A 57,671-nucleotide genomic window follows, 5' to 3' on the forward strand; every position below is an offset into this window, starting at 1 on the left:
ATCGTAACCCACGATTGTAACCTGCCAAGACCTTATTCTTTAGGCTTTAGAGTACAAGGGGTAAGCGGAATTTCCGAATTTGACTACCATACCAAAAGGATTCATATCGAAGGAAAAACCGAAGGACATGGCTGGGAAGACATGGATTCATACATCAAGGAATACGACCACCCACTTTGGAAGAAGCACGGTAAAGGTGCTACCGAAGCAGGCCATGGCGGTATTGATTTTTTTGTAATGAACGCCTTTGTAGAATCGGCCAAGGAAAATATAGCACCCCCGATGGATGCCTATGACGCGGCGGCATGGAGTGCAGTGACCCCATTGTCCGAGCTGTCTATTGAAAACAACGGGGCCCCACAGGATTTCCCGGATTTCACCAGAGGAAACTGGATCAAAAGAGCGCCATACAATTGGATGAAAGAAAATTATTAAACTACAAACACAACTAAATATTAATTCAAACTAAATCAATGAAAAAACTAATTACAAAAGGATTATTCCTTCTTATGTTGGTGCTCTCGTATTCTGTACAAGCACAAGAACGGAGTATTACAGGTACGGTTGTAGACGCAGCCACCAACGATCCCATTCCTGGGGCAAGTATTGTTATAAAAAACACTACGACAGGAACCGCCACGGATTTCGATGGCCTTTTCACCATTCAAGCCACAACCAATGCAACGCTTGTCATCAGCTATTTAGGATACAAAACCAAGGAAATGGTAGTGGGAAGCGAAAGCAATTACACTATTGCCTTAGAAGAAGATGCTGCACAACTAGAAGAAGTTGTCGTTGTGGGATATAGCACACAAAAAAGAGAGAGTTTAACAGGGGCTTTGCAGACCGTTAAAGGCGATGACCTTAGGAACGTAACCACACCTTCGGTTGAAAATATGTTAAACGGAAAGGCTCCTGGCGTATTTGTCGCCCCTGGATCAGGTAAACCTGGTTCCAAAGGAGGTGTTGTTATCCGCGGACAGGCAACCTTAAGCGGAACAACCAGTCCGCTTTGGGTAATTGACGGGGTTATAGTAGGATCGGGAGCAGGAGAACTGAACCCAGATGATATCGACTCCATAACGGTTCTAAAAGACGCAGCTTCAACTTCTATTTACGGTTCTCAGGGAGCTAACGGAGTTATCGTAGTGACGACGAAGAGAGCTAAGGTCGGAAAAACCACCGTAAGTTTTTCTACTAAATTAGGTTTCAACCAGCTTAACAACGGAAACACTAAAATGATGAACGGAGCTGAATTGTATGATACTTACAGTTCGTTTGCCAATGCAGATCAAATATCGTTTCCTCGCTGGAACTCCGACCTACGCAATAGTAATTTCGATTGGTGGGATGTTGCCACTAAGAGTGGTTTCACACGGAATTATAATGTTTCTATACAAGGAGGTAGCGAAACCCTTCGGTCTTTTATGTCGATAGGACTATACGACGAAGAAGGTGCTGTAAAGGGTTATGATTATACTCGTTACAACTTTCGTTTCAAAACTGAATACAAACCTTATGATTGGTTGACGATAAAACCCTCACTGGTAGGTTCACTCCGCGAGGTGGAAGACCGTCAATACTCTACAACGGCTATGTATTCCAACCTTCCATGGGATAGCCCTTACGACGAAGACGGGAACCTAGTACCCCACCGTTCTAGTGAGTGGGTAAATAGTGCCAGCACTAATTATTTGTACGACCTTCAGTGGAATCACTCTTCCAATAAGAACTATGAGTTTATGGGGAATCTTGACTTCGATATCAAATTGACCGATTGGTTGACCTTTTCTTCTGTTAACAACCTTCGATACAATAATTATAAGGCAAAAGGCTATACCGATCCTCGGTCTAATGGAGGGGAAAGTGTAGGTGGACGAATCACTGACTACAGATCGGAATATACACGCCAGTATACCAACCAGATCTTGAGATTCAATAATGGTTGGGGTAAGCACTACCTTAACGGTTTGCTAGCCTATGAATTTAACGATTATCACAGTGAGACTCTAGATGTGTATGGAACCGGATTTATTCCAGGTTTTGAGGTGTTAGATGTTGTCGCTAAACCAGAACGTACCAAAGGAGGTATTAATGAGTGGGCCGTTCAGTCGGTTCTATCCAATGCCAATTATTCCTATGACAATAAATACATGGCTCAGGTATCTTTCCGTAGAGATGGAGCATCGAATTTTGGTGACAATGCCAAATATGGTAATTTCTTTTCTCTAAGTGGAGGTTGGAATATTGACCGTGAAGACTGGTTTAAAGCCGCCTGGGTAGATGCTTTGAAACTTCGCGTTGCTTACGGTTCCGTAGGAAATCGTCCAAGCTCCCTATATCCTCAATACGACCTTTATGCCGTTTCTACAGGTGCTGGCTACAACGGAAACCCTGGCGCCCTGATCAGTCAAATCGGAAACAAAGACCTAACCTGGGAAAAAACATACACCAGTGGACTAGGTGTAGACGCCCGAATGCTTAATAACCGGGCTAGGCTTACGTTCGATTATTACGTAAAAAATACTGATAATATTCTGTACCAAGTTCCCGTTACTGGCCTAACAGGTGTCACTAGCATATGGCAGAATATCGGTGAAATGGAGAACAAGGGGATTGAGCTTGCTGTTGGAGGTGATATTATCCGCAATGAGGATTTGACCTGGAGCATAGATGTGAACTTAGGACATAACGTCAATAACTTGACAAAACTTTACAAAACGAAAGATGCCAGTGGGGAATATGTTGTCAGACCTATTATCGTTAGCGATGGACTGGGAATTGCCGGCTCTGCACAACGAATGTTGGAACCAGGACGCCCAGTAGACACCTATTACTTAAAGGAATGGGCTGGTGTAAATCCCGAAAACGGATTACCGATGTGGTACAAGGTAGATAGGGACAATGAAGGAAACGAACTATCAAGAACTACTACTTCAAATTACTCGGAAGCTACTTTTGAAAAAACCGGAAAAGTGTCTCCTGATCTATTTGGAGGTTTTACCACAGCATTATCCTATAATCGAATCGATCTTAGTGCTGTATTCGGATATGCAATCGGAGGTAAGATTTATAACTATTCACGTCAAGAATACGACTCGGACGGAACCTATACAGACCGTAACCAAATGGTACTAAGACCAGGTTGGAGCCGTTGGGAGAAGCCGGGCGATATTGCTACACACCCAATCGCACGGTACAATAATCAGGATAAGGGAAATGCTACCTCTACCCGTTTTCTAGAAAAGAGTGATTTTTTAAAGTTGCGTTCACTTTCGCTGGGTTACAATCTAGACTTAAGCCAGTATAATATTGACAACTTACGAATATCCTTTACAGGGGAAAACCTGTTCGTTATCACCGATTATTCTGGGGTGGATCCTGAAATTCCTGTCGATGACAATGGAGCAATTCTTGGATCTACAGGTCCTGCCGTATATCCGGCTACAAGTAAATTTATGCTTGGACTTAATGTAAACTTTTAAATAGAAACAACATGAAAAAAATATTTATAGCCATATTGGCAATGGTCGCATTTTCCGCTTGCGATATTGACCGTTATCCTCATGGAAGCATGGACTCAGAGACCATTGTCAATGACCCCGATGCTTCTCTCGAACCATTGCTTAACGGGATGTATGCCCAGTTAAAATCGTGGTCGGACCCTATGCACCGTATGGGTGAATATGCAGGAGACAATATGATGATCCGCGGATCGTCTACAGATGCTTTCTACGAATTCATCTCCTATTCTCGTACCCCTAACAACTACCGATTAACCCAGTTTTGGAATTCTGGATATAAAGCGATTGCACAAGCCTCTAACATTATTGATATGATTGACCAGGGACAAAGTGTAGAGATAGATAATAATTTAGGCGAATCTTACTACGTTCGTGGTATGCTCTACTTTTATTTGACTCGTGCTTTTGGTCGTCCTTACTATCAAAACCCAGAAACGAATTTGGGCGTACCTATCGTTAATGGTACTCCTGATGATGTAATTAATCTGGAGCTTGCGGATCGTGCAACGGTCAAAGAATCTTACGAGCAAGCCATCAGCGATTTAAAGAAAGCAGAAGAATTGCTTACGATAGACAAGGATGCTATTTACGCTTCTAAAGAAGCGGCTCAGGCAATGCTTTCTCGAATTTACCTCTATATGAGCGGCACCTATACATCACCAAATACAGAATATGCCCAGCTTTCCGTAGACTATGCGGACAAAGTGATCAATTCCGGAAAGTATTCGTTGCTACCAAGAGATCAATTTATGAAGTACAACACTTTTGTACCGGAAAATAATGCAGAGACCATATTTGCCATAAAACGCGTCGCCTCAGAATTTTCAGGCTACGACCACTATTATGGTGTTGGAGGTATGTATGCTAATCTAGGCGGCATGGGCTGGGGCGAAATGTATGCCAGTGCCAAGTATATCGATTTACTAAACGAAACCGGTCGTAATGACTGGCGTGAGAACAGCTATAATATGGTAGATGCACGTTCCGCCTTTATCCAGCCTACCTACTCAAAAGATGCTGATACAGAGGAGTTTACTGAAGTGTTCCGTTTTATCAAGGAAGAGGGCGGTAACTTAAACTATGTACAGGCAGAGACCACCCGTAACGGTGCCGTCATAACCTGTCAGGAAGGCAACGACACCTATACGCTCATTCCTGTTGATACCGATCAGGAGATTTACTCCATCCTATATAAAGACGGGAAGACCTATACAGGTGTAATAGACAACTACATTACACTAAACCGTGCGTATCCACAGTTTTACATTACAAAGGCTTCGTTGGAAGGAGAAGAATCCCACTTGCATTCTCCGCTTATCAGCCGTTTGAGTGAAATTTACCTGAACCGTGCCGAGGCGTATGCCAAATTAGGAAATTATGATGCTGCATTGGCAGATCTAAACACGATCCGAGAACGTGCTATTCTGAACGGAGGATACAACGCTCTGGATGCTTCCAACGCTAGTATTCGAATTGATAAGGAGCGTCAATTAGAACTTGCCTATCAGGCAGAGCGAAGCTATGACGTATTCCGTAATGGAAAAGAGCTAACACGTGAATATCCGGGGCCTCACAATCAATTTGAGAATATATCCGCTACGGACTTCCGTGTCGTGTATTATATTCCACAAGATGCCATTAACTCGTATCCAGGTACACTGACGCAGAATCCGACACAATAATTTTGATGTAGAAGGTTTTGGACAGCCTAAAAATTATAAGAGAACGACTTTATCAGGGATAGAAAATATCCAGAAAGTTATCTAAAGGGTACAAACCCGATGTATGAGTGAGTTTAGAGGGGAAAAATCGGGAATACTTCAGTTTAAACCTGATTTTCAGGTACTTTTAAAATTCACTTTGGAACAAAATCCATAGTAATAAAAAGGCTCCTTAACAGGGGCCTTTTTTGATTTTATATTTAGTCAATAAGCCCTAGAAATTATTTCTAAAAAACACCCTTGCTACTAGCTATCCGTCCTCCTTTTATATCCCGCCCTATCAGAAAGATTTAGAAAAGAAGGCAAAACTCAGATGAAATCGGACCTGAAAACGATCCATAACTCGAATATTTCACCCTAGCTAACAACCGCGTTTAATAGACATCGGGAAATACCCTTTAAAGTCTTTCTACCTTTTAAGATTAACTCGTCAATCTATCCCATAGCGCAATTATTTCTATAATATTGTCTGTTCACAAAAAACACCCCCTAAATAGCATAATATGTCCTCCAAAATGTGACGTACAAAGTCCATATTTGTTGATAATAAATTTGCATTTAAACAAGAATCAATGGATAATAGAAGAAACTTTATTAAAAAAGCAGCGATCACCTCAGCTGGGATTGCCATGTTACCAAATCTCTCTATGGCGAATAATTTAGGGAAGAATTCACAAAAATTAAGGGTTGCTGTCTTAGGTATTGGAGAAAGAGGAATAATGCACCTAAACAACCTTATAAAAAGAAATGATGTAGATGTTACCGCCATCTGCGATGTAGACAAGGCACGTATTGCCCTTGCCCAAAAGAACATGGAAAAGGCGGGTCAAAAGAAGGCGAAGGTTTTTGGCAAAAATGATATGGACTACAGAAATATGTTGGCTTTAAAAGATGTCGACGCGGTAATTATTTCTACCCCGTGGCTATGGCATACTAAAATGGCAGTAGATTCTATGCGCGCCGGGAAATATACAGGCTTGGAAGTATCGGCCGCCAATACGATGGAAGAATGTTGGGACCTGGTAAATGTACACGAAGAAACAGGTGCTCACCTAATGATCTTGGAGAACGTAAATTACCGTCAGGATGTATTGGCGGTACTTAATATGGTTAAGCAAAATCTTTTTGGAGAACTATCGCATTTTAGATGTGGCTATCAGCACGATCTAAGAGCAGTAAAATTCAACAACGGTAAACAACCCTACGGTGGTGGTGTTGAATTTGGTGAAAAAGGATTCTCTGAAGCTCATTGGCGTACACAACATTCCTTGTTGCGAAATGCCGATGTATACCCTACTCATGGTTTAGGCCCTGTAGCTGTTATGGCCGATATAAACCGTGGAAACCGATTCGTATCCCTTACCTCTCATGCTTCCAAACCATTAGGGCTTCACAATTATATCGTGAACCATCCTGAAGGCGGTCCAGACCATCCTAACGCCAAAATAAAATGGAAACAAGGAGATGTTATTACCACGACTATTGAAACAGCCAAAGGTGAAACCATTATCGTAACCCACGATTGTAATTTACCAAGACCTTACTCTTTAGGGTTTAGGGTACAAGGAGTAAGCGGAATTTCAGAATTTGACTATCATACCAAAAGGATCCATATTGAAGGAAAAACCGAAGGTCATGGTTGGGAAGATATGGACAATTACCTAAAAGAATACGATCATCCACTTTGGAAAAAATATGGAAACCATGCCCAAGGTGCTGGACATGGAGGAATGGATTTCTTTGTGATCAATGCCTTTGTAGAGTCGGCCAAGGAAAACATCGCCCCGCCAATGGATGTCTATGATGCAGCGGCATGGAGTGCAGTAACCCCTTTATCTGAACTCTCTATAGAAAACAACGGAGCACCACAAGATTTTCCAGATTTTACAAGAGGAAACTGGATAAAAAGAGCTCCTTACAACTGGATAAAAGACACCTTTTAGGACTTTCTTAAAGAGACTATACCTAAATAAGGGTGCTACTTTTATATTAGAAGTAGTACCCTTATTTTTTTTTAGCTTCCAAACAATGGCATTATAACTACCGCTATCAATATTAATTTGTACGGCGTCCAAAAATAAAACCCGAACCTTGGCTACAACACCTAGAGTTCGGGTTTCTTGTTTTTTACCATGTTTAAATAACAACACTTTTTCCTGGGGTAGGAATATTATAGGTGCCGTCCGGATTGGGCTGTACAGGAGCTGGGGAATCCCAACTTAATTGATCGGGCACCAATTTAATCTCGGACTTCATGGCATCTTCCAGTTTTATAACTTTTCCTGAATAGGTAGCCATTCTCCCTAAAATGGCACTCATCGTACTTTTTGCTGCATTCTCGGCATCACTGATCAGTCCTTTATTTCGTATGGCTTCAAAAAGCTTTATATGCTCTACCTGGTATGGGTTAGGATCGTCCTTTCCACGATGTGAAAAAACCTCGCCTCCCTCCAAGTCCTTGATAAAGGTATTATCGCCATAGGTTTCAATACTTCCCTTTGTTCCTTGAAACACTTCGGCTACCCTACTCATGGTTTCTGGTTGATGGCGGCATTGACTAGAAATTACGGCTCCACTTGGATAGGTATATTCTACAAAATGATGGTCAAAAATTTCGCCATGATCCTTACCGTTTCTTATTTGCCTACCTCCCATTCCTTGTGCAGATATAGGATACTCGCCCAAAAACCAATTCGCTACATCTATATTATGGATATGCTGTTCTAGAATATGATCGCCACATAACCAATTAAAATAATACCAGTTCCTCATTTGGTATTCTAGTTCCGATTGTCCGGGCTGTCTTTCCCGTACCCATACTCCACCACTGTTCCAGTAAACCTGACCAGAAACGATCTTTCCAATTTTATTGTCCTTTATCTCTTTAAAGGCAGCCAAATAACTATCCTGATAATGACGCTGAAGTCCTACTACTACATTCAACTTCTTTTCTTTTGCCGTTTTCGCCGCTGCCAATACCTTTCTTACTCCAGGGACATCGGTTGCGACAGGTTTTTCCATGAACACGTGTTTCCCTTCATTGACGGCAAATTCAAAATGCTGTGGCCTAAATCCTGGTGGCGTAGCCAAAATAACCACATCGGCCATCGCCATGGCTTTTTCGGCACCATCGAATCCAACAAATTGATGTTCTTTGGCTACATTAATCTTTTTTGTTCCCTCGAACTCCTTTTTTAAATTCATTAAACTCCCCTGAAGCCTATCTTCAAAAGCATCGGCCATAGCCACCAACTCTACATTGGCATCCGAACGCAATGCTTGGCTAGCAGCTCCGGTACCACGTCCACCACAACCAATTAAGGCGATTTTTAATACTTTATCCTTCGCCACATTCACCATAGCATCCATAGGAAGGGTTGGTAAAATCATGGCACCAGTAACCAGGGCACTACTCTTACAAAAATCCCGTCGCGAATTGTTTAAAGGCGCCTTTACGGATTCAGGTTGATTATTATTCTTCATAATTTAAAATTTGGCAATCTTAGTTTCAGATAGGTTATATTTCTTCTTACAATTATAAGAGGTTAATATATAAAATAATAAGCAATTGCAAATCATAAATTGACAGTTTTAAGACAAAAAAATCCCCTTATTATCTCTAAAACATGTTATTGTTTAACTAATTGAAACAAATAACATAAAACCAATGAAAATCTATTAATCTAATTTCCCCTCGGAACCATAGCGGGTTCTGGCTGTTTTCCATCATTTCATTGCTGAAGCGAATCTATTTGTTGGAGTAAACTTTCAAAGCCCAAAAAATGATCCTTCCCCTGCTGCTTAAAGAATTCCTGTAACAACTTATTTCCCGAAAAAATAGAATCCGTACCAAAAAAATCTTGAAAACCTCGATCATCCATCTTCCAAGAATAGTTAATTTTTGCCCCCACTTGGCATTCAACAGGCTGTTAATATCCATAGTAATGGGAAGCTTTTCGTCCTTCGTCAGTGAATATATTTGGATAGAATCATACCCGATAATTTTGCCATCCTCATCAAATCTTTTAGTTACCTCCCTATTTTGTTGGGACTGGACTATAAAACTACTATCTCTAGAGCCTCTTTCGGTCGTTTGAATGGAATCTTTATGAACTACCTGACCATAGGAACTGACCATGGTCAGAACCGATAATAATATATACATCATTGCTTTCATTTGTAAATATTTATTGCTTTTAAAAGGTCATATGAAATATGAATAGCTGAATTCGTATTTGCGACCAGTTTTGGGTCATGTTCATTTCATTGTTACTTATTTACACAAATAAGTGACTATAAGTGATTTAATAAAAAAACAGTATTTTATCACCATCCAATTCTGTTTTTTTTTTCCGACTATAGCTATAGTTTCCCTCTTCAGCAATAAACGAAGCACTGCCCCTTCATAGAATACGCTCGATTTATATAAAGGCTTAATTACAAGCCTCATCGATTGACTATTTAAATAAATGAGCCACAATTTATTAATGTGCCGAAGTAGTTGTATTTTTAAGGGCAAATTAGATTGGATAAAACAGCTGTTATCAACGGTATATTGCCCAAGATTTCACCAACAATGACCAACAAACCAAGAACAGAATGCATACGCAAGAAGAGAAACGTTTAGAAGAAAATAAGGCCACTACCAAAGATTGGTTAAAATGGGGATCTTATTTAAGTGAACGCCAATGGGGGACCGTAAGAGAAGATTATAGCGCTAATGGCAATGCTTGGGAATATTTTCCTCACGAACATGCCCGTAGCCGCGCCTATAGATGGGGAGAAGATGGGATAGCAGGACTATCGGACAATTTTGGAAACATATGTTTTGGCCTTGCCTTATGGAACGGAAAGGATGCTATTTTAAAGGAACGCTTATTTGGTTTAACCGGGCCTCAAGGAAACCATGGAGAAGATGTAAAGGAGCTGTATTACTACCTAGAAAATACACCTACCCATTCCTATATGAAGCACCTATATAAATATCCTCAAAACGAATTTCCGTATGCGACCTTGGTACAGAAAAACAAGGAGCGCAACCGTAATGAGGCGGAGTATGAGCTATTAGATACAGGAATCTTTGACAAAAATGCTTATTTTGATGTATTTACGGAATACGCCAAGGCCGATGATGAGGATATCCTTATTAAAATAACGGTGTGCAACAGGGCCAGTACCCCTGCCTCCTTACATCTGCTCCCTAACTTGTTTATCCGGAATATTTGGAGCTATAAGGACAAGGTCCAAAAACCCATTATTAAAAAGGAAGTAAAAGATGAACAGACCTATGTTTCCATCACCCATCACTATGTGGGGAATTACAACCTTTATTTTGAGGTGGCAGATAAACTGTTGTTTACCGAAAATGAAACGAATATGGAGGTTATTTACAATCAGCCCAATAACCATCCTTATAAAAAAGACTTGTTCCATACAGCCGTTACCTCCAATGATTATAGCTTGGCCACCAAGAGAAGTGAGGGCACTAAATTTGCCCCTTTGTATCATTTACAATTAAAAGGGAAAGAGCAACGTGTAATTAAATTACGACTGACCAGAAACTCGGAGAAGACGCCTTTTGACAGTAGTTTCGAGGCTACCTTTACCGCTAGGGAAAAAGAATGCATCGAATTCTATAAAACCATCACCGATTGCAAGGAAGAAGAATCGAACATTCAAAGACAAGCTTTTGCCGGACTTTTATGGTCTAAGAACTATTATAATTACGAAGTGGAAACCTGGCTAAATGGAGACTCTAAGTTATCCCTTCCTCCTATAGAACGGCAACATGGACGCAACAGTGAATGGAAAACCCTGAGGAACCACGATATCCTTTCGATGCCCGATGCTTGGGAATACCCATGGTATGCTGCTTGGGACTCTGCTTTTCACTGTACCAGTTTTGCCTTAATAGATCCTGAGTTTGCCAAGGAACAGTTGCTATTATTTACCAAAGAATGGTATATGGCCCCTAATGGCCAGATACCTGCCTATGAATGGAATTTTAGCGACGTGAACCCTCCTGTACAAGCTTGGGCGGCCTTGAATATCTATAAAATTGAACAGAAAAAAACAGGCCGTGGCGATATTAAGTTCTTAAAAAGGATATTTAATAAGCTTGCCCTTAATTTTACTTGGTGGGTGAATCGTTTGGACAGTCATCAGCACAACGTCTTCCAAGGTGGATTTTTGGGCTTGGATAATATTGGGGTTTTCGACCGAAGTCACGGAATTCCAGGCAACGGGATTTTAGAACAGGTTGATGGCACCTCCTGGATGGCCCTATATTGCCTGAACATGTTAGAAATAAGTTTGGAAATCGCCATGGATGACGATTCCTATGAGGATATGGCCACCAAATACTTTGGTCATTTTGTCTTTATTGCCGAAACTTTAAATACTAGGTGTTTGGGAGATGTATGTACCTGGGATGCCCAAGAAGATTTTTTCTATGACCAATTGGTATTGCCCACAGGACAGTTTATTCCCATTAAGGTGCGATCCATTGCCGGAATGCTTTCTTTGGCAGCAGTCCTTTGCATTAAAAAAGAGACCTTGGCGCGCCTGCCTAAATTTAAGGAAAGTGTGCTTTGGTTTAAAAAGTACCGCATGGAGAACCTTAAATTTCCAGTAATTCAAAATTACACAGAAGACAATGATTTTCTCTTATCCCTAGTTCCCAAGGATAGGATGAAAAAGTTGATGGAAACCCTCTTGGACGAAAAGGAGTTTTTAAGCCCTTATGGCATTCGCTCCCTGTCTAAAATTCACGAGACCCCTTATAACATAGTCATTAACGGGGTTAATTACAGTATTAATTACGAACCGGCAGAGTCTACTACTGCCATGTTTGGCGGAAATTCTAATTGGAGGGGGCCTATTTGGTTCCCCATGAACTATTTATTTATTCAAGCCATCAGGGAGTACTATTCCTATACCGGTGACAATACGACCTTTGAATATCCTAGCGGCAGTGGAAAACACTTAAGTCTAAAAGAGATAAGCGATGCCCTAAGCAAGCGGTTGATCAACATTTTCGAGAAAGATAAACAGGGCAACAGACCCGTTAATGCCTTGCATCAAAAAACGTATCAAGACGCTCACTTTCAAGATTATATTTTGTTCTATGAGTATTTTCACGGAGACAACGGAAGAGGGATAGGTGCCTCCCATCAAACCGGATGGACAGCCTTGGTAACCAATTTGATTTCGGAAATTAAATAATTTAAATTTTTAGCAATTCCCCATTCCATCGCCTAGAAAAAAAAGACGACAAATGATGCGAAGAAAACAAACCAAAAGACTTGCATCCATAAGGATTATAATGTTTGGTCTTTTTACTTTTCTGGTGATGGCTAACCTTCTTTTTTCCCAAAACCCGACTAAAAATCACGAGTTCGATTTTTGGATCGGGGATTGGAACGTTTATAAATACGAAACAGACACTATCGTTGGCATCAGTGCTATTTCTCCAATTCTAAACCATAGCGCTATAGAAGAAAAGTATACAGCCATATCTTCCCAATACGAAGGTAAAAGCTTTAATATATACGTGCCCCAAACCGATCGGTGGGAACAATTCTGGGTAGACAATAGCGGCCTGCGGTTGCATTTGAAAGGTAGCTTTCACAAGGATAAAATGCTGTTGTCAGATTGTGAAACCACGGTCCCTTGTAATCGTATTATTTGGACAAAGCTACCCGATGCCAGCGTAAGACAAGAATGGGAACAGAGCCCGAATGGAGGGAAAACATGGAAGAAAATTTTTGACGGGCATTATAAACCTAGGCCATAAAAAAAGACGTTTTTAAAAAGTTCTGGGGAATCTAAAGTATGATTTATTCTTATAGACTGTAGCCTTATTATTTGGGCGTTCCCTCCTTCGTCGGGCGGGCCCTTTGCTATATCCCTTGCGTTGCGGCGGGGATGCCGCGGCGGTCCCTAACGCAGAAATCCCGCTCCCAAGAAATCTTTATAACCATTGGTTAATATGCCTAATTGCACCTAATCTATAAAACATTTGCTTCTTGTCTCATTATTCTGGACAAGGTTTCTGGACGCATGCCCAACAAGGAGGCGATATATTTTTTAGGAATTCTATTGATAACGTCCAAGGAGTGATTTTCCATATAAAGTTGCCACCTTTTTTGAGCACTGGGTACCCTAGCGATAAAGGCACGATGCTCTGCATGCAGGTAATATTCCTCTATCATGATACGGTACAACCTTGCCATTTCAGGAAAATGATCTATGCAGTATTGTAAATCGTCATACTCCAAATACTCACAATACATATCTTCTAAACACTGGATATTTTCCTTCGCCGGCCTGTTTCTGAAAAAACCTGTGATAGATGTAAACATTTCATTGTCATGGCTGATCCATGTCGTGATATCCAAATTAGCCTCCATAAAATACCCTCGGACAATGCCTTTCTTAATAACACATAGTTTCTTAAAATACTCCCCTTCCCTATTAATCACCTCTCCTTTTGAATACCCTACTTTTTTTATCCTTTCGCCCAAAAATCGTTTTAATTCTGGGGAAAGAGGAACAATGGCATTAAGGTAAATTATAATGTATAGGTTTTTATGGAAATCGTTATTTATAGTCATAAACAAGAATAGCTATCTATTGGGGTAGCAAATTGATGCATTTTGTGTTTTCTAAAAGTATTACAAAGGAATTTGCCACACAAGCCCCTATCGCTTTATTCCTTAAAAAAACCACGATTTTTGCTCTTAGAATCATTACGCTCCTTTCCTAGAAGCACTACATCTTATCTAGTATTCCTTATAATTGGCAAAAAAAGCGGCTATTTCTTGTTTAAAAACAGGCTCAGGAATCCTATGGCCCAATTGATGGTGCAAATGAATTTTTAAAGGGACATCCTTGGACAATTGCGACAAGAAAGCGATGGTATCCATAGGATTGACCACCTCATCCTGTGATCCTAAAATTACCTGAAGGTATTTATTACAATGCTCCAATTTAGACGGTATCTCCTGTACTACGGACCTGTATGTCAGGGCCGGATTAAATAATAAGGCCGGAACTTTTAATGCCCTTGCCAGATAATACCCCATAAAACCACCCATACTACTCCCCATAACGAGATCTATATCGGCATTTTTATATGTGTTATAGAGCGTATCAAAAATCTGGTTATGCTCTTTATAATCCATCAAAGGTGCCTCAACCCTGCCGTACTTCTCCAAAAGATTTCGTTTGGCATCACTAAGGGTACTTTCTAATCCGTGTATGTAAAGAATGTTCATATATCTGACATTATTAATTTGAAATAAGTAAGGGTACTAACAAATAAAGAGGCTTCCCTATCCCCTAAAAATTTAGGCTGACAGGTTTAGAAAGCGCTATCTGATTCCCGGTAAAACCCAGAAGTCCATTTTTGGCATCGACACTAAAAACCGTTATATTATTTGAATTTTGATTGGCGACCAATAGAAACTTCTCATTTGGCGAAAGGACAAAATTTCGAGGCCAGTCTCCTTCTACCGAAGTATTGTCTAGCAACTGAAGGCTTCCATCTTCCGATGCGCTAAAAACGGCAATACTGTTATGCCCACGATTAGAGGCGTATAAAAATTTTCCGTTGCTGCTCAGGTGTATATCAGCGGACGCATTTTTCCCCTTATACCCTGTTGGCAACGTACTCTTTTTATCGACTACCACCATTGTTCCGTTTTCAGGGTTCACTTTGGCAGTAACTACACTACTGGAAAGTTCATTCACTAAAAAAACCAAATTCTTGGTCGGGTGAAAGATAAGGTGCCGCGGGCCATCGCCTTTTTCCAAGGCCAAAGCTACCTGTGAAGCTCCCAAATTCCCCTGATCATCGATAGGATAGACCAATACCTGATCTATTCCTAAATCTACGGCATACAAATATTTCGCATGAGCGTCAAACTGCACACAATGTGCGCGTGCCGATGCCTGATCGGGCATCACCGGACCTTTTCCCTCATGTGTTTTAACTTGAGAATCTCCCTCTATACGACCGTCCTTCGAAACCTTATACACCACTATATTTCCTGAAGAATAATTAGCCGCGGCCAAAAGGTTTGTATCTTCATTAAGAGTAATATAGCAAGGGTGCTGCCCCTCACTAGGCTGTTGCCCTATAAGATTCAATTTTGTCCTATCGGCATTCCAGCCGAAGGAAGAAATAGCTCCTTGGCTGTTTTCATTGACTGCATAAACCCTATTACGGTCCTTGGAAATATGTAAATAAGACGGATTTTCAGTCTCCACCACCAAGCTAGGATCCGACAATTCCCCGGTAACAGGGTTAAAATTTAACTTATAAATCCCCTGACTTTCCTCTTGGGTATAAGTACCTACCAATAATTCCATATTCTTATCTGATTTAATAACCGAAGTACTACTGCTATCTATAGCTGGTTGATTTTCCTTTTTGGTTTGTTTACAACTGCCAATAGAAAATAATAGGAGTACTATAGTACACGGAACAATAAATAATTTCATAGGACCTAGCGTATAATTTATGGCAAGATAGCAAATTATAGCGTACAGAAAGACTGTTAATATAGGGCAACAAGACTAGTAAGCACTCTCGTGGTCTACTACAAGATATAAGCGGTATCATTTTTTATTTCCTCCATCACAAAAGAACTTTGTACATTACTTATTCCTTTTATGACAGAAAGCTTATCGACCACAAATTGTTGGTATTCGTTCATATCCCTTACAGCGACCTTCAACAAAAAGTCATAGTTCCCAGAAACATGGTGACATCCCAAAATTTCTGGAAGATTGGCAATATTGGTTTTAAAATCATCTATTAATTCCCTAGAATGTACGGACAAGGAAATTTGACTGTATACTACAATAGATTTTCCCACCTTAGAACCATCCAACAGGGCTACATAGCCTTTAATGAATCCTTGTTGTTCCAGTTTTTTTATCCTTTCAAAAGTAGGCGATACCGTTAAGCCCACTTTCTCCGCTATTTCTTTGGTATTCTGTTTCGCATTGCGCTGCAAAAGCATTAATATTTTTTTGTCTATGTCGTCCATGGCAGAATATTTTTCGTTTTTTCAAAGTGCTTTTTCATTAAAACCATACTAAAATACTTTAAAAATACATATATAAAGGTTTATTTTTTGATTTATAATGTTTTTACAATATAAAATCCTTCTAATTGTATATTTGACCTAATTAATCAATCCTCATAATATGTCCATAAAGAAAAGATTATCGCCAAAAGACAGCGAACGTTTACAAATCCTTAGAAAGGATATAGCACAGGCGAGGGATACTTTTTTAGGGTATCCTGTATCCAAGGATTTTGATTATTCTGAATTAAACGATTTTCTGAAATATCCCATTAATAATTTAGGGGATCCTTTTGAAGACGGAACCTATAAGGTTCAAACGCATGAAATGGAGCGTGAGGTCGTTGGTTTTTTTGCCAGACTATTCCGAGCACACCCGAATGACTATTGGGGCTATGTTACTAATGGTGGATCTGAAAGTAATTTGTACGGACTTTATTTAGCGCGGGAACTATATCCGAATGCTATGGTCTACTATTCAGAGTCGACCCATTATAGCGTACGAAAAAACATTCATTTGTTAGACATCCCCAGCATTGTCATCCGCGCCCAAGAGAATGGCGAAATGGATTATGAGGATTTTGAAAACACGGTAAAGCTAAACCGCCACAAGCCTGCCATTGTCCTTGCTACTTTTGGCACTACCATGAAAGAGGCCAAGGACGATGTTTCTAAAATAAAGGGTATTTTAAAACGCTTGGCCATTCAGAACCATTACATTCATTGCGATGCAGCCTTATCTGGCACCTATGGCGCATTTATGGAGCCTTGTTTGCCCTTTGATTTTAAAGATGGGGCGGACAGCATTTCTATAAGCGGACATAAATTCATAGGCTCTCCTATTCCTACAGGGGTTATCATCACCAAACGAAGTAACAGGGATAGGATAGCCAAGGGAGTTTCTTATATAGGATCTTTAGACACCACTATTACCGGATCGCGAAATGGCCATAGCCCGTTATTCCTATGGTATGCCCTAAAGCAATTGGGCGAAGAAGGTTTGCGAGCGCGCTTCAAAGACTGTTTGGACACCGCCCAATACTGTATGGACCAACTTCATAATATCGGTATCGCCGCTTGGCGAAACCCCGGCGCTATTACGGTAATTTTACCAAAAACACCATTGGAAATTAAATTGAAATGGCAATTGGCCACCGAAGACGATATTTCCCATATCATATGCATGCCCAATGTAAGCAAGGCGCAGATAGACGAGTTTGTACATGATATGAAAAATACCAGCCCGGTGGAAGAGGAAGCATTTGAATTTGAGTTTTGACCCATCGCCTCATTAAGAATTGAATTTCGTTCCGATCGGCTTAGTCGATTAAGGACAACTACTATCGCGTTAGGGACCGCGGCGGCATCCCCGCCGCAACGCAAGGGATATAGCCAAGGGCCCGCCCGACGAAGGAGGGAACGCCCAAAACAAACCCACAGGACGAATCATCCTTTAAAATCAACCCAACTTTTATAGATGGCCCCACATGCTTGAAACTAGATTTATTTTTGCCCCTCTTACCATTAAAAGCGTAGAATGGTCATTACACCTTTATTTAGTCCTTTAAATTACCCTTTCTAAATAAGGCCTCCAAGAAATAGTAATCGGCGTAATTTAAGGGTACATCAATCTCTACGCCATGGGGTATGCTCCCCACCGAATGTTTCAGAAGAAAATTCTCATTGGTTCCTGTTGCCGCCAAATAATCCGGGGACATTAAACTCTTCATAATCTTTTCGGCCCAATTTAAATAGGCTGTCCGTTCGTCCTCACTCACAAAACCGCTAAGCTCGAACAAGGCAGATGCCGTAATGGCCGCAGCGGAAGCGTCCCTAGGAGTATCTGGTCCTTTAGGGGCATCATAATCCCAATAAGGCACCTGATCTGCGGGCAAATTTGGATTTTGCCTCATAAAATTCGCAATATGTTTTGCCTGTTCTAAATATTTAGGGTCCTTCGTTTCTCGATAGCTCATGGTAAAGCCATATAATCCCCAGGCCTGTCCACGCGCCCAGGCAGAACCATCGCTATAACCCTGATGTGTGTTTTTTTTGACGATAGCACCGCTAATAGTGTCATATTCTACGACATGGTAGGAGCTATAATCGTCTCTGTAATGATTTTCAATAGTTTTATCGGCATGGGATACCGCAATATCGTAATAAAGAGAATCTCCAGATATTTTGGTAGCGTTGAACAGCAGTTCTAGATTCATCATATTATCGATAATCACCGGGCATGCCCATTTCTCATTGCCATCCCAGGACTGAAGAACTCCCGCTGCAGGTCTAAATCGTGCCGAGAGAGATTTGGCCGTTTGCACTATTATATCTTCATATGCTTTAGTTTTATGGGCCTTCAGAGCATTTCCATAACTACATTCCATTATAAATCCTACGTCGTGGTTCCCTTCCCAATACTGAATGGTATCGAGTTTCTCGGTATAGCGTACGGCCCTTTCCTTCCATTTTTTATCCTTGGTCAGTTCGTACAGATACCACAAAGAGCCTGGGTAGAAACCACTGGTCCAATCCTTCACATGCACCAATCGCCTCTTACCGTCTTCTATAGTTCTTGGCATAAATTTTTTATCGGAAAAAGCTGGACTGATGGCGGTATTCATCAAATCGTACTGCGCTTCAGCAATATCCAAAACAGCGGCAATCTCAGAATTATTCTTGGTTTTAAAAGAACAACTAAAAAATAATAAAACACTTAAAAGTAAAATCGTTGGTTTTAGGTTCATTAGGTATAGGATTATGGTTATTTTATAAATTTAAAGGCATTTGGTCAGTTACTTTCTTTTCCCATCGCAAATAGCTAAGCTGTTTGTTTGACTGCCATATATGGGTATTTATTGTTTATTGACAGGTATCTATAATTCACATTTCTAGATTCCTATTAGCGACCAATATTTAATTGTAATCATTTCATATGGATATCATATAATACCCATATGAAAACAAATATAAACATTCACCTCGAAAATACAATCGATTGCATAACTATATAAAACACCTCAAAAATCATTTTTAGGGAGGCCGTTACCCGCCCAATTAGCCTCATGCCTTATCATCGTTCCTCAAATCGCAGGAAAATTGTGATTTTATTAACAGTGGTACAGTTATTGTGATATGGGTGATGGATATTTTGACTTATGAAAAAACACTTACTAGCCGCTATATTGCTAACGTTAATTTTTAGCTGTAAAAACCATAAAGAAAATGACATTTCTACGGACTTTGGCAGCAACACACCACAGACCGCTCGCTCCTTCGGCACAAACAGTACGCTCATAGGAGATTACGTATCCGGTAATTATAGCCGACGTGATAAAGGGTATGACTGGGTAGCCGTATCGGTACGCGAAAGCTCGGAGAGCAACTTACATATCTCTGTACGTTCACGAAACGACCAAAAAAAACCTAGCTGCACTTTTGATGCCATCGCTAGCAGGGTAAACGACAGCACCTATACGGTAGATTCACGTGAAGGTGAATTTTTATTTGTTTTTGAAAACGATGTAATTTCAATTAAGTCTAGAGAGGCAGAAAAAAGCAGCTTCCTTTCATATTACTGTTCTGGTGGATCGAGTTTGGCAGGTAACTATCAGAAAATTAACGAACCCCTAGACAAAAATCAAATAGACTCAAGGATTTTCGTCAAAAACCTAAACTATAACAATATCGGTTTCGAAATCAGTAGCACAGGAAGTGGTTCTATACAGGAACTCCATATTAAGCCTTATGGATTAACAATAGATAACCAAGAAATATTGTTAGATATTGACGCTAGGGTAACGCAGGCCGAAATAGGAGATTTAAATGCCGATGGGTTTCCTGAACTATTAATTTACACCACCTCGGCAGGAAGCGGCAGTTATGGCGATGTGATTGGCTATTCCGTAAACGGCGGAAAATTTTTGACCCCCATTTATTTTCCCGATATTTCCGAAAATGAAAATGCCAAAGAAGGCTATATGGGACACGACCAATTTAGCATCATCGATAACATCTTGGTGCAACGCTATAAAACCTATGAAGTTGGGGACACCAACAGCAACCCAACGGGAAATTTACGAAAGATCGAGTACAAACTTAAAGATGTAGGGGGGTCTAAACAATTTGTGCTGGACAAAATAATAGATGTCCTGGCTTATTAAGACAGGCCTCTCCCCTAGGCCACTTTACTGATCAAAAGTACTAAAAAACAGCTTTCTAACCATACTAACTAAGGATACCTCGAGTCCAAAGGCGATGCCCCTGGGCAAAGGTTTGTCATTTCTGTATGCTGCTCACCCCAATCACAAACCAGGTTTCAAAACTCTTTTCTCAACGCTACAGCACCCTAATAAAAAAATTATGATAAATCCTGCCCTAAGCTTTTATCTTACAGCAATCTTCCCTATTCAGTTTTTGCGGTTCGGTTCTAATACTCCTTGTCATTCCCTAGCACTTTAACCTACTTGAGGTTGTGACAAATTAATTTTCTAACTTTAATACACCTATTCACTGCTTTCAAAATTCGAAAATAAATGAAAACGATGACCTGCAAAGAATTAGGTGGCTGCTGTGACAAAAAGCTTCATGCCGATACTTTCGAGGAAATAGCCGAGTTAAGCAAGCAGCATGGCATAGAAATGTTCCGTTTGGGAGATAAAAAGCACCTCGAGGCCATGAAAAAAATGCGAAAATTAATGACAACGGATGAAAAAATGAAAACACGGCTGCAACTTAAGAAAAAGGCATTTGATGCTTTGCCCGAAGTTGAGTAGATTGTAACGGACCTTTGAAACCAAGGAACCCTGTGGCGGTATTTCTAATTTCCAACTCAGGAAAAAATATGTAAGCACTCATTTATAAAATAAGCCCTGGCAGCTATAGCGTCCTAAAATTTAGCTCCATACAATTAGATACGGCTCCGGTATTTTTAGCTTAAGCGAATAAATATTTATAAATTTAGGAATGCTATTTTTACTAGCGCTAACCAAAAACACAACCAGGTATGAAATTAGGTGCTTTTTCCATCAGCCTCAATGTCAAGGATATTAAAGCCTCCAAAAAGTTCTATGAAACTCTAGGCTTTACGGTTTTGGCCGGGGATCTGGACAAAAATTATCTCATCATGAAAAATGGGAATTCCTTAATAGGATTGTTCCAAGGAATGTTCGAGAACAATATCCTCACTTTTAATCCCGGTTGGGACGAAAGTGGCAACACCTTGGAATCTTTTGATGATATAAGAGTCCTTCAAAAACACCTAAAGACCAATAATATTTCTTTGGTACAGGAAACTGAAGAATCGGGCACTGGCCCCGCAAGTTTTGTTCTTACAGATCCTGACGGCAATACCATTTTAATAGACCAACATATTTAGCTACCGTCCACAAGTCAAACTTTTTTATTAAAACAAGAATCCTCTTTGGTTCCCTATACCAAAGCAACCACTTTATAAACAACCGTTCCTTTATGAGATTAAAACTATGTTGGCTGCTTCTGATTTTCAATACCACAGCCCTATTAGCGGCCAGAATAGATACGCTAATGGTTCCCAGTACGGCCATGAACAAATCTATTCCCAACCTTGTCATCTTACCCGCGAATTATGAACAGGGGGAAGCAACTTTTCCGGTATTGTATTTACTACACGGAGCGGGAGGAGATTATACCGATTGGATATCGAAAACCCCTGAGATAAAAACCTTTGCCGACACTCATCAAATGATTATTGTTTGTCCAGATGGCGGCCTTACGAGCTGGTATTTGGACAGCCCCATTGATCATAAAATGCGCTATGAAACCTATATCTCGAGGGAATTGGTAACCGAAATGGACAGCAAATACAAAACTATCGCAAACAAGACACATAGGGCCATTACTGGGCTAAGCATGGGCGGCCACGGCGCTTTTTATCTTGCCATGAAGCATCAGGATATATGGGGTGCCGCCGGAAGCATGAGTGGCGGATTGGACATTCGTCCTTTTCCGAATAACTGGGACCTGCCCAAACGTTTGGGCCCGTATTCCGAAAATCGGGAACATTGGGAAAACAATACGGTTATCAATATGGTTTATTTGTTGAAGGGAAATGATTTAAAACTGATATTCGATTGTGGGACCGCTGATTTCTTTTATGACAGCAATAAACGGTTCCACGAAAAATTGCTCGAAAGAAATATACCCCACGATTATATAGAACGTCCTGGGCAACATAATTGGGAATACTGGTCTAATGCCATACAGTACCAACTGCTGTTTTTTAAAAACTATTTCACTGCCACAAAATAGAATATTTAAAAACAATTGAGTACTAATCCTTAGAAGCAGGACAGGGAAGTAATCATTGTAACAATAACAACACCCTAAGGCATAGCTTACCTAAGTATTGCAAATATAGGTCTCCACTTAAATTCTCGGTAAGCAACCCATAGAAATAACATTAATTATATTATATTTAAGGAATAAGCACTGTTTTTAAGATATCGAAAGGGTGCATTCCGTTCCCAGAAAAACTCGGAACAAATTCACACCCAATTTTGAGATAGATCCCAGAAAAAATAACATTTATAACCTAAAACAATAATGATAGTTAAAGGCAGTTAAGAATCAGCCACAGCTACATTTCCAAAAGCCCAAAAACGATTGATGATATTCTGAGTTCATTTAATTTTTAAACCATGGAATAAGCATGACCAAGTATTGGTCGCAATTACTAATTCAGCTATGCGAATTACATACTTGTACTGAGCGCAGCAGAAGTATGACCATTAAAAATCAATAAATATCTGCACATATGAAAAGCAAAATCAAAGCTATTTTTTATCGCCTTCGAGAACAATTATGGTTCAGGCCTTTTATTTTTTGCTTCTTTTCGGTCATCGCCGCTTTTATAGCTCACCTTGCAGATGCTACGGTATTAAAAGATTTTGTTCCTAGTATCAATACGGATTCCCTAGAAGAATTACTGTCGACAATTTCGGCCAGTATGCTTGTTATTTCTATTTTTTCGGTAGCTTCTATGCTGTCTGCTTTTTCGGCCGCCAGCAACTCTGCTACCCCAAGGTCTTTTAAATTGATCATAGTAGACGATGTCTCTCAAAACGCCCTATCGGTATTTATTGGATCCTTTATTTTTAGCATTATTGCCAAGGTTGCTTTACAAAACGGACTTTACGGAAAAGCAGGAAACTTTGTGCTGTTTGTTATTACCCTCGGCCTCTTTGCCGTTGTTATTTTAACTTTTTTACAATGGGTAAACCGGATAAGTCGATTAGGACGTCTTACCAATACAATCAAAAAAATTGAAGTCGCTGCCGCGAAAGCCATCAAGGCAAGAATTAAAAATCCCACTTTAAAAGGCATTGCTTTAGCGCCGAAAAAAAACCCAGGCTACCCAATCCTTGCCCATAACATCGGGTATTTAATCCGTATAAATCTAGGCTACCTACAAGACATTGCAGAAGATTTAGATGCCACCATTACCGTAAACCGACTTCCGGGCTGCTTTATAGAGCCGAATACTCCCATCGCTTTCCTGCACGGACATATAGCGGAAGACATGGATGAGATTAGCCGTAAAATAGACAAGGCGTTTAGTTGTGATGAAACTAGAGTCTTTGACGAAGACCCTCGCTTTGGAATCATCGCTTTAAGCGAAATTGCCAGTAGGGCATTGTCTCCAGGCATCAACGATCCTGGCACAGCCATTCAAATTATTGGAAGCCTAACACGCCTTTTTCATCTCTGGGCCGAACCCGAAAACGAAGAGGAGACTACCTCAGTATCCTATGACCGCATTGAAGTGCCCGAAATTTCGATGGCCGATTTATTTGAGGACGCCTTTAGACCCATTGCCCGAGACGGTGCAACTAATATTGAAGTAATGATAAAACTACAAAAAACATTCTGTTCCCTAGCCTCCATGGAACGAGCCGATATTACCTCAGCAGCCATGTATCATTCCGAAATGGCTTATAAAAGAGCTGTACAACACATGAAATTTGAGGAAGACCTTAAGGATTTAAAAAAAGAATGCTTAATCTCCAAGGTTGTATAGAATACTATACCTCTTTCTTTGGGACGACCTTTCAACACGCTAAAATTCATTCAATCTATCACTTTACAAAACACAACATAAAAACCTATACTTATGTTCTTTACCCCTATTTTAGCTCATAAAAAGTCTCTCTCTTTTTTAAATCGAATCGGAAAAATACAAACAGAATTTCTGAATAACCCTACTCATTCTAGTCATATAAATATCATACATTTGTCCTTGGTTTATATTTTATGTAACCCATAATAAATAGTTTTGTGCTTCAAAAACAAATTAAATTCAATGGCTTTATTCTAGCCCTACTGACAGCGATCCCCGTTGCCTATGTTTGGCCAACTGGCGCTAATTCTCTCCATTTAAACAAGGTTACCGATGTGGGGATTGGACTTATTTTCTTTTTTTACGGTTTAAAACTATCCATGCACACCTTTAGGGCCGGAGTGAGTAATTATAAATTACACCTCTTGATTCACCTGAGCACTTTTATAATTTTCCCCCTGCTAATATTGCCCTTTAAATCCTTAATGGTTGGCGAGAGTGCCGAATTGTTATGGATAGGTATGTTCTTTTTATCTGTATTGCCCTCTACTGTTTCTTCCTCCGTAGTAATGGTCTCCCTGGCCAAAGGAAATATCCCAGCCGCCATTTTTAATGCAAGCCTATCGGGGCTTCTTGGGGTGGCACTAACGCCACTTTGGCTCGGCTTAGTAATAGATGATGCCCAAGGGGTTTCTGCAATGTCCGTTATCACTAAATTAATGTTGCAAATTGTTTTTCCATTGACTTTAGGTTTTCTACTACATGGACAATTTGGACATCTAGCGCTTAAGAACAGTAAGTTGATCGCTAATTTTGACAAGACCATTATTGTTCTTATTGTTTACACTAGTTTTTGTCTTTCGTTCCTTGCCAATCTTTTTTCTGGATTAAACTTAACAGTCCTAGTTTTACTTTGTCTTGCAATTTTGATGCTGTTCTTTTTTATGTTATTCTTGATAAACACGATTTCTAACAAGTTAGGGTTCTCTACAGAAGATCGGATAACGGCTATATTCTGTGGTTCTAAAAAATCGTTGGTACACGGGTCTGTAATGGCAAAAATAATGTTCGGACATAGTGCCAATGCAAGCATCTACATCTTACCGGTGATGCTTTACCATATTAGTCAACTACTAATTGTTGCCTATGTCGCCCAAAAGTTAGGAAAACGCAGCCTGAAGACAACATAGACCTGTAAGGGCAAAACATACTCACCTACCATGCATTTTAGCAACTAAAGTGCCATAAAGGAAAACCCCTTACCCCTACCCAGCTCATTAACAGCCCATGCTACCCTTTTTACCATGCTCCTTCATGGATAAAATTGAAGTACTATAAGAAGGTATTATTTAAAAATAGGGACCATCATCGTAGTGAAAACCGAAAACACCTTCGATATTGTTTTTGAGTCTTTCTGGAAACACTACCAATTACACCAGTGAATCCTTGGAGAACGGCTTAATATTACATACCAACATAACTTTTGGTTACGATATTCCTTGGAAAGAGGGACTAAAGTACCGTAAGATCAATTGTACTCCCTAGGTTTCTAAAAAAAAACGAGAAATTTTGTATCTTTTTAAGTAACATCCAGTCTCCTTTATGAACGAAAAAATTTTATGCTATGAATACCTGTATATGTACAAATTGTGAATGCACAAAATGTAATTGTGTAAATTGTAAGGATAATGATTGCAAGTGCACTAAATGTGAATGCAGCAAATGTGAATGTTGTTAAAAAAGAGGTTGGTCTTTTGGCCAACCTTAAATTTTATAATATGAAATGAGCATGACGGCGAACTGGTCGTAAATATGAATATAGAAACGCGAATTACATGCTTGTACTGAACGCAGCCGAAGTATGACCGTTAAAAAACAACAAGTATCTACAAATGAAAATTGACACGATCACCATATGGAATACCTACAATAGCCAGCTTTATTTTTTTATTCTAAAAAAGGTAAAAAACAAGGATTCCGTTGATGAAATTCTTCAAAATTCCTTTCTGAAAATTCACCAAAACATTGAACAACTAAAAAACCCGGAGAAGGTAAAAGCCTGGACTTATCAAATTGTTAGAAATGAAATCGCAAATCATTTTAAGGACTCCACAGATACAAGCATCAGTTTAAATCAAGATCTCTTAAAAGATGCTGAAAACCATCCGAAATTTTGTTGTTTTGATAAATTCATAGCCAATTTACCTTTAGAATATAAAGAGGTCATTGATATGGTTTTTATAAAAGGAAAGAAACAAATTGAGGTTGCTGAATTGCTAAAAATTAGTTTACCGAATGTAAAAGCGAGAATTAGACGCGGAAAATTGATTCTAAAAAAGAATTTTAACGAGTGTTGTAAATTTGAAATTAATAAGGAAGGGAAACTTGTAGGAGAAGAAAACTGTGCAAAATGCAACTAAAAAACAAAGAAAAAACTTTCTAAATTAATAGAATATAAATAATTATATATTAATACTTTTAGTGTTAAAAAAATCTTAATATCTAATTTAATGTAAACTTATTCTTTCCTCTTGTTCTTCAAACAATTAAGATTCAATGCTTTAAAAACTTCAAAAAAAGTGCTTATACAAAAACATCCTTAAAAAACCCCATCCTAAAATATTTCCCCGCAATTCTTAATTGAAAAATTTAATTAAAGGACATTTAATCAGAAGTCTTTGATTTTCCATCGTTTAAAACACTGATTCTTCGACAAACAGAAAGAATTTCGTATATTCGTTGAAGTTTCCCCAACTTCATTTTTTATGACAAAAGCTTCCTTTTTAAAAAATAAACTACAAGATTTGCTTCATATTAATCCAGCTATTTTTAGTTGGATTACCGAAAAGCCAAATGATGGTTTATGGTTTTTTCAAAAAGGAAACAATGATAAGTTTTGGGTCAGCCAATCATTTTGGGAGAGCCTACGATTTGACCTAGGAGAAGCTGATTATAACAGTGCTTTTTTAAATGACAAGCTAGGAGCCAAAACAATTGAAGACCTTCTATTGGTTTTAACAACTCTTGATAAGGATATAATTGAAAAGCAACCTACGCAATTATTGGTCTCAGATGCTTTTGGCAATCAGTTGAATTATGAGATAGAAGCCCGTCCTTTTATCGATTCAGAGCAAAATGTTTTTTATTTGTTGCGCTTTAATCATTCTGAAATTTGGTTTGACGAATACCGCAATGAATTAAACTCTCTTATTAGTGTTTATGAGCAAACCAATGAAATTGCACATATAGGGGGGTGGGAAATTGATTTATTAAGAAATAAAATAACCTGGACCAAGGCAACCAAAGCGATACATGAGGTTGCACCTAACTACCAACCAAAATTTGAAGAATCGATCAACTTTTTTAAAGAAGGTTGGAGCCGAGACCTAATAATTTCCTCATTTAATGATTGTATTTCTAATGGTACCCACTACGATGTTGAATGCAAAATAATTACTGCAAATGACCGGGATATTTGGGTCCGAGCTTTTGGAAAACCCGAGTTTAAATTTGGAAAATGTATCCGGGTATATGGTGCTTTTCAGGATATAGACGAAAAAAAGAAACGAGAAATAGAATTAAAGGCTACTAAGAACCGTTTCGAAAAAATATTTGAAAGCTCGCCTATAGGGATTCTCCTGGTTGACAAAGAGAATAAAGTAATAGATATTAACCCGGCCTGTATACGGATTTTTGGCTTTGAAAACCTTCCCAAGGAAGAAGTTTTGCAGCTAACTTTTAAAGATGTCATTCATCCCGACCACCTTGCAACTGCCGTTGATTTTCGTCAAAAATTAATCGCAGGAGAACTTCAAAATTATAAATTAGAAGTAAAATGCTTCCATTCTAATGGTAAAATAATTTGGTGTAACATAAACACATCCATACTTCCAGGGTCTGACAACCATGAAGACCTTATTATCACTCAGCTTGAAGAAATTACAGAGCAAAAGGAACTAGAGCGTGTGGCAAAGGAAAATGCCGATAAATTTATCAAAGCTTTTGACAATTCTCCTAACGGGATGGGCGTCATAGGCCTAGATCGTGAGTGGGTGATGTTCAACAACAAGCTAGCAGAAATAATAGGCTATTCTAAGGCGGAGTTTCGTGGGGTTAGGTTTAGGGACATTATACACCCTGATGACTATAAAAATGATAGCCATTTAATAGAACAGCTTGTCAAGGGAGAAATTGAAAACTATAGTATTGAAAAAAGATATATTCATAAAAACGGCCATATAGTTTACTGTCATTTTCATGTTGCCGGCATTTATGATGAACAGGAAAAGGTAACTTCCCTTATCGGTCAGGTCGTGGACATGACCGAGACGATCTTAGGCCGCAAGGCATTACAACGCAGTTTAAACGACTTACAAGGCTTGCTCAATGCTACGACCCAAATATCTATTATAGAGACAGATCTTAACCTTACTGTTAAAAAATTTAATAAAGGAGCAGAAAACCTTCTAGGATATGCTTCCCATGAAGTCGTTGGAAAAACTACTCCAAATTTATTTCATGTTAAGGAAGAAGTCGCCGACCATGTAAAAGTACTTTCGGAAAAACATGGCACCACTATAGCCGAGAAGGATGCTTTTTGTTATGATGCCGATCTAGGGAATTTTGAACCTAAGAAATGGACGTATATAAGAAAGGACGGCAGTAAATTCCCTGTACAGCTCGTGATCACCCCGGTAAAAGACCACGAGGGCACTACCACTGGTTATTTAGGCATTGGGACCGACATCTCTGAATTAAAAGCGATGGAAGAGTCTCTAATTACCGCCAAGGAAAAAGCTGAAATGGCCAGTAAATCAAAATCGGATTTCTTGGCCAATATGAGTCATGAGATTAGGACACCCTTAAATGGCGTCATTGGTTTTACAGACCTTTTGATGAAAACAGCCCTTTCAGATAGCCAACAAAACTATATGAATACTATATATAGTTCGGCCATATCCCTACTCGACTTAATAAATGACATTTTGGATTTCTCTAAAATTGAGGCTGGTAAGCTAGAGATGAGTATAGAAAAAACCGATTTGGTAGAGGTCTGTGGCCAGGCTATCGATCTTATCAAACAACAGGCGCATGACAAGAATTTAGAAGTATTGTTAAATATTTCCCCACAAATAAAGCGTTTCATTTATGCCGATACCGTACGCCTAAAACAAATCATTATTAACCTTTTAGGAAATGCCGTAAAATTTACACATCAAGGAGAAATAGAACTTAAAGTCGAGGCTAATCCATCGGATGTAGGCAATGGTAAAATGCTTTATACCTTTTCTATACGAGATACCGGAATTGGTATTGCACCTGAAAATATGGACAAAATTTTCTTTGCCTTTGATCAGGAAGACGCATCCACTACCCGTAAATATGGCGGCTCTGGTCTAGGCCTTTCCATCAGTAATCGCTTGTTAGAAATCATGGGCAGTAAGCTCCAAGTAACCAGTACCCAAGATAAAGGCAGTGTGTTTTATTTTAATGTTTCCTTTGAAACTGAAATGGATCAAAACCCTAATCAAGCCCTTACCCGCAATGTAAAGAATGTTTTGGTGGTTGATGACAACCTTAACAACCGTACTATATTAAAAGAAATGCTTGCGGTTGAACAAATTAGCACTACCCTATTGGCAAATGGAATAGAAGCCATTAACACCTTACAAAAAGGAGAGTCCTATGATTTAGCCATCATCGATTACCATATGCCTTATCTAAATGGTCTTGATTTAATCAAACATATTAGAACCGTTCTTAATTTATCGGAAGTCGAGCTTCCTATCATTCTTTTACACAGTTCTGGCGACGACAATGAGGTAAAGCAAAGATGTCATGAATATCAAGTGCAATTTAATGTGGTAAAGCCCATTCAAATGAATGCGTTATTTAATCTTATTGATCAAGTTCAAAATCCAGCTATTTCCAAGGATCCTGCCCCTAAAAAGGTGCAAGAAATAGATCTTTCTGTCTACAACTTTAAGATTATGGTTGCGGAGGACAATAAGATAAATAAATATTTGACCCGTACTATTATCAAAAAATTACTTCCAAATGTAGAACTGATAGAAGTAGACAATGGAGAAGAAGCGGTAGAAGCCTTTAAGAATAGGGAGGTAGAATTAATATTGATGGATATTCAGATGCCTATTCTAAGTGGTTTTGAGGCATCACAAGAGATAAGAAAGTTAGAAAATAATGAAAGCCGCATTCCTATTATAGCTTTAACGGCTAGAACGGTAAAAGGAGAACGCGAAAGATGCCTAGCATATGGCATGGATGAATATGTATCCAAACCTGTAGTTTTCGAAACCTTAAAAGAAGTTATTATCGAATTTTTAATAGTAAAAGACAAAGCTTTAGCTTAAAAAAATGTTTTTTTGCCATAATGCAAGAGAATACAACCCATAAAACCTAAAACTCAGGTGGATAATAAAAACATAATATTAATAGAAAGACAAGACGAGGAGCGGGCCAATCTAAAAAAAAAGCTCACTGAAGATTCCTTTGAGGTCGTAGACTTTGACAATAGCATGAGTGCAATTCAGTGGGTTATGGAGAATGGCAATCCAAAACTATTCATTCTGGAAGAATTATCGAGTCCTCTTGACGGGTGGAAAACCTTGGACTATTTACGGACAGAGCTTGGCGTTAAAACCCCTGTCTTGATTACAATAGAAACAGAAACCGAGATCATCGTAAAGAAATCCCAAGGATTTTTAACCAAACCCTATTCGGATGACACACTTGTAAAAATCAAGGAATTCTTACACCAAATAGAAAGCATAAAAGAAACGGACGAATTGCCTAAGCCTTATTCTTTGGATTATTTAGACGAATTATCTGATGGAAGTTTAGAGTTCATAACCGAATCGCTTGCGCTTTTTAACGATTCTATTTCCGAAAAATTAACCCAGCTTCAAGAAGCTCTAGACCAGCAGCAATTCACAGAAATTCGTACCATTGCGCATAGCATAAAGCCCTCTTTCCAAATGCTTCTAAACGATCATGGAAAGGAACTTTGTCAATCCATGGAGTTCGCCACCAAGCCTGAAGACTTAAAGACATTGGTTCAAGAATTGAAACTAGAATACAATCGAATTAAAAAACAAATTGCTATAGATTTCCCAACAGCACACATTTAAAATGAAAAAAAAGATATTGGTCATCGAAGACAACCCCATGGTTGTTAAGTCCCTTGAGTTTAAGCTTTTAAAAGAAGGCTATGACGTGTCTATTGCAATAGACGGGAGGAGCGCTATGGAGCAATTGGAAGCTAATAATTTTGACTTGATTTTAACCGACTTGATGTTGCCTTTTGTTTCTGGAAGTCAACTTATAGAACACATAAAGAAAAATCATCCTAACATCCCTATCATCGTACTGTCTACGGCCACCCAGGAAGATATTATTACGGATGCTTTTAATATGGGCGTCGATGATTTTATCACCAAACCTTTTAGTCCGAATGAATTGGCCTTGCGGGTCAAAAGAAGCATAGGTTCTTTTAAAAATCAATTCTCCCATAAATAAGCGTGCAACTTATGGTCAGCCCATTTTTTTTAAAGATGAATTTAGCATCTGACATTCATGAATTGCCACCAATTCTTGAAATAAACTTGGTGTTGACTATAATTTTTTTTGTATTCACCCTCTTATTAATAAGCTTGATATTATATCTGCGAGTTCATAAAAACATTGCTAATCGCAGGAGAGAAGAATTAGATCTTTTGCTAATCGATTTCATCAACAACTATTTGTTCAATGAGGAATTTGATAATTCTAAAGAAATTAAAGCATTTAAAAAAAAACATCTTAAAACTAACTTTGACAAACGAGTAGCGGTTAGCCAAATATTAGTGTTCGCCGAAAATTTAAAAGGGGAAACTTCTTCCGTGATTCAAGAAGTTTTTTTGGGACTTGGGTTGTATGATTTTCTGATCTCGGATTTAAAAAAGAAAGCATGGTTTAAAAAAGCAAAAGCACTATTTGTATTTTATCAATTAAACATTAAAATTCCAATGTCATTGGTTGAACCGGCGATCAACTCAAACCGCAATGAATTAAGACAACAAGCATTTTTATACCTTCTTCATAACTCTACGGAAAACCCCTTAGGCTTTCTAGGAAAACTAATAACTCCTTTAACCCTTTGGGAACAGATCTATATAGAAAATGCCCTAAAGGGATACCCCGGAGAAACTCCCGATTTCTCAAGGTGGATCTATCATGAGTTTTCTAGTGTAGCAATCTTTTGCATGAAAATGATGGCCGATTACAATCAGTTTGAACACATTCCCATATTATTAAAATTTCTAAACCACGAGAAGCCAGAAATACGTCAACAGGCCATTTTATCGTTGCGACAAATGGAAATTTCTGAAATATTGCAAATTTTAATAGAAAATTTCCCAAAAGAAAACACCCTCCTAAAACAGGAAATCCTAAAAACTATAGGCAAAATGGGCCTTGAAAAACACCTTCAAGCCATTGCGCCCTATATCAATAAAGAGAACGGTATCCTTACGGTAGAGCACCAAAGGTTAGCCCGCTATTTTAACCCAAAAACATCTATAACCGAGAACAACATCTTTACCAATAACGTACAAAGGGGACACTCTTAATATGTCCAATGGTAATTAACCTGAATTAGGAAACTATTTAAATTAAATAACAACTACTCTTGAATATTAATTTTTTCGAAATTATTGACATAGCAAGTTTGCTATTTTTGGCATATGGATTAATTATCCTTACCGGTTATGTTTTTTTGGCCATATTTTCTTTATTCGAACTTAGAGATTATAAGCGCAAGCATAATTTTAAGGATGAGGTTGCCTTGCTGCAGTCTGCCCATCTTCCCAAAATTTCCGTTCTTGCACCCGCTTATAACGAGGAGGCCAATGTCATTGAGAATGTAAAATCACTGCTTACCCTTGATTACCCCTCCTTTGAAATAGTAATTATCAATGATGGGAGTTCAGATAATACCCTACAGGCATTGATTAGTACCTTTGACCTCTACTTGGATGACATGATTTATTTTAATCATATTCCTGCTAAAAAAGTTAGAGGTGTTTATTCTTCACGTAACAAAGCCTACAAAAACTTAAAAATTATTGACAAGGAAAATGGTGGTAAAGCAGATGCTCTGAATACTGGGATCAACTGTTGTAACCATGATATGGTTTGTTGTATCGATGTCGATTGTATTCTAGAAAGGGATGCCTTATTAAAACTTGTAAAACCATTTCTAAACAACACTAAAAAAGTGATTGCTTCGGGCGGAATTATACGTGTTGCCAACTCATGTATTATCGAAGATGGTAGAATCATTGAAGTCCGCCTGCCTGACACATTTATAGCTCGGGCACAAATTCTAGAATACTTCCGTGCATTTTTAATGGGACGAATGGCCTGGTCTCGAGTTGATGGTTTGTTGCTGATATCGGGAGCCTTTGGCATGTTTGACAAGAAAATAGTAATTGAAGCTGGGGGCTACAACCATAACACGGTAGGTGAGGACATGGAACTACTCGTCCGCATGCGACGTTTGATGCGCGAGAGAAAAATTCCTTATACCGTAAGTTTTGTCCCCGACCCATTGTGTTGGACCGAAGTGCCTCAAAGTTGGAAGGTATTACACAGGCAACGAAACCGTTGGACCCGAGGAACCATAGAAACTCTCGGTTTGCACAAAAAAATGATTTTTAACCCTAGATATGGGATACTCGGACTCTTAAGCACCCCTTATTGGATGTTTTTTGAGTGGTTTGCTCCCATCATCGAATTTCTCGGGATTATATTTTTAATTTTCATGGTGGTTTTTGGACAGCTTAATTGGTATGTCTTTTTAATATTTTTCGGAGTAATCTATAGCTTTTCTATTTTGTTCTCTATAACGGCTTTATTTTTTGAAGAATTTTCATTTCAACAATATAAAAAACCAAAATACATGATTCGCTTGCTACGGACTGCTTTACTAGAGCCCATATTGTATCATCCATTTGTCATGTGGGCGGCCGTGAAAGGAAATATAGATTTGATCCGAGGAAAAACAACTTGGGGAAAAATGACACGTACAGGCCTATCCAATCCTACAAAAACAAAACCTTAATTCTATTACAACGACTTTTTATTCTTAAATATGCTGAAACACCATTTAAAATTTAAACTTCTTTTATCTATTCTATTTGTCTTTAATTCCCTAATGCTGACTGCACAAACGCAATTATCTACAGATGAACTGTACACCAAGGCTAGGTCAGCTGCTTTTGACGAGGACAATTACCCAAAAGCCATCGCCCTTTTAAAACAGGCTTTGGCTAAAAGTCCAGATTATTTAGAAGTCAGTGTCTTTTTAGGCAGACTGTACACCTTTAGCGATAGCCTTCCTAAGGCACGAATAGTTTTTGAGGAAATTTTACAAAAGGAAACAGGTCACGAAGACGCATCCCTTGCGTATGCAAATCTTGAATATTGGAATTCCGACTCCCCAAAAAGCTTAACCATTGTAAATTCGGGCTTAGAAAAACATCCAAACTCCGAAAAACTTGGACTTCTAAAGGCCAAAGTATTAAAAGATTTAAAACGCTATGACGAATCGCGCAGGGTTATTGACCATTTACTAAAAATTAATCCAAAACTGACAGCAGCAAGAAGTTTATTGGGTAGTGTGAATAGTTCCGCTGCTAAAAACAGCCTTGGCCTAAACTATGATTTCATTTATTTCGACAAGCGATTTGATGATCCATGGCATATGGCCAGCATCAATTATAGCAGGCAGACCAAACTTGGTTCCGTGGCCGCCAGATTCAATTATGCCAATAGATTTACCACCAACGGTGCACAATTTGAGGTGGATGCATACCCGAGAATATCAGATCTGTTTTATGCCTATGTAAGTGGTGGAATTTCAGAAAACAAGGGTATTTTTCCTCGCTACCGAGCAGGCTTTTCCTTGTATGCCAATCTTCCCGCTGCCTTTGAAGCAGACGCAGGGTTTCGTTTTTTAGCCTTTTCGGGGAGTACTTGGATCTATACGGTAGGTGTCGGAAAATATTATAAAAGTTATTGGTTTAATTTAAGAACCTACCTTACCCCTTCCGCCAATTCAATTTCACATTCCTATTCTTTAACGACCCGATATTATTTAGGGGGGGCAGACGATTACCTTAGTTTAAAAATAGGAACCGGAATATCACCTGACGACAATGCCAACAGTGTTTCATTTGACCCGGAAAACATCTATAAACTAAAGTCGGTGAATATGTCTTTAGGTTACCGAAAATTACTGTGGGACACCAACGTATTCAGTTTTCAGACGACATTGGAAAATCAGGAATACGCTCCGGAAACAAGAGGCAACCAACTTTCCCTTAGCATTGGATATACAAAACGATTTTAATCTATGGCAAAGAAAATTTTTAGGTTGATTCCTATCCTAGTGCTCGGGATTCCTTTTATTATGTGGGTAGCCTGGTTGGCGACTCCTAAAAAGAAGTTGGTCATAGCCTTGGTAGACAAAACCGTTTTAACCTCCAAAGGACAAGAACATATTTCTTTAAGTTGGATTTTAAACCATAATAGATATACCAAAACCACCGATAAACCTTACAATATAAATAAAGACTATTTTGGTTTTTTCCCTTTAAAGAATGAAGAATTTCAACTAAAGGGCTTGGAACGCTTTACCCATGACCAATTAAAGAAACTGAGTGTCGATGCCGATATGGCCTATTTTACGGATACTTATGGAATTTATAATAATGAATGGTATAAAAAGGGCGATATCAATGCCCGATCAGGTATGCTTTATGGAGGTTTAAGCAATGAGGATATTAGCTTTTTAAAAGCCATGAAAAACCGTCATAAACTCATTATAACCGAATTTAATACCATTGGCTCTCCTACCCGCTCCGAAAACAGAAAGAAATTTGAAGAGTTGTTTCAGCTAAAGTGGACCGGTTGGACAGGCCGTTACTTTGATAATCTGGATCCTACTATAAACTTAGAGATTCCTAACTGGCTTATTGCTAATTACAAAAGATCCCATAACGGAGCCTGGCCTTTTACCCGTGCTGGTTTGGTCTTTGTCAATGATAGCGACCAAGTAGTAATTTTGGAAGAAGGCCAACATGTAGAAAATGCGTTACCATTCATTTATGCTACTCCCGAGGGCCAAGCAAATTGGCATTTGCCCGAAAAAACGAAGTACCCCTTCTGGTTCGATGTTATGGTGCCTAATTTAGAGGTGAATTCTGTGGATGCTTCTTTTCAATTAAGCCTTTTGCCCGAAGGCAAGAAAGAATTGGCCAAATACAATATACCCGAAACCTTTCCAGCGGTTACTCGTCATCTAGGGGACGATTATCGTTTTTTTTACTTTTCAGGTGACTTTAGTGATAATCCCATTACGTTAAACAGCTCCTATTTTAAAGGCGTCGGATTTTTCAAAGGATTTTTCTTTGATGATCGGGACCCCTTGGAACGCAGCAGTTTCTTTTGGAATTTTTACAAACCGATGCTAACGCAAATTTTAGAAAACGAAATGGAATTCGCTAAAAACAATTATTAATTGGCGTTGTACTTTTTATAAATAGAATCGGGCACTAAGGGTGCTCTTTCCATGATTTTTCGATTCCGTCTTTTAAAGGCCTCGAAGGCCGCTTGCAACTGCTTCTTTTTTTCAGGGTTTTCTAGTAAGACTTCCCCCATATTCTCATCCAACTCAAACAACTTGTTTCCATTCAGATGATAGTTCCCCATTACAAAATCGACCAAATCGGTTTTGGTCTGCATCAAAGGGCTTTGATGTATATTTCTAAATTTTCGAACCGTATCCAGCCCCATACCCATAAAACTCACTTGACTCGGAAGTTGTAGGCGGTGATTCTTTCCTAGGTAATTCAATAAACTAGGCGCAATATCAAAATGACTCGAAATCGAGGCTATTGCTGCCGTCCGTGCTAACAAAGGTGAATAGATCAGTAAAGGCACATGATAGCGGTCTATTTTTGTACTCATGGGAATCTCGGGAATACGGTGGTCGCCGGTAATCAGGAAAATGGTATTTTCATAATCGTCCCTTTTTTTATAAGCGTCCATAAAAGTCTTTATAGCATCGTCCGCATATAATATGGTGGCATACTGCTTGGCATAAGCGGCGTATTGCTGTTTTTTTTCAGTATCAAATCCTAACTCCTCTAAGCGGTCTTCAAATTTTTTCTTGTAGTACTGCATATCATTTAATAAAAACGGACTATGTGTAGTGACCGTCAATAATATATTGAACTTAGGTTTTGCTATGGTATCTTCTTTTTGAGTATTTAAATAGTAGCGGTATAATTCCCCATCACCATAACCCCAACTGAAATTATTGTTAGCAGGAAGTTTTTTATAAGGGCTAGGAAATGTTTTCTCGTCATATATATGATCTACCCCATTTTTTTCAAGGTAGCCTTTCATCCCATCAAAACTGGCATCTCCTCCATAATAGAATGCGGTTTCATAGCCATTATTTTTTAAAACACTCAATAATGAAACCTCCTTAGGCATCTTATTCCTAAGCTCTAAAAAACCGTTCTCAGCAAAGGGAAGTGACCCTATTAGGGATGGTAATACTGCAAAGGTCCTTCCTCCGTTACTCAAAAAGTTCTTCCAATAGAGACTTTTTTGTGCCAGCGAATCTAAAAAGGGCGTAAAATTTCCCAAATAGGCCCCATCATTTGCAAAAGCCCTTCCCAAGCCTTCTACTACAATAAATACAATATTAGGAGCCTTTGGCCTTGGTTTAAAAAATGGCGAAAGCACATCATCTTGTGATCTAGCATGTAAAAAAGGATAGGCTTCATCGGTATAATCTATTGTTTGTAATCCGGCCAATTGCGAATTTCCAAAACCTCCTAAATAGTCATCGGCATAAATATCGACCTCATAACCATTATCAAAAAAATATGATGACGCTTCGTTATAAAAATGTTGAGATTTATTAATCACCAAGTTATTGGCAAAATCGGAGCTTAATCTAGGATTCGCTGCTCCTTTAAAAATTCCGGTAACATATACCAGTGCGGAAAGTACAGGTAAAGCAATAGCTATGGCGTTATGACCCTTCCATTTTCTAGGAATAAAATAAAGTCCCCACACCAGCGGGCCTAGGATTACTAATAAGCCCAATACAGAAATTAAAGACACCCCTCCAGAAGCCCCTACCGTCTGTTCAATGTCTTCCATAGAATACCCAAAGAGGTCGGCTCCAAGCAAGACAAGTGAAGTATTAAAGTAACTTATCAGCCCTATGTGGATGGCGAAAAACAATACTATTACCGTACCCATCAAGATCCTGGCTACTTTTTGATGCAGCACATACATCAATATAAAAATAAGACCGGGGATAAAAATCCATTGCAACCAAAATACGCTATCAATAATTAAACTAGCGCTCAACAGGCTAAAGTAACCCGCCGGCAAAAAATGACTTAGCTTATACAAAAGGAGTTCTAGTGCGCTAACCACCCCTAAATAAAACAACGCAATAAGAGCATAAACACTAAAGGATTGAACAGCTTTTAAGAGGGTAGATTTTAAATTATGTAGGGTCATGGGAATTTTAAATTATTGACTTAATACAGTAAGGCCTGCTAATTTTTCGATTGAAATTTACAATTTAAATAATTGCTGTAAAGTATTAAAGCCCTAAGGATATCTAATCTGACAAATATAGTTTGTATTCTTAAAATATCTTCTGGGCAAATTACCCTAGTTATAATAAAAAGAAAATATCGTCTAAAAAAAATAGTCATTCAGTACATCCCACAGACCTCCTACTACCAAAAAAACAGCATTACCGATATATATCATAGAACCACCTATAAGATAAGTCCTTACCCCCTAATCCTCTTATTCTTGTTTTCCAATGATTAAAACAAACCTATAATTACTATCAATTTTTTAAAGATTCCAGGGTCGGTTTCGGAACGGTCTTGTGCGGAATAAACAATTTCGAATTGCTTAGAATCATGGTTACCCTATCAGTCACGAATTTTACCCATTACCTCTTGGACCAACAGATCACATTTAGAGTTGCCAAATTTAAAGGGTTTTTAAGCGTTGGTATCGGATTAGCAAGAGCACCCATTTTAAAAAAATTAAAGGGAATTTATTACCATAAAATAGACATCCTATTTTTTAACACCCTCAAAACTTCAAATTAGCTTCGTTATTAATAAGGGTCTATCTCATGTTTTGATAGATACGAACGCTCTGTTTAATTGAAAATTAGACCACCTAAGGCCTTGGTATACAGACCACTATATATCCTTTTTTAATTTAACAAAACCCATCTAAATAAGGGTTAAAAAATCATCTCCAAGTCCGCGAAAAGAGTGATAACACAAAACTAAAATTCATTCCAAAAACAAGCCCATAATCATAAAGAGTTTAAGTATGTTTGCAGCCGCAATGGTTCAACTGCACTTTTCGGTGTTGTTGACGAAGAGGGAATCAGGTGAAAATCCTGAACAAACCCGTTACTGTAAGTTCCATGCAACATTTTGACAGCCCCGATGCTCACGGAGTTCTTCGAGGTTTATCTTTTGCCACTGCATCTGTTAGATGCGGGAAGGCCGTTCAAAATGGGAATAAGTCAGGATACCTGCCAATGCGTACAATTTTAAAGCTTTCGTGGAATAAGGCTTTGAAACCAAATGCAGTTATTGCATATATTTGATTTCATTTTTTCCATTGAAGCTATTTGGTAATAATCAAATAGTTTTTTTATGTATTTCTATAAACACAAATGTTTATGGGTAAGGGTTTCTATGCTCTTATCTCTGATGATATTTTCATTTTTGAGTCCGGCATTTGCCCAGGAATTTCCTGGCAATGCCAAGGACAGCTTGGACATTATTAAGGGCTTTGCCTTGGGGGAGGTTATTGTTACCGCCACCAAAGTCAAGTTTTCTTTAGCTTCGCCCATGCCCGTTCAGATCTTAAGCGGGAAGAAACTCGAGAAATTGAACAGTCTTTCCGTTGCCGATGCCATACGATATTTCTCAGGGGTACAACTCAAGGATTATGGAGGTATTGGCGGTATCAAAACCATTAACGTCCGCAGCCTAGGAAGTGCCCATACCGCTGTTTTTTATGATGGCATGAGTGTGGGAAACGCCCAAAATGGACAGGTAGATCTTGGAAAGTTTTCCCTGGACAATATTGAATCCATCGAACTTTATAACGGACAAAAATCTACTATTTTTCAGCCTGCCCGAGGCTTTTTTTCATCGAATACCCTTTTTTTAAGAACCAAAGCGCCGCAATTTTCCAAAGACAAAAACTATCGTCTAAAACCAGCCTTTAAAACGGGTTCCTTTGGTCTGGTAAACCCTTCCCTACTATACCAACAAAAACTATCTCCCGCCCTATCGCTTTCTGCGAGTGCAGAGCGGGTGGAAGCACACGGACGCTATAAATACAATTATCGAAAAGAAGGGGGGTATGACACCACTGCCGTGAGGCAAAATGGCGATATTACTTCACTTCGTACCGAAATGACCCTACACGTAAAATTGAGGAGAACTGGACAGGCATCCATAAAGACCTATCTATACGATTCGGAACGTGGGCTCCCTGGGGCCATTGTCGCCAACCGTTATCACCATGTACAAAGACAATGGGACAGAAACTTCTTTATACACGCATCCTTACACAATTCTTTCTCTAAAAAACATAACTTACTGGCCAATATAAAATTTAGTAATGACTACAATCGGTATCTAGATCCCGATTATAAAACCAATGAAGGAGCCCTTGACAACAAATATTACCAAAACGAACTCTACACTTCCCTAGTAAACCAATACTCCCTAAGACCATGGTGGGATGTTTCTTTGGCTACCGATTTTTCTCTGAACACCCTTTCCGCCAATCTCTATCGTTTTCCCTATCCTTCCCGTTATTCCTATTTGGGGGCGCTATCCAGTCATATGCGGTGGGAAGGAATGGACTTACAGGCCAACCTTTTGGCCGGATATATAAAAGAAGATGTAAAACACTATCAACAGGGTGATAACCAAAGTGTCTTAAGCCCCGTCATATCGGTATCGGCACAACCCTTTAAATATAAAGCCTTCAGGGTTAGGGCCTTCTATAAAGAATCGTTCCGAATGCCAACCTTCAACGACCTGTATTACACCTTCATTGGCAACAGTTCCTTACGCCCAGAGGTTACCACCCAATACGATGTGGGTGCTACCTGGACCATTGAACCTGGTGGAGTATTACAATCGGCCTCGGTACAAACAGATATATACTACAATAAGGTCAAAGACAAAATTGTGGCCATGCCCTCTTCCAACCTATTTCGATGGACTATGTTGAATTTGGGTGAAGTAGATATAAAAGGCTTGGAAGCTAAAACGGACCTTGGCTTTAAACTTTCTACAAAGTTATTATTAGACCTCGGCCTCAACTACACTTACCAAAAAGCCATAGACATTACCCCAAACGGAAGCACCTACGGCCATCAAATTCCATATGCCCCCGAGCACAGTGCAACCCTAACCTCATCTGTTCTTTGGAAAAACTGGCAAATGAACTACAGTTTTATATATACAGGTGAACGATATAGTCAAAAAGCCAACATCCCCGTAAACTATGTACAGCCATGGTACACCAGCGATATCGCACTGAACTGGGAGGGGACATTAGTAAGAATACCTGTAAAAATAGGCGCAGAAGTAAATAATTTCTTCAATCAGTATTATGACGTGGTATTGAATTTCCCCATGCCAGGAAGGAATTACAGGATCAATCTCGCTATTGAACTATAGCTTACCAGCATTAAAATTAAACAACGTAAATATGAACACTAACAAATTATTCATGGTACTGGCTTTCGCTACCATTACCCTAACGGGATGTAGAAAAGACGATTATATTATTCCGGAAGAAGAAGAGATTTTGCCTCCACAAACCGTAACCTCCGTAGATGGATTCTACCTGCTAAACGAAGGCAATATGAATATGAACAAGGCTTCTTTGGATTATTACGATTACGCCACCGGAAGCTATCGCCGTAATGTATATGGGGAGGCAAACCCTGGGGCTACCTTAGGCTTGGGCGATGTAGGGAACGATATTGGCATTTATGGAAACAAACTATACGCCGTCATCAACAACTCTAACAAAGTAGAAGTCATGGATGCCCTGACGAGTAAACGACTGAAGGTCATCGACGTAAAAAACGCTCGCTATATAACCTTTGCGAAGGGCAAAGCTTATGTAAGTGCCTATGACGGCGAGGCGCAATTGGGCGACAACTCCCCAAACGGTTTTGTTGCGGAAATAGATACCACCTCCCTAGACATCAAACGCACCGTTATGGTGGGCCGTCAGCCCGAAGAAATGGCCGTAGTGGCCGATAAATTGTACGTGGCCAATTCTGGGGGATACAGCCCGCCAAACTACGAAAGAACAGTTTCTGTTATAGATCTCAATAGTTTTACAAAAACCAAGGATATTGATGTTGCCATTAACCTGAACCGACTCAAAGCGGATGACTACGGGGATTTATATGTAAGCTCCCGTGGCGATTATTCCCAAATCCCGTCCAAGCTTTTTGTAATCGATACCAAGACCGATTCGGTAAAAAAGAGCTTCGACCTAGCAACTTCCAACTTTACCATCGTGCGGGATACGGCCTATATTATTGGTTCGGAATTTAGTTATGAAACCTTTGATTGGGACATCAACTATTCCCTGATAGATGTAAAGAACGAAACCTTATTAGAAGACAACTTTCTTCCCCAATCGGTGATAGATGCTATAAAAACTCCCTATGGAATAGCGGTAGATCCGGTATCACTAAATATTTATGTTACCGATGCCGGCGATTATGTTTCCCCAGGCACCCTATACTGTATCGATAAAAACGGTGACATTAAATTTCAAGTAACCACAGGGGATATTCCGGCACATATGGCTTTTAAAGAAACGACCACTACACAACAATAACCTCAATTCATTTGTCATGCGAAAAATATTATTTGCAGTAGCTACCATTCTACTCCTATCAGGATGTTATTTAGACGATATTGAGAGCCTAAAGGATGATATCTCCGAACTGAAGGAGCGAATGGCTCAATATGAAAACCTGCTAGAGGTACTGAACAAGCGACTGTATATTGTTGGTTACGAATCAACAAATGGTGGATACATCATCACTATGAGCGATGGCGCTAAATTAAATGTCCGCAACTCCTCTTCCTTTATAGAAATTGGTACCAACGGCAACTGGTATATCGATGGGGTCGACACTGGCAAATCGGCACAAGGGGAACCTGGAAAAGCCCCGGAAATTGTCATCGGAGAAAATGGCCATTGGTGGATTAACGGGGTTGACACCCATACTTCGGCCGAACCACAGCATGGCAAAGATGCCTCGGAAATTACTGCTATAGCACTGGTAGACGGCCTGATGACCTTCACCTTTTCCAATGGCCGTGCCCTGTCTATCCAAGCAACTGCTCCCGAAATAACCCTATCCCAACCGGCGGAAGGCTACACAATAGACCAAAGGCAGTGGTTTCGCCTGCTACCACAGATAAAAAATTCTGATGGTACCAGCTTTACCTGGTTGGTAAACGGAACGGAAGTTTCAAAATCCTTGGAGCTGCATTATGTCTTTGCCCAAACAGGAAGCTATACCCTAGAATTCAGGGCGAAAAACGGAGTGGGCGGGAATTCAGAAACCGTCACCCTAACAGTAAAGGCAAAAACCTACGAAAACAATATCACCAAAGTATTCGATTATTTTCCTGCTCCCGGACAGTTTATAAATAGCATGCCAGCGGCTACCGACCAAGACACGGACGAGTCTATGCGAATAAAAGCAGAAACCGCCTTGACCAGTAATAACATCATTACCCTTGGCGGCTTTGGGGGTTATGTAGTTATGGGCTTTGACCATACCGTTGTAAACAAGGAAGGTAATGATTTTGTAGTGTTGGGCAATGCTTATTCCAATTGGGCAGAACCAGGTATTGTGATGGTTTCCTACGATGCCAATGGCAATGGAAAACCAGATGACCAGTGGTACGAGATTCAAGGTTCGGAACACCAAAAACCAAGCACCATCAAAAATTACGAGATAACATATTATAAACCAGCGACCGAACCCGAGGACCCCAATGAGCCCAACTATATAAAATGGACAGATAACCGGGGAGAAACTGGCTATGTTTCCAAAAACAGTTTTCATAAACAATCGTACTATCCATTATGGAAAGGCGATAGCATTACCCTTAAAGGAAGCTTCTTAAAATCGAACCTAGTTGACCAATCTGGCCAAGGCACCAATTGGGTAAACCCGGCCTATGAGTATGGCTATACGGACAACTGGGGCAATAATGATAAAAAAGGGCATATCGATATCAGTTGGGCCGTAGACAACAATGGAAAAGCTGTAGCATTACAAGGCATCGATTTTGTAAAAGTATATACTGCCAACCGTGCCCAAGCAGGCTGGTTGGGCGAAGTCTCTACAGAAGTATCCGGTTTTAAGGATTTGAATTTAGAATAATCACCCCTCAAAAAGGTAAACACAAACAGTAACAATAAATAAAATGAGAAAATTAGTACCCTTATTTCTATTAACAGCGTTCATCCTATTAACCGGCTGTAACAAAGATGATATTAACGACCTTAACAGTAAATACGAACTCTTGTCCCAAGAGCAACAAGCTCTGAAAGAAGAACAAGAGCAACAAGCAGCCCTTTTAAAAAACTATGAAACCCTACTCAATGCCCTAAAAAACAAATTAACCGTTGATGATGTAGAAACCACTTCCAATGGGTACAATATTGTTTTTTCCGATGGAAGCACAGTAGAAATCACCAACGGCCATACCCCTGTTTTTAGCTTGGCGGCCAACGGTAATTGGGCTATCGACGGTACTGATAGCGGTATAAAGGCTACAGGAGAAAATGGACAATCACCTGAAATCACCATTATTGACGGATATTGGCATATAAATACTCAAGATACTGGTGTTAAGGCGGTAGGTGTAGATGGTAGCAATGGAGAAAATGCCCCATCCATAACCGACATTGTTGTTCTAAATGGTACTATAGTATTCAAATTCAGCAATAATACCGAAATTACCGTGCCTATGGCGGAAACAGCCACCATAGAATATTCTAGCGGATTATTTATTTTAAACGAAGGTTGGTTTGGTCACGAATCGGGAAGCGTAAATTTTTATAGAAATGGAGCGAATACCTTAGAAACAACTATATTTTCTAATACTAATCCAGATCATGAATTGGGAAATACTTCTCAGTATGCCACCATCTTTAACCAGCGTTTGTATATGATCTCCAAACAAGGTGCTTTGGTAGTCGCCGACGCCAAAACAATGCAAGAGACAGGACGCATAGTCGACTTTGACAAAATTGCCAGCAGTGGACGTACCTTCTGTGGGGTGACAGCAGCCATAGGCTTGGTCAGTACCGCTAATGGTATTTACAAGCTAAATTTAGAGCCCCTTACCCTAGGTGATAAAATTGATGGTATTACCGGAGAGGTTGGAGAATTATTACAATACAGACAGTACGTGTTCGCTGTTGCCAAAGGTAAAATTTATGTTATTAATACCGACACTTGGACAATCGATAAAACATTCGATAAAGGTAAAGGCGGCTTGGTTGTGAGCAAAGATGGCATGGTATGGAGTGCCGATGGAAATACCTTATTGAAGATAAATCCTTACACCTTAGAAATGGAAACTATCGTTATGCCTGCTGATGTAAGAGTTTCCCATAACGCATGGGCTTGGACCGCTAGTTCCCTTTCGGCCTCCAAACAAGAAAATGCCCTTTATTTTGTCAATGGGTTAAAGGTGTATAAGTATGTGATCGGAGATATAAACTCTCTTAATTCACCCTTGTTTACAGTACCGTCGGGAAGAATGATCTATGGTGCGGGTATCAATGTAGATCCAAGGAACAATCAGGTTGTGGTAACCACTATTGACGGTTGGGGAACTTCTGCAGCCAAAAACAACCTTTATTTTTATGATGGTACTACAGGAACTTTGAAAAAAGACTTCTTTTATGACCACTATTGGTTTCCTGCAATGATCATTTTTGCGGAGAATTAAGAAATAAAAAATTAAAAAAACTAAGGCATTAACCAGGGAACATTCCCTGCGCTTAATGCCTTAGTTTGATTATAGACCGTCTTGCTTCTATTCACATTTCATATCAAACCCAAAATACAAGCTTTGTATAATCCTCATAGCGGCGAGGATAAGCAAACTCCGCTCGAACTTAAGTAAAATGACCTCTCGCTAATCCCGATCGAAATTACAATATATTGATAGCATTAAACTTGTAATTCCCAAAAAGTTAGTTTATACTGCGTGATTAAAACAGATTCAAAAAATAACGGAACAATATGTTCAATAAACTTGTGGCCATAGAGCCGTTAAACTTAATCTCCTCTGCAGAAAAAGAACTTCACCACTACGCCAAGGAAGTGGTATTGTACCATGACATCCCTAAAAGTGATGAAGAAATAACAAAACGCATAGGCGATGCCGATGCGGTATTGTTAAGTTACACTTCAAACCTTGGTTCGGAAGCGCTAGCCAATTGTCCAAATGTAAAATACATCGGAATGTGCTGCTCCTTGTATTCTCCAGAAAGTGCCAATGTAGCTATTCCTTATGCAAACGCACGTGGTATAACCGTTACTGGAATTCGCGATTATGGAGATGAAGGGGTCGTTGAATATGTCGTTAGTGAGCTGGTACGCTGCCTGCACGGTTTTGGCACAAAACCTAACGGAAGCCCAGAAATGCCATGGGACGGAGTACCAAGGGAAATCACCGGCACAAAAGTTGGGATTGTGGGCTTGGGTGCCTCAGGGGGTATGGTTGCCGATGCACTACATTTCTTTGGTGCCGATATTGCTTATTTTTCGCGCAGCGAAAAACCGGAAGCCCAAGCAAAAGGATACCGATTTATGTCCTTGGCCACCCTTCTTTCTGAAAGTGAAGTGGTTATTACTTGTCTAAATAAAAATACAATCCTCTTGCATGAAGCCGAATTTGAACACTTGGGAAACCGCAAAATCCTTTTCAATACCGGCCTGTCACCGGCTTGGGACGAAAAACCTTTTGCAACATGGATTAATGGCGATAATCGAATTTATGCCGATACCATAGGTGCCCTGGGCAACGAAGATTTTTTAGATCACCCCAATGTCTATTGCATGAAGGTTTCAGTCGGCCGAACACGACAGGCGTTCGACCGACTTAGCAAAAAAGTGCTGGCCAATATGGAGTCGTATCTTAAAAAACGATAGGCGAAGTAATATTTCGTAAGGTATTCACTACGCTCCAACCTGCAATTTGCGACGTTTTACTGTACACATCCATCACGGCGTGTACTTGTTCACTTTGGACCTCTATACGGTGCCTATCACCGACGTAATCGGGTGTAGAAGTAACCGACACCTTCATGTCTGTAGGACCAACCGTAGCAAGGGAGGCGGCCACGGCCACATTTACCTTGGAGGGGAAAAGAGCAATGGCATCTTTTGCGTTCCCCTCCATCACCCTTCGCTGTTCTGTTTGTAACGATTCCTCGTAAACTGGGGTATTTTTTAGGGAATTTGGACTCTTTTCGGTATCAAAAGAAGCAGTACAACTTTCCATAAGGGATATTGTTCGCATCACATCAAAACCACCGATAGCACCCGAAACAAGGTGTAGCCGAGTATTGTTTTCACTGGCCGTTTTCTTCACGGCTTCATAGAAATCCGTATCGGCCAATGCACCAATGGAAAGGGTAACAAGGTTAGATCCATTTTTCAGGGCGGGCAAGGCTAGTTCGCGTAGCGATGCCGGCGAAGCCGCTTCAATAATATAGTCGGGCTTAAGAGCCAATAAATCGGCAATAGATGTACAGGGCTTGCATGGAACATCGGGATGCAAAGGCGTTACTAGGGCGGCTATATGTGCTGCTTTTTCAAAAGTACGAGAATAAGTCCCTATTAATTGGTAATTGGGTAATAGTCCGGAAATTAAGGCTTCAGCAACAATTTGTGCAAGTTTTCCGCAGCCTACAATGGCAAGTGTTTTTGTATTCATACGGTCGAATATAAAGCCTTTTTTTAGCTAAAGCAATCAATACTCACAAGCTTTTGAATATGTCTATAGGCTATTACTGGTTTTATAATTTGGGCGTTCCCTCCTTCGTCGGGCGGGCTCTTGGCTGTATCCCTTGCTCCGCTGCGGGGATGCCGCCGCCATCCCTAACGCAAAAAGATTAAAATACTTCAGATACCAAAAAAAAACAGCCTTTTCAGGCTGTTTTCTAAATCATTATTCCATAGAGCTTGTGCTCTGCCATGCCCTCTTAATCAAATGAAATTTGAAATTCTTTATTTGAATATTTTGGAGAGTACAGCATAAAATTACCCTCAAAATTCCCGACACTTTTGAGAATTGTATAATTTGTAGCATTATTTAACCCTTCCAATAAATCTACTGTCATTAACCTGTCAAACTCTTCAAAGGTAATTTCCGGCTTCGCCAAGAAAATATCATAGATAATTTTATACAAGTCAATCTCATTCCTTATATAGGCGCCATCGACATTAATGTTGTCATTTTTTTCTTTTAATTCAAGTAACTCAAAATAAGAATAAGGTTGAATCACTTGTCCATTCCCCGTAAAATTTATGACCTTTATCTCTAATTCCTCCTCTTCATCCATGCATAATTTCTCAAGTACGATTTTATTTTTAAACACATCAACTAGTTTGAAATCACAGCTACCTATTTTAAAAATTTCCCCGATATCAGACCTTGATAACTGAACCTTTTCATATTTGGCTAAAAACTCCAAATCGAATTTAAGACTCCCTAAAATATTTTGAGAAGCATCTATTTCTTTTTCTGTGCGAACCTTTAACTTTAGCTCACCTAGGTTCAATGCCGTCTTACTTTTAACATCCAGCCCAATTTTATTTCCATTTTCATATTGCAAACCACTTTCCTTAATAGTTAAGGTAAATTCATCGCTTAAATAAGATGCCACATCCTCGGACAATAGTGCTTTAAAATACAGATCACTACTTCCGGAATATGCCTCGGTAATTAATTGTCCGGAATTTTTAATGGTTCTGATACATTGATCAACGATCTGATTTGGAGGAGCCGGAAAAAAGTGGTCCGATGCTATATAATCAACTGTTTTATATTGAAATATATCATCCTTAAAAATGGGCTCTTTATTGGCGTACAAGATTTTAGAATACATTTCCCTCATGTCGTCCGTAATTTTTTCTTGCGCCTTGACTATAGAAACTATAAAGAATGAAAATACTAAAAGTGTAATTTTATTTCGCATATTTTTAAGTTTTAAAATGGCTAATAGGTTTGATAACGAAATTTTACTGGATTTATTTTTTATTAGGATCCGTTTTATCCCACACCAATCAATAAACTCATAAACCATGGTGTGGTTCTCACAACTTTAAAACGCCCACTTATTTAAGGTCCCCAATAAGTGGAATAAAAAAGTAATCTCTTATTTGGGGGAATTGATGGCAGGTTTTCACCAATTGCTATAGGTGTTTTTCAATTTTTAAATTCCTAAAGTTGGCAACTGTTTTACCTTGTGATACATCAACGCGGCCTTAATACAATATTTCAACTCCTCCTTGGGTATCCGATCATCCAATTGAAAAACTATAGCTCTTTTTCCCTCAAAAACAAAAGTGTCGTGAAACACGGTTTTAAAAGTTTCTACCAATCTACTGGTACATTTAAAGTACAAGGCATATTGCTTTGGTGATTTTGGCTTCCAATCCATTCGAATGGTACTTCCATTTTTTGTCAAGAAACTTGGTTCTCCCCACTTTAAGGTTTCTTCTAATGTGGTTAACCCTTCTATTTCTTTAGCTGCCTCTATTACAACTCCACGAAGATCCAGCATTTTGTCACGAATAAAATCGGGATAATTAATAAAAACCACTTCTACCGCCGGGTCTGTTATAATATGGATATCCTTCATTTTTCCTAATTTTTTTTCGGTGCGAGTTTCATCGTTTCTCATATAATTGGTTGCAAAAATGAATTTTGGAGCTGAAATCTCAAGGTTTTTTTTTAGGGTGAAAAGAATTCTACCTTTCCACATTTATGGCATAAATAAAGGTCAAAAGATTCCCGATTGACAAAAATCTCGAAAACATTCCCCCATAGCCCTGTTTTATTTCCTTCGTGAAACTTATAAATCCCAGAATAATGCATTGGCACTTTGCATCGTAAACAGTCTATTTCTTTCCCGCCAGGCAATTCATCTTTAAATTCTATTATTTTCCCTTCAGTGAAACTGTAATTACATTTCCAGCATATTTCAAAGTTATCTTCAGTTTCAGAGTTGCAATTAGGGCAGTTTTTCATTTGTTATTAATTTCAATCAGTGAGTTATCAGGCCGACATCAAATGCCAGCCATGGTGTTGGTTTTTATTTTAAAACTTCTTTTTATTCTATTTCCTTAAATTCTGTTCCTGTCCAAACGTGGTGACTGACTTCGCAATGAGCACAAACTTCAATTAAGTTAGTTGTTGTGTCAATGGCACCAATGTTCTTGATGAGCATTTTACTGTCTTTTCTGAATTCTGAACCTAGGGAGCTACCGTACTCTTCAAATATTCTTCCTGTTTTTCTGTCAACGATAACGCCACTCTGGCAAGCGGTACCACAACCCCAGATTATTAAAGTATAATGACCGGCGAAGTTGATTCCTTTTTTGCATTCATTGGTTATTCGAGAAATAAATGCCTTTGCCGCTGGGGCTGTTGAAAAATCCGGATCGGCTAACGCTCCTTCATACATATCAACTTTATAATCTTCAAATGTTGTCTTAGGCGAATATTTCTTATAAACCTCAACCTCCTCCAAGGCTATGTTTTCTCCCATAATTACGCCATCTTTATAAGTAATTAGAATATTATAGGTCGGGAAGTGGTCGGTTTCGTTATCCTTTACAACCTTTACTTTAGCTGGTCTTTTACCCAATAGTAAATATTCATTGGAGTTTAAGAGCGTGTCAGCGCTGCCTACTGTATGCGAATCTTCCGTTTTGGTCAGAGTTCCGTTTTCATTTATTTTTTCATTCTGCTCTTTCTCTCTCTTGAATTGACAAGACAGCATAAAAAAACAAAATAGTAAGGTGAGTATTTGGTTCATTTTAAGATAATACAATATTCCAAACATTGATTTCGGCCGCTGCTATTTTCGTTCGAATCGAGACCGATGCCGGAATATTTAATGGTTTATATACAGCTAAATATAAGAAAAATCTTCGTTTTAGATAATTATATAGGACTGAGTTTTGGCCTATAAATAGAATTATTCACCCTCTTCATACACCACTTTGCCATCGAAAATGGTCATGCTAATCGTTGTGTTTAAAAGGTCCTTTTCAGCTACCTTCATTAAGTCCTGATTGAAAATTGTAAAATCGGCCAGTTTGCCAACGGTAATAGAACCCTTAATATCTTCTTCGAAGGCCCCATAAGCGGCATCCAAAGTATAAGACCTTAGAGCTTGTTCCCTTGTCATCTTCTCTGCCGGTTCATAACCTCCCTCTGGACTTCCCTCTAAAGTTTTCCTACTTACACTGGCATAAAAACTAGCAATGGGATTCATTGGTTCTACGGGTACATCGGTGCCATTTACAATGGGGATACCACTTTGCAATAAACTTTGCCACATATAAGCGCCCTCTTTGATTCGCTGTTCGCCCAAACGGTCAATAGCCCAAGGCCTATCGGAAGACATATGAATCGCTTGCATGGCCGGGATCACCCCTAATTCGGCAAAACGAGGAATATCATCTGGGTGTAAATGTTGTGCATGCTCTATTCGAAACCTGTGGTCGGTTGCTAAGGTTGGCAAAGCGGTAAAAGCCGCCTCGTAGCGGTCGAGTATTTCTCTGTTGGCCCGATCGCCTATGGCATGCGAACAAATTTGAAAACCTTTTTGCAATCCATTCAAGGCAGTCTCCTTTACAAATTCCATGGGAAGGGTTTCGTGACCAAAATGCCCGGGTCTATCCGTATAGGGTTCCAATAACCAGGCTCCCCTAGACCCCAAAGCACCATCACAGTTCAATTTCACAGAACGGAGGGTCAGTAAGTTATCAGGATCTATCATCGGACCTTTTTCATACCACTCGCTTAGTAATTCCTTATCCCAACCGGTAAGCATGCCATACAGTCGGATTTTCATTTTATCCAGGGTCTTCATTTCCTTATAAAGGGCAATGGTTTCTCTCCCTATCCCAGCATCATGAAAGCCCGTAATACCATTTCTATGGCAAGCGGCAACGGCTAGTTCAAATGCTTTGATATCCTTCTCTGGGGTGCTCTCCGGAATATGTTTTGTGATCAGGTATTCTGCACGCTCGTTGAAAATACCCGTCGGCCTTCCCATCGCATCGCGCATTACTTCACCGCCCTCTACCTCAAATTTGTTGGTTCCTTCCTTAGACAATACAGTGATACCTGCTATTTCCATGGCTTTTGCATTGGCAAAACCTGCATGCCCACTGGCATGGCGTAAATAGACAGGATTGTCTGGAGAAACCGCACTAAGCAAATCATGTGTTTGAAAACCATTAACCATGTCGGCCGGCATTTCTTTCCATTTGTTTTGATGCCATCCCCTACCGGTAATCCATTCACCCGGTGCTGCCGTTTTAACTTTCTCGGCTACGGCAGCTACTATTTCCTGATAGCTCGTAGTGTGCATCAAATCTAGGTTCAATTCATTGTATCCCAAGCCCATAAAATGCCCGTGCCCTTCTATTAATCCCGGGGTCATAGTTTTGCCTTCTAAATTTATCAGTTGTGTTTGGTCGGTTTTGAATTTTTCGGCCTCAGCAAGGCTACCGGCAAAAAGTATGATATTGTCCTTTAAGGCTACGGCTTCTACTATTGGTTGGATTGTATCTACAGTATAAATATTACCGCCATAAATAAGCATGGTAGCAACTTCATTTTTAGAGCTCTTACAGGCTGACAAAATAAGGAAGAGGACGGCCACCCCTGAGTAAATAAAATTACGTAATCGCATATATGTTCGTTTTAGGAAATGGAATTTACAATTTAATTATGTGAGTATAAACTTAAGGTGGTTTCGCTGCGCCGAAAGGACTGGGCTGAATGCTTCTTAGGAAGAGCTGTGGCGTTAGTTAATATTCATATATAATACTTTGGTCAGAATTGGTGATATTCAATTGAACCTTATTCCCCTCGACTTGTAAATTTGAAATATCAAAAGTCAATTCTTTTGTGATATACGCTTCACATAATTCTTCATTTTTTAATGATAACCGTAAATTTCTTTGAGGAGGAAAGGATTCTAAAATATCCTCTGAATCAATTAATTTTAGTTCCCAAGTATCTCCACTACATCCACCCGAACTAAAGTTAATCTGCAAACAGTGGTCGATTATTTCCAAACTATTAATTGTTAGCCGGCCTGAAGGAGCATTCACATAATGTTTAGCACTTATCATGACTTCAAAATCACAATTATTTTGCTTTCCATGATCGTCGTTATTTGAACAACTTAAATTCGTTAGTACAATTATCGTTAAGAATAATATCCTTTTCATATGTAGAGGTTTATTGCTTTTTAACGGTCATACTTCGGCTGCGCTCAGTACAAGCATGTAATTTGCATAGCTGATTTCGTATTTACGACCAGTTTAATATAAAAAAAAGAAACTCCCTTACAATACACCCTTTATTGCTAATAGCATCTTGCTCAACCAACACTGTTGCTGTTTGGTTGTACTTGCATCAATTTATTGAATAAATCTGTCCTTGTAATAAACTTTACAGAATCAACTCCTTTCCCTACTTTATCAATTTTAATCAATCCGAAATAATCCAAAATTCTATCGAAAACCCGTAATGAATAACACCTCGTTGCATAGTTTTCAACGGTTCCATACCTAGGCTCAAGGGAGGCTAATAATTGTGGAAACGCCTTAAAATATTTCTCAGCATAAAATGCATCCAATCTCTTTTCCGCTCCATATTTTGATAATAAGATCAAAGAAAACCCATAGCCCAGTTTTCCAATTTGATTTTCACCATACCCATCATAATAAGCCCAATTAAATTTAAATGCACAAGTCACAAGAATATTTTTCAATAGTTGAAAATCATCTTTTAATATTTTTTCTCCCGTTTTTGTTAAACTTAATTTTCCATGCCTTTTTTTAACCAAACCTGCAAGTTCAATTAATATTCTTGTAAGATTGACTGACATGGAGTCACTCTCTTTATACAATTTTACAATCTTTAATTCTATAGAATCTTCTTTTATAAATCCTTGTTGATAAAGATCTGAAACTATCTTTGTCGGTAAAAACCCCTTATTCGTAAGTTTAACTTCTCCATTTTTAGCAAAAAAATTCATTCAATATTTAATCTGATTGAGAATAGGAATCTTTTTATAATCAGATTCGGATAATTGTTGCAGAGTAATTGGACTATCTTCTCCAAAGGTGAAATGTAACACATGATGCATTTCAGTAGGTGAATAGCCTTCGAATTCAGGAATTGACCGATTGTTTTGCTCGTTCATCACTTTACCAATATGTTTTTTTAAGTCGCCTATATCCATCTTGAATAATCTAGGTTTTAATTTTGTGCTTTTTCTAGTATTAGCCAAAACTGTTTTCATTCTTATAAAAATAGAACCGGCAGTCTATAAAATTGTCTTTTATATTTGTCCAATGGCGCCATTACATATCAAACAGCGCCCCTTTTGTCTGCCATTACCTTCTTCGATTAGAAAAATAGTTGCAAACCTTCTCAGCCACACAACTGAAGCCAACTGTTTGATAACAACATCTAGTGGGAACGCTAAAGTGCCTTTCTTTAGAATATGACCCAAAGTTTTACTCCATCTCTCCAAAGTATTTTTTGTTAAGATTGATTTTTAGTATTCCTTTATTCGGGGTGTCTTCCATTGAACCAATTTACATAACTTCAAAATAATCCTTGCTAGATTTCTAAATATTAAGTCTACTGTTTTATAAAGGACAACTATTTGAATTATTAGAAACCGACATCTTTTTTCAAAACATTAGGTAGTTTTAAAACTAAGTTGTATGTTTGCACCGCAATAAAAAGACTCCTATAGAGTTTTAAGGTAGTATATAATACAATTAGTTTTACGAGTTTTCTCTTCTTTACCAATTTTATTTTTACAATCACTTTTACAATAGCGTTTTTAAATTATATTAGTTGTTTTTACAATTTCAATATTAATTCATTAATATGCTTATCTTAAATAGGAAGCTTTTTTTGTAAAAAAATAATTAATAGATTAAATTTAAGTAAAGATGCAAGAAGGCACAGTAAAATTTTTCAACGACTCAAAAGGATTTGGATTCATTAAATCAGCAGATACAGGCGAAGACATCTTCGTCCATATCTCTGGATTAACTGATGAAATTAGAGAAGATGATAAAGTACAGTTTGACACTGAACAAGGAAAAAAAGGATTAAACGCTATTAACGTTCAAGTTATAGATTAATTCTCAATAATATTTATCCTTTATGGATAATATCTTATTAAAGACTAAAAAGACCGTTATTTCAAACGGTCTTTTTTTTGTCTATAATTTTTTATTCAGATCTTACATCTAGAGGGTGGCGGTGTTGTCTTTCAGCATTAGGCTTCACGTAAAATTTTTTCCATTTTACGGCCTTTTGCCAATTCATCTACCAATTTATCCAAATACCTTACCTGCTTCGTTAAGGGATTTTCGATTTCTTCGATCCGGTAACCGCAGATCACTCCTTTAATAAGATAGGCTTTAGGATGTAGTTTTGCCTTTTGAAAGAAAGTTTCGAACGTTGCTTTCTCCTTGATCAGTACTTGTAATTTATTTTCATCAAAACTAGTCAGCCATTCAATTACTTGGTGCAATTCTTCTTTCGTCCGCCCCTTACTTTCAACTTTTGTAATATAGTGAGGATAAACAGAGGCAAAAGTCATTTTTGCTATACGGTCATTATGCTCAGGTGTTGTTTTCATTGGTTTTACTTTAATACTACTACTAGAGTCAATTACTTCATTCCTTCTTTTTAGCCCCATCAATGTAACAACAAAACTTTAATAAATCAAATACCCAAACAATAAATCACCCATGTCTCTACTAATATTTTTTACTAGATTGGTTATTTATTCTATAAACCATTGTTAGACATATTGATTTAGGTTATCGCCAATGAAAATAAGAATACACATCCATTACATCATAACACAACAGTCACAACAAGGAAACACTCCTTTAAAAAATCAAAAATATATAATAATGGAAGTTTGGAATTTTTGCAGACCTTGGGCTGCCGATGGTGTTTTTTAGTTCTATTATCGTCGGCAACAAAACACTACACCTACCTGATATCCAGCTATTTAAAGACAGAAATAAAATAGATCAGTTCCTGAATACGCAATAATAATAAAAAAAAGCAGGTCATAAGCCGGATTCTGTTCAGCCTTACTATTTTAGAATTGCCCCTAAAAAAATAAGAATGTCCTTATCATTTATCTCGTCTATTGGTCACCCAATAGCTTTAACCGCCTACCCTTCAGCTCGGGCGTGCACCCTCAAACACTGATTTACATGGCGTTGCACCGTATAGAGTTTACCTGGTTTCACTACAGCATTACCTGTACCTGCTTTCTGTTGCACTTGTCCTCATCTCTCGATGGACGGGCGTTACCCGCTATACTGCACTATGGTGTCCGGACTTTCCTCTGAATTACAAAACAAATTTGCTTTTCAGCGATAAGGCGACCTGCTACTGCAAAGGTAAATCAATTGTTGATAAATAAACTACTAAAGAGCATTAAATAAGCTACGGAATGCCAAGCTATTTTTATATTTGTAGAATAATCTATTGGTCCTTATTTTTACACCAATACTAAAGTCAATCTATTGGAGCCTTTTATAGTATCTGCACGAAAATATAGACCCCAAACATTTAAAGATGTTGTGGGCCAGCAGGCTATTACCAATACCCTATTAAACGCCATTGAAAACAACCATTTGGCGCAGGCACTTTTATTCACCGGACCACGCGGGGTAGGGAAAACTACCTGTGCCCGTATTTTGGCCAAGCAA

General features: G+C 38.9%; 43 protein-coding genes, 1 other RNA gene, 2 pseudogenes and 1 riboswitch (1 of these 47 running past the window's edge). Of the genes and pseudogenes, 28 read left to right on the forward strand and 18 right to left on the reverse strand.

Going from position 1 to position 57,671, the window contains the following annotated elements:
- The 4 genes and pseudogenes from BUA16_RS18325 to BUA16_RS01315 form a co-directional block, all read left to right on the forward strand.
- Positions 1 to 435: pseudogene (locus BUA16_RS18325) on the forward strand (gfo/Idh/MocA family oxidoreductase); the annotation flags it as partial.
- Between the two features lie 38 nt (positions 436 to 473).
- Positions 474 to 3,485 (forward strand): SusC/RagA family TonB-linked outer membrane protein, encoded by a 3,012-nt coding sequence (locus tag BUA16_RS01305; protein WP_072762845.1) that lies wholly within the window; start codon positions 474 to 476, stop codon positions 3,483 to 3,485.
- An 89-nt stretch (positions 3,486 to 3,574) separates the two neighbouring features.
- Entirely contained in the window at positions 3,575 to 5,206 is a 1,632-nt protein-coding gene (locus BUA16_RS01310) for a RagB/SusD family nutrient uptake outer membrane protein (protein WP_218616747.1), read from the forward strand.
- 611 nt (positions 5,207 to 5,817) lie between these two features.
- On the forward strand, positions 5,818 to 7,188 hold the full coding sequence (locus BUA16_RS01315) for a Gfo/Idh/MocA family protein (RefSeq protein ID WP_072762847.1): 1,371 nt from the start codon (positions 5,818 to 5,820) through the stop codon (positions 7,186 to 7,188).
- Positions 7,189 to 7,381: 193 nt separating this feature from the next.
- Here BUA16_RS01315 and BUA16_RS01320 read toward each other — a convergent pair whose 3' ends face one another.
- Together BUA16_RS01320 and BUA16_RS01325 are read right to left on the reverse strand one after the other, a co-directional pair.
- Positions 7,382 to 8,728, reverse strand: coding sequence for a Gfo/Idh/MocA family protein (locus BUA16_RS01320; protein ID WP_072762848.1), 1,347 nt, complete (start codon positions 8,726 to 8,728; stop codon positions 7,382 to 7,384).
- A gap of 265 nt (positions 8,729 to 8,993) precedes the next feature.
- Positions 8,994 to 9,422 carry a hypothetical protein gene (locus BUA16_RS01325; protein ID WP_072762849.1) on the reverse strand — a complete coding sequence of 143 codons (429 nt, stop codon included), beginning with the start codon at positions 9,420 to 9,422 and terminating at the stop codon, positions 8,994 to 8,996.
- 422 nt (positions 9,423 to 9,844) lie between these two features.
- Here BUA16_RS01325 and BUA16_RS01330 point away from each other — a divergent pair, with 422 nt between their 5' ends.
- Positions 9,845 to 12,469: an MGH1-like glycoside hydrolase domain-containing protein gene (locus BUA16_RS01330; RefSeq protein ID WP_072762850.1), complete on the forward strand. Its 2,625-nt coding sequence runs from the start codon at positions 9,845 to 9,847 to the stop codon at positions 12,467 to 12,469.
- A 52-nt stretch (positions 12,470 to 12,521) separates the two neighbouring features.
- Positions 12,522 to 13,040, forward strand: coding sequence for a hypothetical protein (locus tag BUA16_RS01335; protein WP_143150425.1), 519 nt, complete (start codon positions 12,522 to 12,524; stop codon positions 13,038 to 13,040).
- A gap of 214 nt (positions 13,041 to 13,254) precedes the next feature.
- On the opposite strand, the gene BUA16_RS01340 is transcribed toward BUA16_RS01335, so the two are convergent.
- The 4 genes from BUA16_RS01340 to BUA16_RS01355 all read right to left on the reverse strand — a co-directional run bounded on the left by BUA16_RS01340 (position 13,255) and on the right by BUA16_RS01355 (position 16,302).
- On the reverse strand, positions 13,255 to 13,860 hold the full coding sequence (locus BUA16_RS01340; RefSeq protein ID WP_072762852.1) for a Crp/Fnr family transcriptional regulator: 606 nt from the start codon (positions 13,858 to 13,860) through the stop codon (positions 13,255 to 13,257).
- A 168-nt stretch (positions 13,861 to 14,028) separates the two neighbouring features.
- Entirely contained in the window at positions 14,029 to 14,523 is a 495-nt protein-coding gene (locus BUA16_RS01345; RefSeq protein ID WP_072762853.1) for a YqiA/YcfP family alpha/beta fold hydrolase, read from the reverse strand.
- Positions 14,524 to 14,587: 64 nt separating this feature from the next.
- On the reverse strand, positions 14,588 to 15,751 hold the full coding sequence (locus BUA16_RS01350; protein WP_072762854.1) for a lactonase family protein: 1,164 nt from the start codon (positions 15,749 to 15,751) through the stop codon (positions 14,588 to 14,590).
- A gap of 98 nt (positions 15,752 to 15,849) precedes the next feature.
- Positions 15,850 to 16,302 carry an Lrp/AsnC family transcriptional regulator gene (locus tag BUA16_RS01355; RefSeq protein WP_072762855.1) on the reverse strand — a complete coding sequence of 151 codons (453 nt, stop codon included), beginning with the start codon at positions 16,300 to 16,302 and terminating at the stop codon, positions 15,850 to 15,852.
- Between the two features lie 160 nt (positions 16,303 to 16,462).
- Here BUA16_RS01355 and BUA16_RS01360 point away from each other — a divergent pair, with 160 nt between their 5' ends.
- Complete coding sequence (locus tag BUA16_RS01360; RefSeq protein ID WP_072762856.1) at positions 16,463 to 17,620, forward strand: histidine decarboxylase; 1,158 nt, start codon at positions 16,463 to 16,465, stop codon at positions 17,618 to 17,620.
- Between the two features lie 277 nt (positions 17,621 to 17,897).
- Here BUA16_RS01360 and BUA16_RS01365 read toward each other — a convergent pair whose 3' ends face one another.
- Entirely contained in the window at positions 17,898 to 19,088 is a 1,191-nt protein-coding gene (locus tag BUA16_RS01365) for a glycoside hydrolase family 88 protein (protein WP_072762857.1), read from the reverse strand.
- Between the two features lie 411 nt (positions 19,089 to 19,499).
- Here BUA16_RS01365 and BUA16_RS01370 point away from each other — a divergent pair, with 411 nt between their 5' ends.
- The 14 genes from BUA16_RS01370 (at position 19,500) to BUA16_RS01435 (ending at position 37,016) form a co-directional block, all read left to right on the forward strand.
- A complete protein-coding gene (locus BUA16_RS01370) occupies positions 19,500 to 20,504 on the forward strand; it encodes a PliI family lysozyme inhibitor of I-type lysozyme (RefSeq protein WP_072762858.1) in 1,005 nt (334 codons plus the stop codon).
- A 381-nt stretch (positions 20,505 to 20,885) separates the two neighbouring features.
- Positions 20,886 to 21,116: a DUF1059 domain-containing protein gene (locus tag BUA16_RS01375; protein ID WP_245795496.1), complete on the forward strand. Its 231-nt coding sequence runs from the start codon at positions 20,886 to 20,888 to the stop codon at positions 21,114 to 21,116.
- A gap of 230 nt (positions 21,117 to 21,346) precedes the next feature.
- Positions 21,347 to 21,718, forward strand: coding sequence for a VOC family protein (locus BUA16_RS01380; protein ID WP_072762860.1), 372 nt, complete (start codon positions 21,347 to 21,349; stop codon positions 21,716 to 21,718).
- A 92-nt stretch (positions 21,719 to 21,810) separates the two neighbouring features.
- Positions 21,811 to 22,629 carry an alpha/beta hydrolase gene (locus tag BUA16_RS01385; RefSeq protein WP_072762861.1) on the forward strand — a complete coding sequence of 273 codons (819 nt, stop codon included), beginning with the start codon at positions 21,811 to 21,813 and terminating at the stop codon, positions 22,627 to 22,629.
- A 505-nt stretch (positions 22,630 to 23,134) separates the two neighbouring features.
- Positions 23,135 to 24,397 (forward strand): DUF2254 domain-containing protein, encoded by a 1,263-nt coding sequence (locus tag BUA16_RS01390; protein WP_072762862.1) that lies wholly within the window; start codon positions 23,135 to 23,137, stop codon positions 24,395 to 24,397.
- Between the two features lie 257 nt (positions 24,398 to 24,654).
- Positions 24,655 to 25,626, forward strand: a complete 972-nt coding sequence (locus BUA16_RS01395; RefSeq protein WP_245795497.1) for a bile acid:sodium symporter — start codon at positions 24,655 to 24,657, stop codon at positions 25,624 to 25,626.
- Positions 25,627 to 26,328: 702 nt separating this feature from the next.
- The gene (locus BUA16_RS01400; RefSeq protein ID WP_317045379.1) at positions 26,329 to 26,856 is read left to right on the forward strand and encodes a sigma-70 family RNA polymerase sigma factor; all 528 of its coding nucleotides are present in this window, start codon (positions 26,329 to 26,331) and stop codon (positions 26,854 to 26,856) included.
- 345 nt (positions 26,857 to 27,201) lie between these two features.
- Entirely contained in the window at positions 27,202 to 30,807 is a 3,606-nt protein-coding gene (locus BUA16_RS01405; RefSeq protein ID WP_072762864.1) for a PAS domain-containing hybrid sensor histidine kinase/response regulator, read from the forward strand.
- 57 nt (positions 30,808 to 30,864) lie between these two features.
- Positions 30,865 to 31,584, forward strand: a complete 720-nt coding sequence (locus BUA16_RS01410) for an Hpt domain-containing protein (protein ID WP_072762865.1) — start codon at positions 30,865 to 30,867, stop codon at positions 31,582 to 31,584.
- 1 nt (position 31,585) lies between these two features.
- Entirely contained in the window at positions 31,586 to 31,972 is a 387-nt protein-coding gene (locus BUA16_RS01415; protein WP_072762866.1) for a response regulator transcription factor, read from the forward strand.
- A 35-nt stretch (positions 31,973 to 32,007) separates the two neighbouring features.
- The gene (locus BUA16_RS01420; RefSeq protein ID WP_178338829.1) at positions 32,008 to 33,063 is read left to right on the forward strand and encodes a HEAT repeat domain-containing protein; all 1,056 of its coding nucleotides are present in this window, start codon (positions 32,008 to 32,010) and stop codon (positions 33,061 to 33,063) included.
- Positions 33,064 to 33,122: 59 nt separating this feature from the next.
- Positions 33,123 to 34,556, forward strand: coding sequence for a glycosyltransferase family 2 protein (locus BUA16_RS01425; RefSeq protein ID WP_072762868.1), 1,434 nt, complete (start codon positions 33,123 to 33,125; stop codon positions 34,554 to 34,556).
- Between the two features lie 30 nt (positions 34,557 to 34,586).
- A complete protein-coding gene (locus BUA16_RS01430) occupies positions 34,587 to 35,846 on the forward strand; it encodes a YaiO family outer membrane beta-barrel protein (RefSeq protein WP_084668385.1) in 1,260 nt (419 codons plus the stop codon).
- 3 nt (positions 35,847 to 35,849) lie between these two features.
- Entirely contained in the window at positions 35,850 to 37,016 is a 1,167-nt protein-coding gene (locus BUA16_RS01435; protein ID WP_072762869.1) for a hypothetical protein, read from the forward strand.
- Here BUA16_RS01435 and BUA16_RS01440 read toward each other — a convergent pair.
- The gene (locus tag BUA16_RS01440; protein ID WP_072762870.1) at positions 37,013 to 39,043 is read right to left on the reverse strand and encodes an LTA synthase family protein; all 2,031 of its coding nucleotides are present in this window, start codon (positions 39,041 to 39,043) and stop codon (positions 37,013 to 37,015) included. The two genes, BUA16_RS01435 and BUA16_RS01440, sit on opposite strands and share 4 nt — an antisense overlap.
- An 842-nt stretch (positions 39,044 to 39,885) precedes the next feature.
- Positions 39,886 to 40,116: riboswitch (cobalamin riboswitch) on the forward strand.
- 102 nt (positions 40,117 to 40,218) lie between these two features.
- Here BUA16_RS01440 and BUA16_RS01450 point away from each other — a divergent pair.
- The 5 genes from BUA16_RS01450 to BUA16_RS01475 all read left to right on the forward strand — a co-directional run bounded on the left by BUA16_RS01450 (position 40,219) and on the right by BUA16_RS01475 (position 47,807).
- Positions 40,219 to 42,270: a TonB-dependent receptor plug domain-containing protein gene (locus BUA16_RS01450; RefSeq protein WP_072762872.1), complete on the forward strand. Its 2,052-nt coding sequence runs from the start codon at positions 40,219 to 40,221 to the stop codon at positions 42,268 to 42,270.
- 31 nt (positions 42,271 to 42,301) lie between these two features.
- A complete protein-coding gene (locus BUA16_RS01455) occupies positions 42,302 to 43,453 on the forward strand; it encodes a DUF5074 domain-containing protein (protein WP_072762873.1) in 1,152 nt (383 codons plus the stop codon).
- 16 nt (positions 43,454 to 43,469) lie between these two features.
- The gene (locus tag BUA16_RS01465) at positions 43,470 to 45,020 is read left to right on the forward strand and encodes a PKD-like domain-containing protein (protein ID WP_084668386.1); all 1,551 of its coding nucleotides are present in this window, start codon (positions 43,470 to 43,472) and stop codon (positions 45,018 to 45,020) included.
- 43 nt (positions 45,021 to 45,063) lie between these two features.
- The gene (locus tag BUA16_RS01470) at positions 45,064 to 46,599 is read left to right on the forward strand and encodes a DUF5074 domain-containing protein (protein ID WP_072762874.1); all 1,536 of its coding nucleotides are present in this window, start codon (positions 45,064 to 45,066) and stop codon (positions 46,597 to 46,599) included.
- 296 nt (positions 46,600 to 46,895) lie between these two features.
- Complete coding sequence (locus BUA16_RS01475; protein ID WP_072762875.1) at positions 46,896 to 47,807, forward strand: NAD(P)-dependent oxidoreductase; 912 nt, start codon at positions 46,896 to 46,898, stop codon at positions 47,805 to 47,807.
- Here the strand turns inward: BUA16_RS01475 and BUA16_RS01480 are convergent.
- The 8 genes from BUA16_RS01480 to BUA16_RS01520 form a co-directional block, all read right to left on the reverse strand.
- Positions 47,794 to 48,594, reverse strand: a complete 801-nt coding sequence (locus BUA16_RS01480) for an aspartate dehydrogenase domain-containing protein (RefSeq protein WP_072762876.1) — start codon at positions 48,592 to 48,594, stop codon at positions 47,794 to 47,796. The two genes, BUA16_RS01475 and BUA16_RS01480, sit on opposite strands and share 14 nt — an antisense overlap.
- Before the next feature lie 268 nt (positions 48,595 to 48,862).
- Entirely contained in the window at positions 48,863 to 49,858 is a 996-nt protein-coding gene (locus BUA16_RS01485; protein WP_143150426.1) for a hypothetical protein, read from the reverse strand.
- Between the two features lie 237 nt (positions 49,859 to 50,095).
- Positions 50,096 to 50,524, reverse strand: coding sequence for a DUF1801 domain-containing protein (locus tag BUA16_RS01490; protein ID WP_072763063.1), 429 nt, complete (start codon positions 50,522 to 50,524; stop codon positions 50,096 to 50,098).
- Positions 50,525 to 50,995: 471 nt separating this feature from the next.
- Positions 50,996 to 51,703: a hypothetical protein gene (locus tag BUA16_RS01500; protein WP_143150427.1), complete on the reverse strand. Its 708-nt coding sequence runs from the start codon at positions 51,701 to 51,703 to the stop codon at positions 50,996 to 50,998.
- A 162-nt stretch (positions 51,704 to 51,865) separates the two neighbouring features.
- Complete coding sequence (locus tag BUA16_RS01505) at positions 51,866 to 53,593, reverse strand: amidohydrolase (protein WP_072762880.1); 1,728 nt, start codon at positions 53,591 to 53,593, stop codon at positions 51,866 to 51,868.
- Positions 53,594 to 53,711: 118 nt separating this feature from the next.
- Entirely contained in the window at positions 53,712 to 54,137 is a 426-nt protein-coding gene (locus tag BUA16_RS01510; protein WP_143150428.1) for a hypothetical protein, read from the reverse strand.
- 152 nt (positions 54,138 to 54,289) lie between these two features.
- Positions 54,290 to 54,949, reverse strand: coding sequence for a hypothetical protein (locus BUA16_RS01515; protein ID WP_072762882.1), 660 nt, complete (start codon positions 54,947 to 54,949; stop codon positions 54,290 to 54,292).
- Positions 54,950 to 55,216, reverse strand: coding sequence for a hypothetical protein (locus BUA16_RS01520; protein ID WP_072762883.1), 267 nt, complete (start codon positions 55,214 to 55,216; stop codon positions 54,950 to 54,952). It lies immediately after the preceding gene.
- A gap of 664 nt (positions 55,217 to 55,880) precedes the next feature.
- On the opposite strand from BUA16_RS01520, the gene BUA16_RS01525 reads away from it, so the two are divergent.
- A complete protein-coding gene (locus BUA16_RS01525; protein ID WP_072762884.1) occupies positions 55,881 to 56,075 on the forward strand; it encodes a cold-shock protein in 195 nt (64 codons plus the stop codon).
- Positions 56,076 to 56,212: 137 nt separating this feature from the next.
- Here BUA16_RS01525 and BUA16_RS01530 read toward each other — a convergent pair whose 3' ends face one another.
- Together BUA16_RS01530 and rnpB are read right to left on the reverse strand one after the other, a co-directional pair.
- Positions 56,213 to 56,578: a DUF2200 domain-containing protein gene (locus BUA16_RS01530; RefSeq protein WP_072763064.1), complete on the reverse strand. Its 366-nt coding sequence runs from the start codon at positions 56,576 to 56,578 to the stop codon at positions 56,213 to 56,215.
- A gap of 430 nt (positions 56,579 to 57,008) precedes the next feature.
- An RNA gene (gene rnpB / locus BUA16_RS01535) (RNase P RNA component class A) lies at positions 57,009 to 57,352 on the reverse strand.
- A gap of 133 nt (positions 57,353 to 57,485) precedes the next feature.
- On the opposite strand from rnpB, the pseudogene BUA16_RS18805 reads away from it, so the two are divergent.
- Positions 57,486 to 57,671, forward strand: a pseudogene (locus tag BUA16_RS18805) (DNA polymerase III subunit gamma/tau) (it continues 1,604 nt past the right edge of the window).

Origin of the sequence: Arenibacter nanhaiticus (assembly GCF_900141935.1) — a bacterium.
Classification (GTDB): domain Bacteria; phylum Bacteroidota; class Bacteroidia; order Flavobacteriales; family Flavobacteriaceae; genus Arenibacter; species Arenibacter nanhaiticus.

Coding starts and splice junctions, on each gene's coding strand:
- BUA16_RS01360 (WP_072762856.1), top strand. CDS start 16,463: ATGTCCATAAAGAAAAGATTATCGCCAAAAGACAGCGAACGTTTACAA.
- BUA16_RS01305 (WP_072762845.1), top strand. CDS start 474: ATGAAAAAACTAATTACAAAAGGATTATTCCTTCTTATGTTGGTGCTC.
- BUA16_RS01475 (WP_072762875.1), top strand. CDS start 46,896: ATGTTCAATAAACTTGTGGCCATAGAGCCGTTAAACTTAATCTCCTCT.
- BUA16_RS01525 (WP_072762884.1), top strand. CDS start 55,881: ATGCAAGAAGGCACAGTAAAATTTTTCAACGACTCAAAAGGATTTGGA.
- BUA16_RS01415 (WP_072762866.1), top strand. CDS start 31,586: ATGAAAAAAAAGATATTGGTCATCGAAGACAACCCCATGGTTGTTAAG.
- BUA16_RS01385 (WP_072762861.1), top strand. CDS start 21,811: ATGAGATTAAAACTATGTTGGCTGCTTCTGATTTTCAATACCACAGCC.
- BUA16_RS01340 (WP_072762852.1), bottom strand. CDS start 13,860: ATGACTATAAATAACGATTTCCATAAAAACCTATACATTATAATTTAC.
- BUA16_RS01330 (WP_072762850.1), top strand. CDS start 9,845: ATGCATACGCAAGAAGAGAAACGTTTAGAAGAAAATAAGGCCACTACC.
- BUA16_RS01520 (WP_072762883.1), bottom strand. CDS start 55,216: ATGAAAACAGTTTTGGCTAATACTAGAAAAAGCACAAAATTAAAACCT.
- BUA16_RS01440 (WP_072762870.1), bottom strand. CDS start 39,043: ATGACCCTACATAATTTAAAATCTACCCTCTTAAAAGCTGTTCAATCC.
- BUA16_RS01480 (WP_072762876.1), bottom strand. CDS start 48,594: ATGAATACAAAAACACTTGCCATTGTAGGCTGCGGAAAACTTGCACAA.
- BUA16_RS01400 (WP_317045379.1), top strand. CDS start 26,329: ATGAAAATTGACACGATCACCATATGGAATACCTACAATAGCCAGCTT.
- BUA16_RS01375 (WP_245795496.1), top strand. CDS start 20,886: ATGACCTGCAAAGAATTAGGTGGCTGCTGTGACAAAAAGCTTCATGCC.
- BUA16_RS01370 (WP_072762858.1), top strand. CDS start 19,500: ATGAAAAAACACTTACTAGCCGCTATATTGCTAACGTTAATTTTTAGC.
- BUA16_RS01465 (WP_084668386.1), top strand. CDS start 43,470: ATGCGAAAAATATTATTTGCAGTAGCTACCATTCTACTCCTATCAGGA.
- BUA16_RS01355 (WP_072762855.1), bottom strand. CDS start 16,302: ATGGACGACATAGACAAAAAAATATTAATGCTTTTGCAGCGCAATGCG.
- BUA16_RS01310 (WP_218616747.1), top strand. CDS start 3,575: ATGGACTCAGAGACCATTGTCAATGACCCCGATGCTTCTCTCGAACCA.
- BUA16_RS01350 (WP_072762854.1), bottom strand. CDS start 15,751: ATGAAATTATTTATTGTTCCGTGTACTATAGTACTCCTATTATTTTCT.
- BUA16_RS01485 (WP_143150426.1), bottom strand. CDS start 49,858: ATGCGAAATAAAATTACACTTTTAGTATTTTCATTCTTTATAGTTTCT.
- BUA16_RS01505 (WP_072762880.1), bottom strand. CDS start 53,593: ATGCGATTACGTAATTTTATTTACTCAGGGGTGGCCGTCCTCTTCCTT.
- BUA16_RS01335 (WP_143150425.1), top strand. CDS start 12,522: ATGATGCGAAGAAAACAAACCAAAAGACTTGCATCCATAAGGATTATA.
- BUA16_RS01530 (WP_072763064.1), bottom strand. CDS start 56,578: ATGAAAACAACACCTGAGCATAATGACCGTATAGCAAAAATGACTTTT.
- BUA16_RS01435 (WP_072762869.1), top strand. CDS start 35,850: ATGGCAAAGAAAATTTTTAGGTTGATTCCTATCCTAGTGCTCGGGATT.
- BUA16_RS01325 (WP_072762849.1), bottom strand. CDS start 9,422: ATGAAAGCAATGATGTATATATTATTATCGGTTCTGACCATGGTCAGT.
- BUA16_RS01380 (WP_072762860.1), top strand. CDS start 21,347: ATGAAATTAGGTGCTTTTTCCATCAGCCTCAATGTCAAGGATATTAAA.
- BUA16_RS01430 (WP_084668385.1), top strand. CDS start 34,587: ATGCTGAAACACCATTTAAAATTTAAACTTCTTTTATCTATTCTATTT.
- BUA16_RS01405 (WP_072762864.1), top strand. CDS start 27,202: ATGACAAAAGCTTCCTTTTTAAAAAATAAACTACAAGATTTGCTTCAT.
- BUA16_RS01390 (WP_072762862.1), top strand. CDS start 23,135: ATGAAAAGCAAAATCAAAGCTATTTTTTATCGCCTTCGAGAACAATTA.
- BUA16_RS01490 (WP_072763063.1), bottom strand. CDS start 50,524: ATGAAGGATATCCATATTATAACAGACCCGGCGGTAGAAGTGGTTTTT.
- BUA16_RS01510 (WP_143150428.1), bottom strand. CDS start 54,137: ATGAAAAGGATATTATTCTTAACGATAATTGTACTAACGAATTTAAGT.
- BUA16_RS01515 (WP_072762882.1), bottom strand. CDS start 54,949: ATGAATTTTTTTGCTAAAAATGGAGAAGTTAAACTTACGAATAAGGGG.
- BUA16_RS01455 (WP_072762873.1), top strand. CDS start 42,302: ATGAACACTAACAAATTATTCATGGTACTGGCTTTCGCTACCATTACC.
- BUA16_RS01450 (WP_072762872.1), top strand. CDS start 40,219: ATGTATTTCTATAAACACAAATGTTTATGGGTAAGGGTTTCTATGCTC.
- BUA16_RS01365 (WP_072762857.1), bottom strand. CDS start 19,088: ATGAACCTAAAACCAACGATTTTACTTTTAAGTGTTTTATTATTTTTT.
- BUA16_RS01500 (WP_143150427.1), bottom strand. CDS start 51,703: ATGAACCAAATACTCACCTTACTATTTTGTTTTTTTATGCTGTCTTGT.
- BUA16_RS01420 (WP_178338829.1), top strand. CDS start 32,008: ATGAATTTAGCATCTGACATTCATGAATTGCCACCAATTCTTGAAATA.
- BUA16_RS01315 (WP_072762847.1), top strand. CDS start 5,818: ATGGATAATAGAAGAAACTTTATTAAAAAAGCAGCGATCACCTCAGCT.
- BUA16_RS01320 (WP_072762848.1), bottom strand. CDS start 8,728: ATGAAGAATAATAATCAACCTGAATCCGTAAAGGCGCCTTTAAACAAT.
- BUA16_RS01345 (WP_072762853.1), bottom strand. CDS start 14,523: ATGAACATTCTTTACATACACGGATTAGAAAGTACCCTTAGTGATGCC.
- BUA16_RS01470 (WP_072762874.1), top strand. CDS start 45,064: ATGAGAAAATTAGTACCCTTATTTCTATTAACAGCGTTCATCCTATTA.